The organism is Arthrobacter glycogeni (assembly GCF_054511155.1).
In genome coordinates this window covers 1-56,686 of sequence record NZ_JBTNDE010000017.1, presented here as the reverse complement: position 1 = coordinate 56,686, position 56,686 = coordinate 1, and the positions used below count along the sequence as shown (strand labels likewise).

Sequence of the window (56,686 nt, the reverse complement as noted above, 5' to 3'; positions counted from 1 at the left end):
TCATGTCCAAGACCCGGTACGAATGGACCCTGACCGACCTGGCTATCTGGTTTGCCGGTGCGGTGACGGTGCCCATTTACGAGACCTCGTCTGCAACGCAGGTGGCCTGGATTCTCGAGGATTCGGCGGCGGGCCTCATCTTTGTCGAGGACGCAGCCAAAGCTGAGGTGGTCGAGCGTGCTTTGGGTGGCGCCGATACTGACAATCGGTTGTACCTGATGAATTACGACGACGGCGGAGACACCTTCGCCGCCCTCGTGTCCGAGGGTTCAGCTATTGAGGATCATGCACTTGAGGCAGCGCGTGCCAGCCGATCACTCGACGACGTCGCATCCCTCGTCTACACCTCGGGCACCACGGGACCGCCCAAGGGGTGCGAAATCACCCACGGAAACTTCGCCCTCTTCGCCGTCAACACCCTTGAGTTCCTGCCGGAACTGCTCCGCGAGAAGGACGCCCGGACGCTCATGTTCCTTCCGCTCGCGCACGTCCTGGCACGCGCAGTCCAAGTGGTGTGCCTGGCCGGTGGCGTCAAACTTGGGCACACGTCCAACGCCGCCGACCTGCTGGCGGATCTGGGCACCTATCGGCCGACCTTCTTGCTGGTGGTGCCCCGCATCTTCGAGAAGATCTATGCGACCGCTGAGCAGAAGGCCAGAGATGCAAACAAGGGACGGATCTTTGAACTAGGTTCAACGACGGCCGTTGCCTACTCCCAGGCGCTGGACGCGGCTGCCCACGGAGGCCACGGGGCCGGAATGCTGTTGAAAGCGCGGCATGCCCTCTTCAACAAGGTGCTCTATCCCAAACTGCGGGCTGTTTTCGGCGGCGAAGTGACATACACAGTGTCGGGCGCGAGCCCCCTGAGTGCACATCTTGCGCACTTTTTCCGGGGGGCGGGGATCCAGGTCCAGGAAGGTTACGGTCTGACCGAGAGCACCGCGCCGTGCACAGCCAACACCGTTGCCTTGACCCGGGTCGGCAGCGTGGGCATCCCGATGCCGGGAACCCGCATCAGGGTGGACGCCGACGGCGAAGTGCAGATCAAGGGCGTCGGCGTGTTCAAGGGATACCACAATAACACTCAAGCCAACAGAGAGGCCTTTACCGCTGACGGGTATTTCCGCACCGGCGACCTCGGATCGCTGGATGAGGACGGCTTCCTGACTATTACCGGCCGCAAGAAGGATCTGCTGGTAACTGCGGCAGGGAAAAACGTTGCACCGGGACCCCTTGAGGAAAAACTCCGCGAACATCGGCTGGTGGCCCACGCGGTGGTGGTCGGGGACGGTAAGCCGTTTATTGGCGCCTTCCTGACCCTCGATCCCGAAGCCGTTACATCCTGGGGAACCGAAACTGGGCTGGGTAGGCTGACTATCGCCGAGGCCGCGGGCCATGCTGGCGTCCGGACGGAACTGCAGGCCGCCGTGGACGAGGTCAACTCGCACGTGTCCGCCGCGGAGCAGATCCGCAAGTTCGCTGTGCTCGACCAGGACTTCGGCCCCGAGTCCGGCTACCTCACCCCCACTCTCAAGCTCAAGCGCTCGGCGGTGCTGGCTGAACTGCGCCAGGAACTCGCGGACCTCTACGCCTCCCCGAGAGGCTAGATCTGGTGACCTAGCTGTATTGACCTAGCCAGTCGCTAACCCGCCATACCTCGCGGATCGGCGAATGGGGTTGCGCCGGTGATATCGCGGAGGTGATGCAGGCTAAAGCGCCAGCGAATCCAGGCGACGCTGCCGCGCCGCGTCATCGGCGAGCCGGGACTTCTCCCGACGGCGTTTTGTCGGCCAGGTCAGTACCAGGGTCAGCACTGTCACGATGACGACGAGCACCGCAACAGTAATCGCGGCATCAGTCCAGAACTGCTCGGGGAAGAGACGGATCAAGGTGTCGTCGGTACGGAAAGTCCAGGTCCCATCGGCGAAGAAGACTGCGTGCACCTGGGTGAAGAAGGTCTGCCACCCGAAGATTGCCGTCACCGTCAGGGCAACCATCAGCACCAGCGTCGTCAGGGCTCCGGCAAACAGCGCCCTACGGACCCCACCGGGATAGGTGCGGGCGAGATGCCAGCAGGCAGCAAGGGTGAAGACCAGCATCGCAAGCGCGACGGCGAAGCTGATCACCAGGACCAGCTTCACGTCGAGCATGTGCCCCACTTCGCTGTCCAGGAAAAGCTGGTCGCCATCAGCGTTGACAAGGTCGCCGAGATAGCGGGGCGACGCCCAGTTGAGGATGTAATCGACCGTGTAGGACCCGTAGGTCATCCTGTCATCCGTGCTGAACCCGAAGCTGTCGGCCGGGAACCCCGGGCGGTGATATTCGACCCAGAGGAAAAGCGGCGAGGTGACCGCCCGGATTGCGGCCGCGAGCAGCATGATGGGGAAGAACACCGCGATGAGCACCTGGAAGACCCGCGCCAGAACGGGCTTTCCCGTGAACGCTTCATCCCGTTCGACGGCCCGGCGCCTTGCCTCCTCCTCGGAGGGCCGGGCCGATAGTGCAGCCGTGTCGGGAGCAGGATCGTGCGGCGAAGGGGATGCCGGTGGCTCGCCGGCCGCGCGGCGGCCGGAGCCGGAGCCGGCAGCAGCAGCGGCACTGGCAGTGGTAGTCGCCCTGGCAGTAGCTGCAGTAGCCGCGGCTGCGGGGGGGTCGGGAACGGCAGGGTCGGCTGCGGCGGGCGTCCCGGTGGACTGATCAGCATCCGACGCGCCGGACCCGGAAGTCGCGGCGGAGGGGGCAGCTGACGCTGCCGGTTCAGCTACAAAGGCCTCTGCTGCTGGTGCACCAGACACTGCCGGTTCAGACACTCCCGGTTCAGCGGTCGCGCTCCCGGCAGTTCCAGCGGGAACCGTCCCGCTGGCAGGATCGCTCCGGCGGGTTGCGTCAAAGCGACTGAGGTCCGGCATCGTGCTGGCCTTGCGCATCGGCAGGGAACTCCGCTGAGCGATAGCGGGCTCGGCAGCACCGCCGGCGGGTTGGGTAACCGCTCCGCCGGCGGATTCGGTCTGCAGGCGAGAGGCACCGGAGGGCGTCTCCTCGGCTGGCGCAGCGCCCGTACGCTGCTCGGTCTCGTCGTTTTCAGCCACTGGGTTTTCTCCTAGAAATTGCTCAAGTACTTACCCTCGAGCGTACCGCCGCACGCCAGGTAACCGCCGGAGGCCGGTCCGACGTCGGACCAGCGAACTCGAGCGCTTCACACGACAGCCGGATACACCACACAACGAATCACGCAGTGCGCGCTGTTTCGCCCCGGTCAACGCTTGAGAGATCCCCTGTGTACCCGGCGTTGACCGCCCGGCGGCCCAGCAGCAAGGTGTAGGCCCAGTACGCGGCGAACACGAGAAACCCGATACTGATCCGCAACCAGGCCGGTAGCGGGCTAGGAGTGACGAACCCTTCCACCAACCCGGAAATGAAGAGCACAAGTACCAGTCCGAGCGCGACGGTGATCAGCGAACGCCCTTCCTCGGCCAGCGCGTTCGCGCGAGTCCGCGCACCAGGGGAAACCCAGGCCCAAAAGAGCCTCAACCCCGCTGCGGCCGAAATGAAGATGGCGGTGAGCTCCATGAACCCGTGCGGCAGGATGTAGATGAAGAAGGTGTCGAGTTCGCCATAGGCGGCCATCGTCCCGCCGGCCATGCCGATGCCCTGCGCATTCTGGTACAGGATCCACGGCGCCCAGATCCCGGTGACGCCAAAGGCGACGGCCTGTAGGGCAATCCACGCGTTGTTCGTCCAGACCAGCCCCGCGAAGGACGCTGCAGGATTCTCAAAGTAGTAGTTGACGAAGTCCTCCTGCACATACTGCTCAGCGAACTCATCGCCGCCCATCGCCGCGATGACACCGGGGGTCCCCGCCACCCAGGCCCCGTACAGCCAGGCGAGACCGACGAATAGGACGCCGACGACGACGGTCAGCCACCGCACCCGGTAGAAAGCCGCAGGGAGGGAAATGACGAAGAACCCCGCCACATCCTCCATAAAGTTGGAGCGCGCGCCGGTAAACCGGGTCCGGGCCCGGGACAACCGCATCGACAGGACCCCGGACAGCGCGCTCTCCGGGGCAATCGACCGGATCATCGACAGGTGGGTGGACGTACGCTGATAGAGGACCAGCAGTTCGTCGGCTTCGGCGCCCGAAAGCTTCCGCAGCCGCACTAGCCCATCAAGCCGCTCCCAGTTCGGGCGGTTCACCTCAACGAATGCATCGACGTCCACCCTTTCAGCTTAGCCGGGCGGTGGCCGATAAACTTCAGAGGACGGGGGCCACGAGGCCTGCCCGACACCGGGGTCGTTCGATCAGGGAGATGTGCAATGAGTTCGGTTGTGACAGGTGAGGCGGTCGTCCTTGAACTACGGCCTGCATCGTTCGGCGCCCGCAGTATCAGCCTGCTCATCGATATCGTCGCCCAGGCAATCCTGGTTCTGGCGATCATCCTCGCGGTCAGCGGCACCCTCGCTGGACCCCTGGACCCGGCGTTGAGCCAGGCGCTGGTGCTGATCCTTCTCATTCTGGTGGTGCTGGTGGTCCCGGTGACCGTGGAGACGCTCACCCGCGGCAAGTCCCTGGGGCGGCTGGTGATGGGACTGCGGATTGTGCGCGACGACGGCGGTGCCATCCGCTTCCGGCATGCCTTTATTCGCGGGATGCTGGGGGTCCTCGAAATCTACTTGTTGGTGGGGTCGCTGGCCTTCCTGGTGGCCGTCTTCAACGAACGGTCCAAGCGGTTGGGCGACCTGTTGGCGGGAACCTACTCAATGCATGAGCGGGTGGTCGAAAAGCCCCGCACCCTGGCCGTCGCTCCCCCGCATCTTGCGCCCTGGCTGGAGACAGCCGACCTGCTGCAACTCCCCGATTCTCTGGCCCGGCGGGTGGCCGCCTTCATCGGCCAGGCACCCCGCCTGACCACGGTGGCCCGCGCGACATTGGCAACCGAGCTGGCAACCGAGGTGTCGGCCTTTGTCGCTCCGGCCCCACCACCTGGCACCCATCCCGAGGACTTCCTCAATGCTGTCCTGGCCCGGCGGCGCGAACGGGACCTGGGCCGGCTCACGCGCCAGCGGGAGCGCACCGCCAGAAGTGCCGAACGGTTGCACCGACTCCCCTTCAGCCAGTGACGACCCCAGCCAAAAACAACCTGCCGCCCCGGCTGTAACCAGGGCTGCGGCTACTGGTTGCTGTACTCGTTCCAAGGAGTGTTCCAGTCGCCGAAGCCATCCCAGATGAACATGGGACCGTATCCGGTGTTCTTGATTTCGACGACGTCGCCGGGACCGAAGGTGTCGTAGAAGTACTTGGCACCCTCGGGAGACATGCCGATGCAGCCGTGGGAGACGTTGATGTTGCCCAACGCCACCTGCGCAGCAGGCAACGCCTCGTGGACAAACGCGCCGCCATTGGAGATGCGGCTCGCGTTCTTCACCACGGTGGGCTCGTAGTAGGCCTCGTCGCCGGGCTGGAGACCAATCGACTCGGCGGTGAACTTAGTGGATTTGTACTGCTCCATCACCACGTGATAGCCGGTGGTCGAGGGCCATTCCTCCGTTCCCAGCGTGATCGGGAAGCTTCGGGTCAGGGCACCATCGATGTAAACATCCATCATTTTGGTGTCATTGTCGACGACGGCGAGCCGGGTGCCGTGGGTTTTAACCACCCTTTCGTCGTCGAAGTTACCGATCATCTGGTTGCCGAAGTCCACCCCAAACAACTGCAGATCGACGGTGATAGTGCTGTTCGGCGCCCAGAAATCTTCGGCGCGGTACCGCACCTTTGTGTCGCTGAGCCAGTGGAAGGCGCCGACCTGGCCGCTGGAGCTGGTGATGGTGATGGCTGATTCCACGTCATCGCGGTTGATGACCGGTTCGCTGAAGTTGATCTCGATAGGTTGGCCGGTCCCCACCGTCGACCCAGCCAACGGATACATGGCCGCGGCGGCCTCGTTGGCCGGCATCACTGTGGTGAAACTCTGAGACTCGGTCGCGGTGTTCCCGTTAGCGTCGGCCAGGACGAACTCAAAATCGTAGGCGGTGGCGAAGTCAAGCCGTTCGGTGGCCGTCCAGACGGAATCACCCTTGCTGAGCGCCCCTTCCATCGGCTCACCGCCGTCCGCGGCGCGCAGCGTGACGCTCTCGATCACTGCATCGTTGGCCCGGACCTCGGGCACTGTCACGGGATTGACACTTTCGGTGTTGTCCGCGGGACTTGCTCCAAAATCAAAGGTGGCCGCAGTGGTGGGTGAGGATGGTGCTGGCGGGGTCGCCGACTCCGCCGTTGCACCACTGGAGGGCGATGATGTTGCTGTGGGTGCGCCCGTGGTGCCAGCCCAATTCGGCGCGACGGCGACTGCCGTCCCGGCCGCTATCAGGGCACCGGCAACCGCGACCCCGCCGACAACCCAGCCTTTTCGGCTATTGCCCATCCCCTGCTGACGTTCCATCTGCCCACATCCTGCCGAAAAAATAACCACCCCACAACCGATATTACGGTGTGGGGTGGCCGTTGTTGCTCATGTCGACGTGGCAGGCACGTCGACAGGGGTGTCTAGTACCGGTAGTGATCGGACTTGTAGGGACCCGACGCCTCGATGTCCAGGTACTCGGCCTGATTCTTGGTGAGCTCGGTGAGCTCCACACCGATCGCGTCGAGGTGCAGCCGGGCCACCTTTTCGTCGAGGATCTTCGGCAGGACGTACACCTGGTTGGCGTACTCACGATTTCCGTCGAGGTCGTTCTGCATCCACTTGGTGAACAGTTCAATCTGGGCGATGGTCTGGTTGGCGAACGAATTGCTCATCACGAAGGACGGGTGCCCGGTAGCGTTGCCCAGGTTCAGCAGGCGGCCCTCGGACAGCATGATGATCGAGTGCTCGGCCGCGCCGGTTGACTCGTCGGCGGCGAAGACCCATTCGTGAACCTGAGGCTTGATTTCCACCTTGCGGATCCCCTGGGTCTTCGCAAGGCCGGCAATGTCGATTTCGTTGTCGAAGTGGCCGATGTTGCCCACGATGGCCTGGTGCTTCATCCCGGCCATGTGGTGCGCCATGATGACGTCCTTGTTGCCGGTGGTGGTGATGAAAATATCACCCTGCGCCAGAACCGTTTCGAGGCGAGCGACCTGGTACCCGTCCATGGCCGCCTGAAGTGCACAGATCGGATCGATCTCGGTGACGATGACGCGGCCGCCCTGGCCGCGAAGCGCCTCGGCCGCACCCTTTCCGACGTCCCCGTAGCCGCACACCACAACCACTTTGCCGCCGATGAGGACGTCGGTTGCCCGGTTGAGACCGTCGGGCAGGGAGTGGCGGATGCCGTACTTATTGTCGAACTTCGATTTGGTGACGGAGTCGTTCACGTTGATGGCCGGGAACAGGAGCTTGCCCTGCTGCGCCAGCTGGTAGAGCCGCATGACGCCGGTGGTCGTCTCTTCGGTGACCCCCTTGATGTCTTTGGCGATCCGGGTCCACTTCTGGGGATCCTCGGCGAGTGTGCCGCGCAGGACGTCGAGGACCACCGAGAATTCGTGGGAGTAGTCGATGTCGTCTTCGGCTGGTCCGGCCGGCACGTCGCCGGCGGCTTCGAATTCCACTCCTTTGTGCACCAGGAGGGTGGCGTCGCCGCCGTCGTCAAGGATCATGTTTGGGCCCTGCTCACCGGGCCAGCTGAGGATCTGGGTGGTGGTCCACCAGTATTCCTCGAGGGTTTCGTTCTTCCACGCGAAGACGGGGACGCCGGCGGGATGGTCCGCCGTGCCAGAGCCAACGACGATGGCAGCTGCCGCTTCGTCCTGGGTGGAGAAGATGTTGCAGGAGGCCCACCGCACCTCGGCGCCGAGGGCGGTGAGGGTTTCGATCAGCACGGCAGTCTGGACCGTCATGTGCAGTGATCCGGCGATACGAGCGCCCTTGAGGGGCTGGCTCGCACCGAATTCCTGGCGCAGCTTCATCAGGCCGGGCATTTCATGTTCGGCCAGGCGAATCTGGTGGCGTCCCGCTTCGGCGAGGGAGAGATCGGCAACTTTATAGTCAAAGGTCATGGTGTGGCGCATTCCTGTTCGTTGGTGCTGCACTGAGGACTAGTTAGCGGCCGGCCCATCGTGCTCGTCGGAGCCGGCCTCTGTGGCTGCTACAAGTAGTTCGGGGCGGAGGAGCACGGGGATGCCTTCGTCGATGCTGTAGTGCACCGGATTTCCTGTGCTATCGGTCACCGCGGAGACCAGGAATTCTCCCTCCTGGGCCAGCCTTGAGCCGGTCACGGGGCAGCGGAGCACGGCGAGCAGATCGGGTGATAAAGGGCTCATGAACCAAGACTATCGCGGGCGCGGGTGCTGACAGAACTGCGGTTTGTTCCGGCGGCGGTCCGGGTGGCCTATTGTTCGCGGAGGATGCGCAGGTGCCCTCGGCGCGCACCGCCGGCGTTGGCAGGCGGTTCGAGTGATCCTTTGCTGCCCCGCACCGCTGGGCCGGTGTCCTGGCCGCGATCGGTGGCTGCCTCCCGGACCGCGTTGACCAGGGCGACGAGGTCGTCGGGATGCGGTGCGGGCGGCGTTGACGGCAGCGCCAGTCGCACCACCTCCCACCCCCTCGGCACGGTGAGCCGCTCCGCATGGGTGGTACACAGATCGTAACAATGGGGTTCCGCGTAAGTCGCCAGCGGACCGAGCACTGCGGTGGAATCGGAGTACACGAAGGTGAGCGTCGCGACGGCGGCGCGCTGACAGGCTGAGCGCGAACAAGTTCGAAGGGATCCCACGACTGATCACCCTACCGGCTCGGGCGCTGGAGAGCGGGGATCACGAGCCGGGCCCGCGCGCCGTCGGGCCTGCAGCCGTGCACCGTCGGGCGTGCAGCCGTGCACCGTCGGGCGTGCAGCCGTGCACCGTCGGGCGTGGAGACCTTGCAATGGGTACCAACAGGTGCCAATGGGTTTAGAGTCAATACATGCGGGACAGTTCAACATTTTCGGTGCGGCTGACCGACCCGGCTGCTGGCGCGGGGAGCGCCCCTCCTGGCCCACGCTACAGCCGCCGCCGGAGGAACAGGCACGGCCGCGGTCTTCGCGGCCCAATAATACCTTCTCATCTTCCCGGCTCGCGCAGCAGGGCTGAGCGGTTCGACGATTGGGTAATGGAATCGGCTCAGCGGCTGGAACGCCTGTGGGGTGAGCGCATTCTCGATCTTCAAATGGTGGTGCAGGATATCCCCGCCAACCTTGAGACCATGACCGCCGAGTCGCTGCGTGGAGTGCTTGGCACATCAATCCCGGGGGCGCCGAACCGGCCGCCCACCATTATCATCTACCGGCATCTGGTGGAGCTTGCTGCCGGCGGTTTCATTCCACCCAATGAACTGGTTCACGATGTCGTGGTGGAACAGACTGCCGAGCTGCTGGGGATGGCCCCGGAGGCTGTTGATCCTGCCTACGGTCGGTCCCGGGCCTGACCGGGCTCAGGGGCTCGGGGGGGGGGGACGATCAGTACCCCAGGTTGACCGCTACGCTCGATTGTCCGGCGCTGCCGGGAGGCAGTGAGGTCACCGAAATGCCAGGGTTGCTGTCAATCTGGTGCACCTGCGCCCCGTAGACAGGGTCCCCCGAGGCCCCAATCAGGACCGCCACCACGTCGTCACCAAGGTCCGCGGCGGCCACTGTGACAGTGGTTCCGCCTGCCACGCTGACCGCCTGTTCGCTCTGCAGTGTCCCGTCCCCTGCCACCGGGGTCAGCTGAACCTCGGACCGGCCTGAGGGTGCCCCGAACGTGAGGGCGCCTCGTGACCCGCCCGGGAACACCGCCACCTGGGTATTGCCCAACCGGACACCGGAGGGCGCGAAACCGAAATCGACCGACTCCCCGGCTTCGGTGCCACGGTTCACCCGTGCCGACGCCGAAATGAGAACATCGGAGGCGATTTCGACCGTGTAGTCACCGGCGGGAAGGGTATCCAGTGACACGCCTGTTACTGTGCCAGCGGCGGCGGTGAGCACTCCCCCGTCGGGAAGGTCCACCTCGCCACCCGAACCGTACACCCTGACATTGAGCACTGCGCCAGTGCTGCCCGGCACCACTACCTGGACGGCTGGAACGGCCGTCTCGTAGCCATCCTGGGCGCTGACCTCGTCGGCAATGTCCTTGTCCTGGACCCGCACTCCGGGAATGACCTGGGTGCTCGATGCGGGTGCGGCTGGTTGGAGGAGCTCCACACCCCCGGGTGTGAGTTCGCGCAGCACACTCTGCTGGATACTCCCGGTGACCCGCCCGCCGTCGCTCAACACCCGAACGGCCAGCTGGTCCTGATCGGTGGCGAGACCTGCCAGCACAATCGACTCCGTGCCGCCGGGCGCGATCAGCAATCCTCTGGTTCCGCCGGCTTCGATGGGTCCGTTGGTCCCGTGCAGCTCAAGGTCTACGGTGGCTGGCGTTCCTGACGGGTTGGAGAGGTTGAGGACCGCTGTCGCTCCCACCGTGGTGGACGTTCCGAGGATCCAGAAGTCGCTGCCCGGCGCGGTGCAGTGGCCGACAGCAAGACCGCCCAGATCGCCGTCGGTGGCGCTGTAGCTGAAAACCGCGCCGGAGGTGGCAGGCAGGCCACCCACGGGCTGGGCTGAAAAGACGCTTGACCCATCGATTGACTGGTCCTCAAGCACCCCGGCAGCCCGGGTGGTCAGGCCATCCTCGTTGCTCACCGATTCGGGAGCCGGGTCGTCGCCGGCTTCGTCTGTGGCGATGGTGGCCAGCGGCTCGGCGCCACCGAGGGGGGTCAACGCACTGCCAGGCAACGTGCCACCAAGGCTACCGAGCACCATGGCACTGACCGTGGTGCTCGCGGTCTCGGACACTGGACTGAATTCTGGGTCGGCGAGGGCTGCGTCGCTCTCCAGCAGGCGTGGCGCGGCCGGACACACGGCGGTGTAGTCGCCCGCTGGCACCCCGGCCACCGGAATGGGGAACTGCGCTGACGCTTCCGTCGGCTTCAGAAGGGCGGTGCCCGTCACGACGGTGCCGCTGGCACCAATCAGGAGAACCCCGGCTCCGATGCCCACTACCCGACGGAGCGCTGAGGTCGGCCGTCGTTTGGTTCTGGGCCGCGCGGTGGGCGTTTCTTCAGCTTGTGGTTCAGTCATGATCTGCCCCTTCCACTGAGGATCGATTCGTTGGGTGGTGTCAGGTCGGTTGGTGGGTCCACCGGAGAGGGGTCAGCCGGAGATGGGTGAGGTGGACGGTCGCTGACGATGTCCGCCGGGCTGTCCGTCTCGTTTGTTCCGACTGTTTCGACAGTGGGCGGTGGAATCAGCACTGCTGGCTGACCGCGGCGACCGGGATAGGCCCTCACGAAACGGGCCCGCGATGGCATGGGGATGGCCAGCATGACAGTGAGTCCAATGATGATGGCCGAACCAATCGCCGCCCAGGGCTCCCAGGCCGTCATGTAACGGACCTCGAGGCTACCGCCATCGGGTGGCAGGACGAAGGCCTGGGACCAGCCGGATGGCGCGGGCTCCAGGGCACGCCCGTCAAGCGTAGCCTGCCAGCCGGCGTCGGCCCGTTCGGCGAGAACGAGGCTGCGTTCGGCAGTCCCGGCCGGAAGGTCTGCGCCAACATTGATCGACTCGGATTCGAGCACCGTGGCAGTGGTCCCGTCAGGATCGACAATCCGAGCGCGGGCGCCCGCCGCAATACCTTCGGCGGCAGCGTCGACAGTACCCGCGTCGTCGTCGGCGTTGGCAGCGCCCTCCGTGGTGGTGGTCGGGACGACTCGCCACAGCCATCCTGACGTGGTGTTGCCTACCGCCACGAGCCCTGGCACCGCGTCGATCTGTGCCGCGAGGACCTCGGCGGCAGAGTCGGATTGCTGCAGTACAACGAATCCGACGCCCAGCTGTCCCAGTTCCTCCCGCGGGTCGTAACCCGTGCCGGCGACGATCACTGCGACGGTGCTGCGGATAGCTGCGGTAGCTTCGTCATCGTTACGCACCTCAGCCGAACCCAGCGGACCGTAAAGGCCACTGGCTGAGTAGATCTGCGACAGCTGGTCGAGCGTCGTTCCGCCGTTGCGCATCAGGGCAGCACTGACATTGTTGTCGCCGTCGACGTTCATGACCAGCGATTTGGTGCGTTCCGGGCTGTTTCCGCGGTCGGCGGCGGTGGCGGGGAGGGTGCGTTCGGCGCTCGGCGCGAGGAGGAGGTCGGTGCCGAACCGGGTGCCGGGAATCTGCGCTGCGGCCGGATCCGTTGCTGCGGCGGTTGCGGCCGGCGGGCCCGCGATATCGGCGGGAGAGGGGACCGCCCACAGACCAAGGCTGACGGCCGGACCGATCCCCAGGACGACGGCGGCAGCCACCAGGGCGGGGCGGCTCCGCCGTCGAGAAGCGGAGCCGTCAGTCAGTGCGCGGGTAGCGGTGCGGGCCTGATCTGCGGCGCGTGCACGGTGGACGGCAAGGGCCTTGTCGCCACCAATGACTGCTGCGCCGGCGATCGCCAGCATGAGCACTGACACCAGGGGTCCGGTGAACGGTGTGATCAGCGCTGAGGATCCCACCGCAACCGTTACGAAGGACAACGCTGTGGCGAGCAGCAGCGCGGTGAGGCCCAGTAGCCACAGTCCTCGGGCCATCGCGGTGCCTCGGCCCGGGATGAACAGGGCAGCGGCGGCCAGAAGAATGGCGGGCCCACCCACCAGCACCGCGGCAGCCAAGGCCCACGGACCGTCGGGAAGGAACGGGAGGGCAGCGAGGGGCGCCATCGGATCGAAGGCTACCGGATAGCCCAGCATCTGCTGCCACAGTTCGGCGCCCACGAAGGGGACCGGGACGCCAGGGTCCGCAAGGACGGCGCGTAGCCGATCGGCAGTCGAGCCGATAAAGGGAATAAACAGGGCCAGCGGGGGAAGGAGTGACCACCACAACGTTTTGGCCCGGCGGCGGAGGAGCAACATCGCGCCGAGCACTGCCACCACAAGCAGGGGAAGCAGAGACGGCGCTCCAGCAGTAATCACTGCGAGCAGAAGACCCGCCGTTGCGGCGGCGGTCCAGCTCGGTACACCGTTGATTCCTGGCTTGAGCATCAGGTCGACAGGTCGACGGCGGTGATGCGCCTCGTCGTGGTGGTGCTCGCCGGAAGGCATGGACACGTCCGCCGGGAATGCGCTGGCGCCGGCCTGACGCTGGGGTCCCAGCTGGGGCGCCCTCGCCGCGCCAACCGCACGCAGCAGGGCCAGGCCTGCCAGCGGTAGTAGCACGTGGGCAAGGAGGGCGCCGAGTCGGCCGCTGCCCAGGGCTACCTGAAGGGTCGGCACTGCGGCCCAGAAGAAGGCACTCCAGAACCGTAGTCCCCGGCTCCGGGTCAGCGCCCCGGCGGCGAACCACGCGGACTGTCCGGCCAGGGGCAGCGCGAGGAGGGTAAGGGTAACCAGTACCGCGTTGCCGTTGCCCAGCCCGAGCGCGGCCAGTAGCCAGAGCACGTACCCGAACGGATCACCGTGGCCGGGCATCCCCGACCCGAGGGTGATCCACCAGGTTGACGCGTTGGCCCAGATGTCCACCATGCTCGCGGACACCGGTAGCAGCGACCCACCGGCCAGGGCTGGCGCTCCAACAAACCGGTAAAGCCCGATCAGTGAGACTGCGGTGAGGGCCAGACCCCCCGCCACAGCACCGAGTCCCACCCAGGTGCGCGATGGCGCGGCGAGGGAACTGAAATCTTCGGCGGCGTCGCCGGATGGGATATAGGCGCTCTGCTCATCGGCAATCGCCGAGTCGCTGAGGTGGCCCTCAGCGGAGAACGCGTCAAGCACCGACCGCCGGTGGGACCAGACCTCGCGGCGCGGCGTCCGCAGCGCGCGGACTACGCTGCGTGGACGTTTCCTGGTGGCGACGGCCCGGCGCCGGGACTTGAACAGGTCCACCGGACGCAGTACTGCGGCGATGCTGGCAACGAGCTGGCTAAAGCCGTAGCCGGGGTCCTTGGCGAGCAGCCCCAGCACGAGTCGGCCAAAGCCGCCGATCACTGCGCCCACGGCCAGGAAGGGCACCTTCCACAGCGTCGCGTGTTTCAGCCGAAGGTAAACCTCGGCCTTCCGGGCGGCGCGCTGGGCAGCCGTGGGGCGTGTGCGTGGGCCAGCGTGCCGCACGACGGCACTCGGCACCACCACGACGCGGTGCCCGGCCAGCCGGTTGCGCCAGCAGAAGTCGACGTCGTCACCGGTGCCGGGAAGCGCAGGATCGAATCCCTCGAGGGCGTCCCACACGTCGCGGCGGATCAGCATGCCCGCGGAGTTGACGGCGAAGACGTCGCTGCGCGAGTCGTACTGGCCCTGATCGAGTTCGTCGACGTCGATGAGCGTTAGCCGTTCGGCCCATCGGCTGATGGACAGGCCGACGTCGACCACCTTTCGGCGGTTATCCCACTCCACCTGCTTTGACCCGGCGACGGTGACGGAGGGAGCGCGTTCGACGGCGAGGAGGAGTTCGTCGAGGGCGTTGGGTTCGGGCGCCGAATCATCGTGGAGCAACCAGATCCACTCGTGGGCGGTGTCCTCCCCGGTGGGCCGGTTTCGTGCGGGAATTTCGGCGAGGCCCACACGCGCTGCTGCGCCGAACCCGGCGCGTGAGGCAGACCCAACCACTGGACTGCCGACGGGTAGCTCCAACTGCAGGATCGACGCTGAGTCGTCAGTGGACCCGGCGTCGACACCAATCATCAGGTTGGGCTGGTGCTGCTGGGCGCGGAGCGCGGCGAGAGTTGCTGAAAGAAAAGCAGAGCCGTTGTGGGCTACCACAACGGCCGTGACCCGGGGGTGCTGGAGAATTAGACCGCTCGCTTTCGTAGCCGGCGCCGCTCGCGCTCGGACAGCCCGCCCCAGATGCCGAAACGCTCGTCGTTGGCGAGGGCATACTCAAGGCACTGCGAGCGCACATTGCAGGCGCCGCAGACCTTCTTGGCGTCGCGGGTTGAACCGCCCTTCTCAGGGAAGAACGCTTCGGGGTCGGTCTGCGCGCAGAGCGAATCGGCCTGCCAGCCGAGCTCACCTTCGTCGTCGAAGTCCTGGCCGATACCAGGCAGACCAATCCACACCGTCTGATCGCTGCGCCCGGGCACTTGCCTGGCCGGCGACGAAACGCGCTCGGGCGTCAATAGTGCGGAAGGAGTCGACTCGACTGCCTCCGCGGGGAGGTCGGCCAGTGCCTCATGGGTAGTGAGGAAAGCGGTGGCTTGTTCCTCTAACGAGCTTTCGGTGCTCTGCCGGTACCGTTCGGCGGCGTCCGGGTCAGCCGGATCAACGAACCAGTCGCTCGGAACGCCGCGTGATCCGTAGCGGGCAGACGCCTGTGCCTCGATGGTTGTGCGGTCGTGGACCTTCTTTACCTGTCCCATGTCAGCCCTCCCGGTGTTGCCGCTCCAGCAGCTGCTGTGGTGGATTCAGGCACGACTGCTGAGCAAAAGATGTTTGCGAGAGGCAATGCGGCCCAAGTATCCGGTGTGCTGGAACTTTCCGATATCTAATTACACGCGTGTAATACGTGTTCAGTCAAGCGCTGGGGGGAATCTTATAGAGTAATTTCCAGGGAACCCGTTCACGCCACGCTGAGAGTTTCTCACCACGGCGGCGGCGTGTCCCCTGTGACGCGGGCGAATCCCCTGCATTGGGATTCTTCACCAAAATCGGCAGCAAATTAAAGTCATCTGGAAGGCATCAACCGGTCATGGATCCATTAACCGCAGTCCCCCAACTCATGAATCAGCTCCGCACCCTGAGCCCATCGGAACCCCGCCTGATCTGGTACGGGCCGGAGAGCGAGCGGATTGAACTGTCCGGCCGCGTCCTCGACAACTGGGTTGCCAAGACCTCCAACCTGCTGGTCGAGGAACTGGATGCGAGACCGGGCACCCGGGTTGCGCTGGAACTGCCCGGTCATTGGAAGACCCTGGTGTGGGCGTTGGCTTGCTGGCAGGTTGGGGCAGTCCCGGTTGATGGTGCGTCGGGATCCGGCCGGACAGCGGACATTGTGGTCAGCTCAGCGGCTACCGCGACCGCTGCTGACCCGTCCCAACTTATGGTGTTGGTGGCTCTGGGCGCGCTCGACCTCAAATGGTCGGGCATCCTCCCCGCCGGTGCAGTTGATTACGCCGCGGAGGTGCGTAGCTATGGGGATGAGTTCTTCGACCTACCGCCAGCCGATGCTTCCCGTCCGGCGGTGGAGCAAGAAAGTGGAGACCTCAGCATGGCGGTGCTTTTTGACCGCGCTGCCGCCTGCGGGTGGACTGCGGGCGGCGTGCTGCTGGTTTCTGCGGAGCTGGCGCTTGAGACCACCCTCGCGGCGGCAGTGCATGCCTGGAATACCGGGGGGACCCTGATTGTCGCCCACCCGAGTGTTGCCTTATCAGCGCAGCTGGTGGCCAGCGAACGGGTTACTGATCGCGTGGGAGCGTAGGTTCGGTCGTAGCGGGGTCCAGCGAGCCGGCCAGCCTGGGTCCTGCCTGCGCTCCAGTTGACGCGGTGACTGGGCCCTCGTCGGCTCGGGAGTCGGGGTGGCCGAACAGTTCCCGGTCGTGGCTGAACGCCGGATCCTCGTCCAGCTCGGCATTGAACACCCAGAACCGGTAGGCGACGAAACGTAGGACCGTCGCGAGCACCGTGCCGACGATTCCAGCGAAAAACAGTGTGGGCCGGTCAGTGATGTCCATTGGATATTTGGCGATCCACACGCACCCTGCGGCGATCCCCATTCCGATGAGGTTGATGAGCACGAACATGCCAAGTTCGCGGACCGGGTTCGGCTGCCGACGGCGCCTGAAAGTCCAGTAGCGGTTGGCTATCCAGGCGAAAACCGTCGCTACCGACGCCGAGACGAATCTCGCCTTCACCTCGCTGTCAGACATGGGCCCGTGGATCAGATACCAGAACAACCCGTTGTCGATGACGAAGGCGACACCGCCGACGGCACCGAACTTGGCGACCTCGCGCCAAAACAGGGAGGCCAGGCCTCTGATGCGCTCTGCCATCGTGGAAAACATGACCCTCCGCGGTCCGGTTGCCTGTCCGAATTCACCGTGATTGCGGACGTGCAACCCCGAATGTAGTGCCACCATGCTCCGTGCATAACGACCAGTGAGACATTTTAGCTGCCCAGCATGGGAGTTTCCTAGAAACCGCCCGGCGCAGGCACAGCATGCCAGCGCACCGCCGGGCAGTAGGTACCCTGAGTACGTGACTTTTCCTGTAATCGGTGTGATTGGCGGCGGCCAACTGGCTCGCATGATGGCCTCCCCCGCTGTCCAGCTCGGCTTCACCCTCCGCGTCCTCGCCGAAGGCCCCAAGGTGTCGGCGGTGGCGGCTGTTGCCTCGTCAACGGTGGGCGACTACCGCAACCTGGACGACCTGCGCGCGTTTGCCCGAGGCGTTGATGTGCTGACCTTCGACCACGAGCACGTGCCCGGCGACCTCCTTAGGGCGCTGCAGGCGGACGGCGTCAATGTGCAGCCACCTCCAGAGGCACTGGCACACGCGCAGGACAAGATTGTCATGCGCCGCGCCATTGATCGGCTGGGCCTGCCGAACCCGGAATGGGCTGAGGTCTCGACGATCGGGGAACTGCGCGCGTTTGGCAACAGGATCGGCTGGCCGATCGTGTTGAAGACCCCCCGCGGCGGATACGACGGTAAGGGAGTGATGATGCTCGAGACTCAAGCCGACGCGGCACGCGCCGCCCCCTGGTTCCAGGGCAGCCCCCTGCTCGCCGAGGCTAAAGTTCGATTTAGCCGCGAACTTTCGGCCCTGGTGGCTCGCACTCCGTCAGGCGCCACCCGCGCCTGGCCGGTGGTGCACTCCATCCAAGTTGACGGGGTGTGCGACGAGGTGATCGCGCCCGCCGCTGACCTCCCCACGGAGCTTGCGGCGTCGATTGGCAACGCCGCACTCAGGATCGCCGACCAGCTCGGGGTCACCGGCGTGATGGCCGTCGAACTGTTCCAGACGCCCGACACCGAGCCAGGCTACCTGATCAACGAGTTGGCCATGCGGCCCCACAATTCAGGTCACTGGACCATGGACGGCTCGGTGACGGGCCAGTTCGAGCAGCACCTGCGCGCAATCCTCGACCTGCCGCTAGGCAGCACCGCCATGCTCGGAACAGTGACAGTGATGAAGAACTATCTTGGCGGCGCCAACGCCGACCTTTTTAGTGCCTATCCGACGGCGCTGGCCGCCGAACCCGAAGCGAAGATCCACGCCTACGGCAAGGATGTGCGTCCGGGCCGCAAAATTGGGCACGTCACCGCCGTAGCCCTGACCGGCGAAAGTCTTGACACCGTCCGTGACCGGGCGGAACGAACTGCTGCCATCCTTCGTGATGGGCACAACGGCACAGAGCTCCGGAAGGACAACGCGTGAACCACCCACTGGTAGGACTAGTGATGGGGTCCGACTCGGACTGGCCCGTCATGGAAGCAGCGGCCCAGGCGCTGACGGAGTTTGGGGTCCCCTTCGAAGCCGACGTCGTCTCAGCGCACCGGATGCCCACCGAGATGATCGAATATGGCCAGCAGGCCCAGGCGCGGGGGCTACGCGTCATCATCGCGGGTGCCGGCGGAGCCGCGCACCTCCCCGGAATGCTGGCCTCCGTCACTACCCTGCCCGTCATCGGCGTACCGGTGCCGCTAAATTACCTCGATGGCATGGACTCCCTGCTGTCCATCGTCCAGATGCCCGCCGGCGTTCCGGTCGCCGCAGTCTCCATTGGAGGCGCACGCAACGCGGGGCTCCTCGCGGTGCGGATGCTCGCTGCCGGCGAGGGCACCCTCGCCGAACGCCTTCACGGTGACCTCCTCGACTTCGCTGTGAGTCTGCGGGAAAGCGCTGTGCAGAAGGGCGCCTCTCTTCGTGCCCAAGCGGCCACCCCCGGGGGGAGCAGCGTATGAGCCATATCCCCCGCCCAGAGGGGCAGTGGTTGTTGACTGACCCGGTTCGTTACCCGCAGTCGGCTACCCCAAAGATCCGCACCAAGCGCGCCTTCGTCCTCCTGCTGCTGACCCTGGTGCTGCCCGGCTCGGCGCAGATTGTTGCCGGCGATCGCCGCCTGGGCCGGCGCGCTCTGCTCGTGACGTTCAGCGCCTGGCTGGCCATTGCGGTAGCCGCCGTCGTCGCCTTCACCAACCGCAGCGTGCTGGTGGGTCTGGTGACCCACCAGTGGTGGTCGCTGGTGCTCATTATTGTGCTGTTGGTGCTCGCCGCGTCCTGGGCCCTTCTGTTCCTTAACAGCCTGCGCATCATCAAACCGCCCCTGCTGGAGCGGTCAATGCGCCCGGTGGTCGCCGGGGCGCTGGTCACCCTCATGGTGGTCACCAGCGGGTCCCTCGCCTACGGCGCCTATCTGCTCAACGTCAGCCGCGGCACCTTCGGCTCGATTTTCCAGACCGGCCCAGCGTTTGAACCCGTGGATGGGCGGTACAACTTCCTGCTCATGGGCGGCGACGCCGGGGAAGACCGCACCGGGCGACGACCCGACAGCATCTCGGTGATCAGCGTCGACGCGGCAACCGGCGCGGCTGTGACGTTCAGCATTCCGCGGAACTTCCAGAACGCACCGTTCACCGAAGATTCACCCCTATGGGAGGTCTACCCTGAGGGGTACAACTGCGGCGACGAATGCATCGTGAACAGTCTCTACCCGGTCGTCGCCCAGGACCATCCCGACCTCTACCCGGACTCGGATGACCCGGGGGCGGAGGCCATGATGGACGCCGCGGGCGGCATCCTGGGTCTTGAAGTTCAGGCCTACATCCTCGTGGACATGGAAGGCTTTTCCCAGGTGATCGACGCCATGGGTGGGATCACTATCGACGCCGGTGGGTGGGTTCCCATCACCGCCGCAGAGATTCCTGGGACCGACCCCATCCGACACTATCCACCGTCCGGATGGATCGCCCCCGGGGTCCAGACACTCGACGGCTACCAGGCGCTCTGGTACGCACGGTCACGCGAGTTCGTTACCGACTACCACCGGATTGCCCGACAGCAGTGCGTGCAGCAGGCAATGATCGCCCAGCTGGACCCCGCCACCGTGCTGACCCGGTTCCAGGACCTGGCCAGCGCTGGCGCCGATATCGTCGAAACTGATATTCCGCTGGACCAGCTGGGAAGTTTCGTGGATCTTGCGTTGAAAGCCAAGGATCACGAAACCCGTCGCCTGACCATCGGTCCACCCGATTTCGGCACTCCCGCCGACAACTTCGTCACCTATCCGGTGTTCGAGGAGATCCACGCCAAGGTGCGGCAGACGCTCGCCGAAACCACCGGCCCTGAATCCGCCGCTGCAGCGCCAGCTTCCGCTGTTTTGGACGAGCCAGCCATGGTGCAGGTTTTCCAGCCGACGCCGCTACCCGGCACCGTCCCAGGGCAGGTGACCGAGCCTGAGATCACCGAAGAGTACCTTCAGCAGTTGGCTACCATCGGAGACATCGCAACGTTGAGCACCGTGTTGGATAACAACGGTGAATGCAGTCCCGCCTAAGGAAACGAGTCCCATGTATCTGCTGGAGAACACCCTGCGGCCCTACGCCTGGGGATCCGAAACCGCGATTGCCGAACTTCTCGGCCGGGTTCCCTCCGGCGGCCCCGAAGCAGAACTGTGGATGGGCGCCCACCCGGACTCCCCGTCGCGGGCCGTGCTCGACGACGGCACCCGCGTAAACCTCGACCACCTGATCGCCTCCGATCCGGTGCGGACGCTCGGTGCCTCAGCGGTACAGCACTTCGGTGCACGGCTGCCGTTCCTGCTCAAGGTACTCGCTGCCGCAGCGCCGCTGTCCCTGCAGGTGCATCCGAGCAGCTCCCAGGCAAGGGCAGGGTTCGACGCCGAAAACGCTGCCGGGCTTCCCGCTGATGCTCCCCACCGGAATTACCGTGACGGGTCCCACAAGCCGGAAATGATCTTCGCGCTCACCACGTTCGAAGCGTTGTGCGGTTTCCGGCCGGCACCCGAAGCGGCGGCGGTGTTTGAGCAGCTGGTAGCGGCTGTCCAGGCCTCGGGAGCCAGTGTCCCCCAACTGCTGACCGACGTCGTGGCTGACCTCCGTGATTCAGACCCGCGCGCGGCACTGCGTGGCGCCTTCACCCGCCTGCTGACCGGTGGGGAAGCTGCGGCGCAGGCGGCGGAGCTGGTTGCCGCAACCCTCGCGACCGCACCTGGTCCAGAGGCGGCGACGGTCCGCGAGTTGACCGAGCATTACCCCGCCGATCCCGGGGTGCTGGTGTCCCTGTTGTTGAACCGGGTGTCGTTGAGTCCGGGCCAGGCCATCTACCTGCCCGCCGGGATCATCCACGCCTATCTGAGTGGTCTGGGGATTGAGGTGATGGCGTCGTCGGACAATGTGCTGCGTGGCGGGCTCACACCCAAGCACATCGACGTGCCGGAACTGGTGAATACGGTGACTTTCGAGGCGGTGACAGTGCCGGCGGTCGCGGCACGCCACACCGGGCTAGGCCAAGAACTGTACTGCCCGCCCTTCGACGAGTTCGCCCTGCAGCGCCTCGAGCTGCGCTCCGGATCGGGGTCGATGGCGTCGTCCGACGTACCGTTGGCCCAGAACGGGCCGGTCCTAGTCCTTGCCGTCGCCGGCAGCATCGTCCTCGACTCTCCCCGCGGCGACCTCCTGGTGCCGCGCGGCTGCAGCGCCTTCGTTCCAGCCAATGAGGCCCCAGTCATGGTCAAGCTTGCCGCCGGTACCGGCCCCGAGTCCGACCAGGACGACGACGGCGCCCTCGCGTTCGCGGTAACCCTCGCCGGCTGACCCCCAGGCGGCACGCCCCGGCCCGGCGTTCCGGCGTCCCGGCCCTCCGGCGTCCCGGCCCAGAAAAGTAGCTGGCCCGCAAATGAGTGGTTGCCCAACCACGTGTTTCCACCTTGGCCACCACTCTGCGGCCGACACTCACCCCCGCCACTGCTTTGCCTCACACCGGCGGGTCACACCGGTGGTCCGTGCCTCCGCCGGGTTTCCCTAAGATAGACGGGTGACTGCTTCCCTCGTGGCGAAGGACCTCTCTGGAGGTCACGCCCACCGCACCCTCTTCTCCGGCTTGAACCTGACCGTGGCGCCGGGCGACGTCGTCGGCGTCGTTGGCGCCAACGGTGCTGGCAAGTCGACCCTGCTCAGGCTCCTCGCCGGCGCCGATACTCCGCTGGGCGGCTCCGTGACCACCACCCCCGCCGACGCGTTTGTCGGCTGGCTACCGCAGGAACAGGACCGGCTGCCCGACGAGACGATCGAGGGCTACCTCGGCCGCCACACGGGGACGACCGCGGCCACCGCGGCGATGGAGGCCGCAGCCGAAGCGCTGGCCTCAGGCACCAGCGCCGCCAACGACGCCTATGGGACGGCGCTGGACCACTGGATGGCGTGCGGGGCAGCCGATCTTGTCGACCGTATCCCGCCCGTCCTGGCTGAACTCGGGCTGACGCTGGGCCTGGACACCGCGATGACCGGGCTGTCGGGCGGCCAGGCGGCCAGGGTTGCCCTCGCCGCGCTGCTGCTGAGCCGGTTCGATATCGTCCTGCTGGATGAGCCCACCAATGACCTCGATCTGGCCGGTCTGGACCGTCTTGAGGAGTTTGTGCGGAGCCTGCGCGGCGGCGTCGTCCTGGTGTCGCACGACCGCGAGTTCCTGGCCCGCTGCATCACTACGGTGGTGGAACTCGATCTGGCGCAGCGCAGCGTTGCCGTGTACGACGGCGGGTATGACGCGTTCCTCGAGGAGCGGGCTGTGGCGAAGCGCCATGCCCGGGAGGCGTACGAGGAGTTTGCCGACAAGAAAGCGGATCTGGTCGGCCGTGCCCGGACCCAGCGGGAGTGGAGCTCCCAGGGTGTCAGGAATGCGATGAAAAAGGCTCCCGACAATGACAAGATCCGGCGCCGGGCCAGCATGGAATCCTCCGAGAAGCAGGCGCAGAAGGTCAGACAGATGGAGTCGCGGATTTCACGCCTCGATGAGGTTGCCGAACCGCGCAAGGAATGGCAACTCCAGTTCAGCATCGGCGCCGCCCCGAGGTCCAGTTCGGTGGTCGCTACCCTGAACGGGGCGACGGTCAGGCGGGGCGCTTTCACGCTCGGCCCGGTGTCCCTGCAGGTCAACGCAGGTGACCGGATCGGGATTACCGGACCTAACGGCGCGGGGAAGTCCACCCTGCTCGCCCTGCTGCTGGGCCAGTTGGTGCCCGACGACGGCGGGGCGGGGCTCGGCGCAAGTGTCGCCGTCGGGGAAATCGATCAGGCCCGCGGCGTGTTTGCGGAGACCGAACCGCTCGGTGATTCATTCGAGGCGCTGGTGCCCAGCCTGAACCGGGCCGAGGTCCGCACATTGCTCGCCAAGTTTGGGCTCAAAGCCGATCAGGTCAGCGGGCCGGTGGGCAGCCTCTCCCCCGGCGAGCGCACCCGCGCCGCGCTGGCACTTTTGCAGGTCCGGGGAGTGAACCTGCTGGTGCTTGACGAGCCGACCAACCACCTCGACCTGCCTGCGATTGAGCAGCTGGAAGAGGCGCTGGAGAACTACGACGGCGCCCTGCTCCTGGTCTCGCATGACCGCCGTCTGCTCGAAAATGTGCGGCTGGACATGCGGTGGAGCGTTGAGGGTGGACGGGTCAGCGCCAGCTGACCTAGGACCGCCCGGGCACCTTCGACCTCAGCTTCGCGACAGTGTTCTGGGCGAACCTCAGCCCGTCGCGGGCCAGGGGCATGGCGCGGGAATACAGCGGGTACAGCGGCGAGAGGGGTTTATCCCAGGTGCCAGCCAACTGGTTTTCGTGTTTTGCCCAGCCCATCTTGAACTTCGAGACGCCGTCGTTCAGTAGCCCATTGAAGTCGTAGCGCACTGCGCCGCGTTCCTTCATCGCTTGGACGGCCAGCCACTTCAAGGCGTAGTTGGCCCGTAGCTGTTCGCCCTCGGCGGTCATTCCGCCATAGAGCTCGAAGACCGTGTGAGCACTGGTCGACAGCCACAGGAACGCGACGACGTCGTCGCCCTTGAACGCGGCGAACACCGGCGACGCAGCGCCGAGATTGTCGAAGATGTCCAGGTAGTAGCGGTCCTCGTGGATGCCGAACCCGGCCCGCTCAGCCGTCTGCCGGTACACTCCAAGACATTGGGTCAGCTCGGAACGGGTCACCTCGCGGTAATCGAGGTCCTCCCGACCGGATTTCCTGATGTACTGGCGGTGCTTTTTGCTCATCTCGGCCAGCAGCTCGTCCTCGGTGTGGGTGAGGTCGAGGATGAGGGTCCGGCCAATCAGGATGGTGTTCCCGGTGCTGCGCCACCCGGCGGGGGCGAGCGCCGACACCGCGGCGGTGGTTGTTTCCCAGTCCGGTTCAATGCTCAACGCCACCGCGCGGTGTGCCTGGCGGACGTAAACCTCAAGCGCCCGCAGCACCTCGGCCTCGCGCCCGGATGCGGTGTGGGGACCGCGCGGACAGTAGGCCAACGCACGGAACGGCAAGGGCAGCTTCCGGAGTAGCACCTGCGCGCAGCCCACGAGGACGCCATCGTCCTGGACCAGGACCCGGTCGACGCTCCAGCCGTGGGAGGCCTTGGTTTTGCCCCAGCCCCAGAGCTGCTGGGGGTGCCCCCGCAAGGCGTTGACGGCGGCGTCCCAGCGGGACTCGTCGGTGCACTGCACAACAGTAAGGGTCATGCACCCAACCCTAGCGTTGATCGCGGGCCACCTTCGGCGACCTCTGTGCAGCGCTTCGTGCACCGCTATGTCAGGCGGGCTACTTCAGGCGGGCATAGCTTTCCCATTTGTGGGCCTGGTGCTCGCCGTCAACCACGCGGATGGTCCCGGACTTGGACCTCATCACGATGGACTGGGTGCGCACGGTGCCCTTGTTGTAACGCACCCCGCGGACCAGGTCGCCGTCGGTGATGCCGGTCGCCGCGAAGTAGCAGTTGTCGCTAGTGACCAGGTCGGAGGTGGACATCACCCGGTCGAGATCGTGGCCGGCGTCGATCGCTTTCTGCTTTTCCTCGTCGCTGGTGGGCCACAGCCTGCCCTGGATGACACCGCCCAGGGATTTGATGGCGCAGGCCGCGACGATTCCCTCCGGGGTGCCACCGATCCCCATCAGGGCGTCTACGTCGGTGCCCTCGCGGGCGGCAGCGATGGCCCCGGCGACGTCGCCGTCCATGATGAACTTGGTGCGCGCACCGGCGGCACGGATCTCGTCGACCAGGGGACGGTGGCGGTCGCGGTCGAGGATCATCACCGTGACCTGGTTGACCGACTTGCCCTTGGCCTTGGCGATCAGGTGCAGGTTCTGCTTGACCGGGAGGCGCAGGTCAACCATGTCGGCTGCCTCGGGACCGGTCACGAGTTTCTCCATGTAAAAGACAGCCGACGGATCAAACATGGTGCCGCGCTCGGCGACGGCGAGGACTGCGATGGCGTTGTTGATGCCCAGGGCCGCCAGGCGGGTACCATCAATGGGGTCCACGGCGACGTCGCATTCAGGTCCGCTGCCGTCACCGACCCGCTCGCCGTTGTACAGCATTGGAGCCTCGTCCTTCTCGCCCTCACCGATGACCACGACGCCGTTGAAGTGGACCGTCGACAGCAGCGAGCGCATGGCGTCGACTGCCGCACCGTCGGCCTTGTTCTTGTCGCCGTATCCCACCCAGTGCCCGCCGGCGATGGCTGCGGCCTCGGTGACGCGGACCAGCTCCAGCGCCAGATTGCGGTCCGGCTCGTCGTCGCCAACCGCCAGTGAGCGGGAGAGCGTTGCATACTGGGCTGATTTGGCGGTATTGGACACGTCAATCCTCATCGTCGAAGCGGTGCTGTGCCATTGCTGGCGAAAGCTGTGGGACTAATCCCCTGCGCCCCATCATAGTGGCCCTCATGCACGGAACGATGTGGGCGGGCGGGGCCCGTTTAGGTGGGCGCCCCGGGTGTGGTGGAAAATGGAGGGGTGAGCAACCTCCAGCCCGGATCATCAGAAAGACCCGTCGACGGCGAGCCGCGTCCGGCGACCGGCGAGCAGAGCGACACCGGCCAACAGCCCGGCTCCGAGCCGCAGGTGACGCCGGTCCTGACCCCGAAGCAGGCAAAGCGGGCCAATTCGACAGTCATCGGCATGCTGATCGCGATTGCCGCCACGTTTGGGCTGGTCCTGCCGGTCCTACTCCTGAATCCCACCCACACTGCGGAGACCTACGCTCGGGACATCGACGTGCAGAACGTCTCGGCCGAGGCTGCTGAAATTGCCGGGTACACTCCGTTGGCGCCGGAGCTTCCGGCGGGCTGGACCTCAAACTTCGCTCGCTGGAACGCTGGGGGCAGCGACGGCGTACCGTTCTGGGAGGTAGGCTACCTCACCCCTGAACGGCAGTTCATCCAGCTCACCCAGACCGACAGCGCCAACCCCACGTGGACGGCCCAGCGGCTCGACGACGCCCAGGTCTCCGGGCAACGCACCATCAAAACCGTTGACTGGGAGTTATTGGATAGTTCATCGGGAGACTCATTCCTGACCACTGAGGTCGATGACTTCACCCTGATCCTCAACGGGACAGCCGATCTCGCCGAGTTCGATGTGCTGGGCACCGCGATCCTCGAGGAACTCGCTGCGTCATAGGCTCCGGCAACGGGACTAAACCGGCGTAAGGTGGGCCCGTGGACAACCAATCGACTCCTGCCCAGGCCTGGCAGCGACTCCGCGAAGGAAACCTGCGGTTCGTTTCCGGGGAATCGTCGCACCCCAATCAGGACGCCCTGCACCGCGCCTCGCTGGTCGACACCCAGCACCCCTTCGCCGTCATCTTCGGTTGTTCGGATTCCCGGCTGGCAGCGGAGATCATTTTCGACCTCGGCCTCGGGGATGTGTTCGTGGTGCGCACCGCGGGTCAGGTGATCGATGACGCCGTCCTGGGATCCCTTGAATTCAGTGTCAGCGTGTTGAACGTCCCGCTGATCGTGGTGCTTGGACATGACCGCTGCGGGGCTGTCTCCGCAACGATCAACGCGCTCGACTCCGGAGTGATGCCCGTAGGCTTCCTGCGTGAACTGGTGGAGCGGATCACTCCGTCGGTCCTCACCTCCCGGCGCAACGGAGTCACCGACCTCAACGCCACCGTCGTTGAGCACATCAAGCAGACCTCCAAGCGCATGGTTGATTCCTCGCGGGTCATCGCCGACGCCGTCGAGCAGGGTTCAACTGCTGTGATAGGCGTCACCTACCGGCTGCAGGACGGCACAGCCGAAATCGTCTCCGGATTTGGCGCCTCGTAGCCCCACCAGCAAGAATTGGCGCATGACTCACACGCCAGGATCCGACGCCGACTTCCGTATCGAACACGACACGATGGGTGAGGTCCGGGTTCCGGTCAACGCCCTGTACCGGGCGCAGACGCAGCGCGCAGTGGAGAACTTCCCGATCTCCGGCACCCGTCTGGAGCGGGCGCACATCGAGGCGCTGGCCCGGATCAAGAAGGCCGCCGCCACGGCCAACGCCGAACTGGGGGTGCTCGACGGTGAGCGGGCCCGCGCGATTGAGGCTGCGGCCGAAGAGGTGGCGCAGGGACTGTACGACGGCGATTTCCCGGTCGACATCTACCAGACGGGCTCCGGCACGTCGTCGAACATGAACATCAACGAGGTCATCGCTACGCTGGCCAGCCGGGCCCTGACCGCCGCCGGCAGCGAAACCTCGGTCCACCCGAACGATCACGTCAACGCCTCCCAATCCTCCAACGACGTCTTCCCGACGTCGGTCCACGTCGCTGCGGCGTCCGCGCTGACCAAGGACCTCATCCCAGCCCTCGAACATTTGGCGGCGTCCCTTGAGCGCAAAGCCGACGAGTTCAAGAGTGTAGTGAAATCAGGTCGCACCCACCTGATGGATGCCACACCGGTCACCCTGGGCCAGGAATTCGGCGGATACGCCGCCCAGATTCGATACGGCGTCGAACGCATCACAGCCTCCCTCCCCCGGGTCGCCGAGGTGCCGTTAGGCGGCACCGCCGTCGGCACCGGCATCAACACGCCGGCAGGGTTCCCGGCTCGGGTCATCGAGTTGCTGGCCAGCGACACCGGACTGCCCCTGACCGAGGCCCGCGACCATTTTGAGGCCCAGGCAAACCGCGACGGCCTGGTCGAGGTGTCGGGGATGCTGCGCACCATCGCCGTGTCCCTGACCAAAATCAACAATGACCTGCGCTGGCTCGGTTCCGGCCCCAACACCGGTCTCGGCGAGATTGCCCTGCCCGATCTGCAGCCGGGTTCGTCCATCATGCCGGGCAAGGTCAACCCGGTCATCTGCGAAGCGGTCATCATGGTGTGCGCCCAGGTGATGGGCAATGACGCCACCGTGGCCATCTCGGGAACCAACGGTGCCTTCGAGCTGAACGTCGGCATCCCCGTCATCGCCCGCAACGTGCTGGAATCAGTGCGGCTGCTCAGCACCTCCACCCGGGTGATGGCCGACAAGATGATTGACGGGATTACCGCCAACGAGGAGCGGGCGAGGTTCCTGGCCGAGGCTTCCCCCTCGATCGTCACCCCGCTGAACAAGTACATCGGCTACGAGAATGCGGCGAAGATCGCCAAGAAGGCTGTCGCCGAGGGGCTGACGGTCAGGGAAGCAGTCGTCGCCCTCGGGTTCGTTGAGCGCGGAGAACTCACTGAGCAGCAGCTCGATGAATCCCTCGACGTGCTGTCCATGACCCGCCCGCCACAGTAGGTACCCAGGCGCAGTAGCCGCCGTGGTTCAGGAAAGGCTTGTGCAGAGTTAGGCGGTCGGCCCAACTCTGGCTCGGCGAGCGTTACTGGTTTCCCACGCGTCGCCAGCTCGTCGGTCCACCTCCCGCGGATGTATCCGGTAAACGTCCCTTTCAGGCTCCCGTGTAGTACAGCCCGTTGTGGATTCACTGAAAGCTGTACTATGGGGTGATGGAGCTACCCGTACATTCTTTGGTGCTGTCCAGGTTCGGTCATGCGCTGTCCGATCCGACCCGGTCCAGGATCCTACTCGCGCTGCGGGACGCTCCGGCTTACCCGAGCGACCTCGCAGACACGCTGGGGGTGAGCCGACAGGGTCTCTCCAATCACCTGGCCTGTTTGCGGGGATGTGGTTTGGTGGTGGCCGTTCCGGAGGGACGCCGGGCACGCTATGAGCTGGCGGATTCAAGACTGGACAGTGCCCTCACCGCCCTGCTGGCAGTGGTGTTGACTACCGATCCGGAGCATTGTATGAACAACCCCGCTGAAGGGTGCTGCTGATGAGTCTGCCGGAGCCCCCTGCTGCCAACTGGCCCGATTCGGCCCGTCGGGCAAAGCTTTCGCGTCGCATCCGCCTCTTCGTTGCCGCAACGATCACCTACAACGTCATTGAAGCCGGGGTGGCGATCACTGCCGGAACAGCAGCGTCCTCCGGGGCCCTGATCGCGTTCGGCCTCGACTCAATTGTCGAGGTGGCATCCGCCGTAGCGGTGGCCTGGCAGTTCTCCGCCAAGGATCCCGGAACACGCGAGAAAACCGCGCTGCGGGTGATCGCATTCTCCTTCTTCGCGCTGGCCCTCTTCGTTGGGTTCGACGCGGTCCGCGCCCTCACTGTCGGGGCGGAAGCTGACCACTCAACTGTCGGGATCGCACTTGCCGCGGTGAGCCTGGGGATCATGCCTTTGCTGTCCTACCTTCAACGCCGTGCCGGCCGCGAGCTCGGGTCAAAGTCAGCGGTCGCGGATTCCAGACAAACGCTGCTGTGCTCCTACCTTTCCGGGGTGTTGCTGGCCGGACTTCTCCTGAATTCCCTTTTTGGTTGGTCGTGGGCGGATCCGATCGCCGCATTGGTCATCGCGTTCTGGGCGGTCAAGGAAGGCCGGGAAGCGTGGAAGGGTGATGCCTGTTGCGTTAACCCACTGGGCCGCGCCGATACCGACGAGACGCCCGAAACAGTCACAGTAGCTGACTGCTCCTGCTGCCCCTGATCACTCCCTCAATCGGCTCGCGGATCTGCGAAAATTCACCTGCCTTCGCCCGCGTCGTGGCATGACCACGCCAAACAGGGGGGTGAACCCAGGCGCTTCCCGCAGCCCCGGGGTTCACAGAGGGTGGATTTGGCGTGTTCTCGGAAGAGGATTTTGACCGTCTCATGGTCATCAAGCAGATGAAGTCTCTGGAATTCTCCCTTGAGGAAATGGCCGACATACTCAGCCTCCTGGCAACACCTGACACCTCAGGTATGGGTGGCAGGTTGGCTGGGTTCCTGGAGGGAGCCGTGAACCAACGGGCCAAGATGGCCCGTAACCTGGCCCAGGCTGACGAGTTTATTCAAAGGCTCAGCGTCCAGTCCTGATCGATTGCGGACGCGTGCACGCCAGCTAACGAACGAAGTGCGGCACGCCGTCGGCGGCGAGCGCAGACTCGACGAGCTGCCGGTGTCTGTCGTTCAGCTCCGGGAGCTCGTCCAGGGTGAACCAGCCGACGTCGGTGGATTCGTCGTCGTTCACGCATGCAACACCCGCCACATACCGGCAGCTGAAGTCGGTGTTGAGGAAGGTGCACACGTCCCCGTTGGGGAAGGTGACCGGCCCCACCACCTCCACCCGGATCAGGTGCTCGACCCGCGCCGTCACGCCGGTCTCCTCGAAGATTTCGCGCACAATGCCGGGCCCCGGTTCCTCGCCCGGCTCCAGGATGCCGGTGATGACCGTCCATTGCCCGTTGTCGGTGCGCTTCCCCAGCAGCACCCGGCCGTCGTCGTCGAGCACCACACCGCCGACGCCGGGAAGCCAGAGCGGCTCGTGTCCAATTTTCCTGCGGAGGGACAGAATGAAGTCGGGGATGGGCATGGGTTCAGCCTAGCGAGGGCAGGGCCATCCCGAGCGCAGCCCCCGCAATCATGACCGGACCGAACGGAATCGCCGACGTGAGCGTGCCACGACGAGAACCGATCAGAATGAGCCCCCAGAGCGCACCAAGCCCGAACGCGGCAATCGTCGCCCACAGCAGCTGGCTCCAGCCGACGAACCCCAGGTAGAGCCCCAGCAGGCCGGCGAGCTTCACGTCGCCGAATCCCATCCCCGCGGGATATAGCGCGCGCACCAGGAAGTACGCCAGCCAGAGCACTACTGCTCCCCCAATCATAGTGAGCACCCTGGCTCCGTCCCCGGCCAGCAGGGCGGCCACCCCGAGCAGCAGCCCGGCAACCGGGTAGGCCGGGAAGATGATCCGGTTCGGCAGCAGGTGACTCCGGATGTCAATGACGCCCAGCCACACGCCGGCCACCCCGAAGGCGGCCAGCGCCAGCACAACGAGCACCGCGGCCACCGGGCTGTCCGCGAGATACCTGACGAGGATGTCGGTCATGGGATCAACGGTAGTTGACCCCCGCTGGTGCTCCAATGGCGGCGGTTACACTGTGGATATGTCGGCAACACACAGCGGAACACCAGCAGCCACCTTCCGGTCGCTCTGCAGGTCCTCGCCCTGGAAATGGGAGACCCTGCGCTTCGCTGTGGCCTGGCGCCGCCCCGAGGGAGATACCCGGCCGCTCAAGGCCTGGCTGCGTCGACCGGCGGCCCTCCGGGTTGAGGACGACGACGGTGTGCTCCTCCACAGCACCACCGGCACGGCAGGCTCACGGGACGCCCTCTATGTGAGCGCCACCCGGAAGTCCTGGCTGCTCGCGCCCCGGCTCATCACCCCGGTGTACAACGACGTCGGCTTCGTGCTCCGGCGACCGGATGCCGCATATGGTGAGCCAGCGTTCGGGGACCCGCGGTGGGCGGCGATGCTGGACCCGGTCGAGTTCGCCGGGGAGTCACCCGTCGCCTTTGAGACCCCTTTCGCCAACCGGGTGGAGCTGGAAAATGTTGTCGAGGAGACCTTCCAGGGCCGGCCGGTCCTCCGCGCGGTTGCCACCCCCAACCTCTCCTACAAGCCGTTCGCTCCCGGCCATCCCCTGATTGGACGCGGCCGCACCGAGGTCACCGTGGATGTGGGTACGGGCATCTGCGTGTCCACCCTTGCCCTGGACGGGCCGTTCGCCGGGGGCGGGCACTGGGTGCGCATCCTGGGGGTCGACGAGTATATGGTCGACGACCATTTCGTGGACTCCGGGATGGACCCGACCAACGTCGGCTCCCACATTCCGTGGAATGTGTCCTGACCCTCAGCGCACCGCCCCCAACCGCGACGCACCTAAATTTCGGCGCCCTCCAGAAGTTCGGTAACGAGCGCGGCGATGGGAGACCGCTCTGACCTGGTCAGGGTGATGTGACCGAACAGGGGGTGGCCTTTCAGTGTCTCGACCACTGCGGCGATCCCATCGTGGCGCCCCACCCGCAGGTTGTCGCGCTGGGCAACATCGTGGGTGAGCACGATCTTCGAGTTCTGGCCGATCCGGCTCATCACCGTGAGCAGCACGTTCTTCTCCAACGACTGGGCCTCGTCGACAATGACAAACGAATCGTGCAGGCTACGACCCCTGATGTGGGTCAGGGGCATCACCTCGAGCATCCCGCGATCCATTACCTCCTCCACCACTTCCTGCGACACCAGCGCCCCCAGTGTGTCAAAAACGGCCTGGGCCCACGGATTCATCTTCTCGCTCTCGCTGCCCGGGAGATAGCCGAGTTCCTGGCCGCCGACTGCGTAGAGCGGCCTGAAGACCACCACTTTCCGGTGCTCGCGACGTTCCAGGACGGCCTCCAGCCCGGCGCACAGCGCCAGCGCCGACTTCCCGGTGCCCGCACGGCCGCCCAGCGACACGATCCCCACCTCGGGGTCCATCAACAGGTCAATCGCCAGCCGCTGCTCGGCGGACCTGCCATGGAGTCCAAAGACGTCCCGGTCACCCCGCACCAGCCGCACCTGCTTGTCGGCCCCTACCCGGCCAAGTGCCGACCCCCGGAGGGAATGCATCACCAGACCGGTGTTGGCTGGCATTTCGGCGGCTTCAGGAAGGAACACCGGTTGGTGGTCGTACAACGCATTGACGTCGTCTTCGGCGACGTCGAGTTCGGCGACGCCGGTCCACCCCGAGTCCTTGACCAGTTCGTTGCGGTACTCGTCAGCCTTCAGGCCCATCGCCGACGCCTTGACCCGCATCGGCAGGTCCTTTGAGACCACCGTGACGTTCCGGCCCTCGTCCGAAAGATTCTTGGCGACGGCGAGGATCCGGGAGTCGTTGTCACCGCCCCTGAACCCGGGAGGTAGCACCGCCGGCGAAATGTGGTTCAGCTCGACCCGCAGCGTTCCGCCCTCTTCCCCGAGAGGGACCGCCCGGTTGAGCCCGTCGTGTTGCACCCGCAGGTCGTCGAGGAGACGCAACGCCTTGCGGGCGAAGTACCCCAACTCGGGGTCGTCACGTTTGGCCTCCAACTCGCTGATCACGATGATCGGCAGGATCACCTCATGCTCGGCGAACCGGGTGATGGCGAGCGGATCCGAAAGCAGAACCGACGTGTCGATGACGTAGCTCCGACTACCGAGGCTCTCGACAGACGAAAGGCCCGCCTCGGCAAGGATCACGTCGTCATCCGTGCTGGTGCGGGCCTCGTGGGTGGCTGTTGGGGGGAGGGTGTGGCCTGAGTCGAATGAACGCTGTGGTGTGTCAGATATGGCCATGTGGACTCCACTGGCGGGGCGTGCCGTCCCCGACTTGTGATGGTTGGGTAAGACAGTGAGGCCGCGAGGCCTGGCACGGCCTCCCCTGACGTCGCGCGGTGCTGGTCTGCACTGTTCGCTGCATCGGTAGCCTCCCGATCAGTCGGCATGGGTGCCTCCTGATGGAGTCGAGAATACGCCCGACGACCGCGTTGAGGGGACCCGGTGCGGCGTGTCGAAGAAGAATTCGCCGTTAACTTCTAGCCGCCGAAACGCCGCTGCCGCCGTCCGTAATCGCGCAGCGCGCGCAGGAAATCCACCCGGCGGAAATCGGGCCAGAGAGCCTCACAAAAGTAGAACTCGCTGTACGCGCTCTGCCACATGAGGAACCCCGACAGGCGTTGCTCGCCCGAGGTACGAATGACCAGGTCCGGGTCCGGTTGCCCGCGGGTGTACAGGAAAGAGGAGATCTGCTGGTCGGTGAGCCCTTCGGCGACGCCCTCGAGGGAACCGCCTTTCGACGCCGCTGCGCGCATCAATTCCTTGACCGCATCAACGATTTCCCGGCGCCCGCCGTAACCGACCGCGACGTTCACGTGGAGGCCGTCGATCCCCTTGGTGTGGGTGGCAAGGGAACACAGCTTGTCGGCCAGGTTGTCGGGCAACAATTCAAGGGCGCCCACCGGCTGTACCCTCACCCGGTTGCTTTCCCCCAACCGGTCGAGAGTATTGGCGATAATGTCGAGGAGCTGCTCAATTTCCTCCGGGGAACGGCCCATGTTGTCGGTGGACAGCATGTACAAGGTAACGACCTCGACGCCGAGCTCCTCGCACCAACCCAAAAATTCGTGAATCTTGTCGGCGCCAGCCTGATGTCCGTCCCGGGTGGGCGCGCCGGCCAGCTTAGCCCACCGCCGGTTGCCGTCGACCATCACGCCGATATGGTGGGGAATCCGGTCAGGGCTCAGGGACCGCTGGAGCCGGCGTTCATAGAAGTTGTAGGCGAATCCTGGGAACTTCACGGGGTGATTCACCTGTCCTCTTCCTCTGGTACTCCGGCTGCACCAGCTGGGGCGCCGGATAGGTCTACTCCTAAGGTACCGCCAAGGACCGGTTGCTCCGCCGACGGCGTCTGGGTGGTTCTCCCGTATCCCCGCCGGAGCCACGCTACCGGGCGGTAACTTGGGCCCAAAACCGACTAGAATTGGCGCATGACCTCGACCACGCCAAGCGCCCTGAAACCGAAGCTGCGCGGCTGGCTTCATGCAGGGGCGACACCGTTGGCACTGGCCGCCGGGATCGTGCTGATTGCGGTCGCGCCCACCGCCGCCGGCAAAATCACCTCGGCCATCTACGCACTCACCGGGGTGATGCTCTTTGGCACCAGCGCCGTGTATCACACGGGCACCTGGACTGACCGCACCAGGGTGGTCCTGAAGCGTCTTGACCACACCAACATCATGCTGGTGATCGCCGGCAGCTACACCCCGCTGGCATGGGCACTCCTGGAACCCGATAAGGCCGCGGTACTGCTCTGGGTGATTTGGTCCGGTGCGATTGCCGGAGTGCTCTTTCGGGTGCTTTGGGTCAATGCTCCACGCTGGCTCTATGTACCCGTCTACGTGGCCCTTGGCCTGGGTGCCCTGTTCTACCTCCCCGACTTTTTCGCCGCAAGCGCCGCCGCGACCGTCCTGATCTGTATTGGCGGCGCCCTTTACATAGCCGGAGCGGTCTTCTACGCACTGAAGCGCCCCAACTTCAGCGTGAACTGGTTCGGCTTCCACGAACTCTTTCACACCCTGACCATCGCGGCCTTCACCGTTCACTTCATCGCGATCATGATTGCCGTGCTCAACCCGCTCTCCTGAACCACCCTCAAAATCCTTGACCCGTGCCGCAGCACGCAGTAGATTGTTGATCAACCAGTTGGTTGATCAAAGGAAAAGTTGATTAGAATGGCTGCCGCGGACAATGCGCTTCTTGACAGAGCCTTCCTGGCTCTCGCCGACCCGGTCCGGCGCCGTATCATCGCCCACCTCAGCCGGGGCCCTGCCACGGTCAACGAACTGGCTGAACCCTTCGCAATCACCAAGCAGGCGGTCTCGAAGCATATCCAGGTCCTTGAACAGGCACAGCTGGTCACGCGTACCCGCGATGCGCAGCGCCGGCCCGTTCACCTGAACCCGGCTCGGCTTGAGGCGCTCACCGCGTGGATTGACCAGTACCGGTTGGTCCGTGAGGGTCAGTTCCGCAGCCTCGATGCCCTGCTGCACTTATCCGCCGCGGAGCGCGGCAACCAGGAACACCAGAGCCCCAAGGATTCATCATGAGTAACGCATGACACTCACCGTCCCGGACGCCGCCCCCTTCATCGACTTCGAGCGGGACTTCGACTTCCCCGTCGACCTCGTTTTTCAGGCCCACGCCCAGCCCCACCTGATCGGTCAGTGGCTCGGACCGCGCCGGAACACCATCGAGGTTGATCACTACGACTTCCGCACCGGCGGAAGCTACCAGTACAGGCACACAGGTCCGGACGGCGCCACATACACCTTCAGCGGCGTGTTTCACACCGTCAGGGAGAATGACTTCGCCATCCAGACCTTCGAATTCGGCGGGTACCCCGATGTGGTCAGCATCGAGTTCCTCACCTTCCAGGACCTAGGCAACGGCCGGTGCAGGCTGAGCGGCCATGCGGTCTACCCCACCCAGGAGGCACGGGACGGCATGGCGGCCTCAGGGATGGAGGGCGGGATGGCCGAGAGCTACGAACGGCTTGAAGAGTTGCTTTCCTCGATTGCCCCTAGCTGTATTGCCCTGAGTGGTTGGTAACGCTGCGGCTACAGTCGGGCTATCCGCAGCTGGTCAGTGGTTGGCCGGAGGAGACCCCGGGCCACTGCCGGAACCATTGGGCGCGCGATCGGCGGGGACACGACCGGCGTTGGGACGCGGGCTGGGGGCGCCGCCGTCGTTCGCCTGGCCCTGGGCGGCGTCCGCAGCGGCTGCCTCGTCCACCATTCCCTGGTAGCGCACCCGACGGATCCGCTTCGACATGTCGCGGATCAGGAAGATCACTGCCACCACCATCGCCAGCGTGAAGATGAACCCCCACAGACCAGGGGTCACCTGGCTGGGGTCCAGTCCCGGCCTGAGCCCGTCCTCCTGATTGGGGGCGGGGCTCACGGCGGACACCAGGTTGAGCAGGTAAGACACAATGCACCACTTTCAAAAGGAACGGCGGGCAGCGTGGCCCGCCCTCCCTATTCTATGCCAGCGAAGAAGTCGGTCTCGGGCAGTGTGGCCTCAACCCGGGCGTGAATAAGTGAGTAGTCTTCCCACGGCCAGACCTTCCGCTGCAGGTCCGCCGACACGGCGAAGAAGAACCCCTCCGGGTCCACCTGGGTGCGGTGGGACAGCAGGGCCCGATCGCGGTCTTCGAAGAACGCGCCGCACTCGATTTGGGTGGTGGTTTCGTGGGTTGGCGCTGGCGCCTGGTGGCCTTCAGAGTCGGCTTCCAGCCAGGCAGCAATCCGGGCGGCATACGGCGATTGCAGCCCGGCTTCCTCCAGCGCGTTGTGCAGGGCGTGGAACCGTTCAGGGTTGAAGGCGCGGTCGTAGTACAGCTTGGCCGGGGCCCAGGGCTCCCCGGTCCCCGGGTATCGCTCGGCGTCGCCCGCCGCGTGGTAGGCCTCGACAGCCACCTTGTGCGCCATGATGTGGTCGGGGTGGGGGTAGCCGCCGTTCTCGTCGTAGCTGAGGATCACGTGCGGGCGGAACTCGCGAATCAGTTTCACCAGGGGGGCGGCCGCGCGCTCCAGGGGCTGCAGGGCGAAACACCCGAAGGGTAGCGGCGGGAGCGGATCCCCCTCCGGCAAACCGGAGTCGGTGAAGCCCAGCCAGCGCTGGCGGACTCCCAGCGCCGTCGCGGCGCCCGCCATCTCCCGCCGGCGAAGGCCGGCCAGGTCCCGCAGCGCGTGCGGTTCGCCAGCGATCTTCTCGTTGAGAATGTCGCCACGTTCGCCGCCGGTGCAGGTGGCAACCAGGACATCGACACCGTCGGCCGCGTACCGCGCCATGGTGGCGGCGCCCTTGCTCGACTCATCGTCCGGGTGTGCGTGGACCGCCAGCAACCGGAATCCCTGGCCAAGAGTTGACGCGCTAAATGATGAGGTGTTTTCCGGGCTGGGCAACTACTGCTCCTGTGGTTTCGGCTGTCGCTTTAGGCAATAAAATCCGGCGGGGATAAAATGGTGTGCGATGGATACCAACCAACCGCCAGTCTCAAGAGTAGCCAATCGCTACGGCAGCCCCAAGCCGGGAATTCCGGGGCGGACAAGGAAGCGGATCATCTGGGCCGCCCTGGCCTTCGCTGTGGTTGCTACCGCCGTGTTCAGCCTGCAAACGGGTGTCCGCGACGTGACCGCCAAGGACGTCGGGTTCAGCATCCAGGACCCCGGCAATGCCACGGTGGACTTCGATGTCACCAAGGCGCCCGAGAGCACTGTGCAATGCGCCGTCCAGGTACTCAGCGAGACCTACGCTGTGGTCGGGTGGGATGTGGTGGAGATCGGCCCCAACGGCACCGATAAGGGGACCGACGGCGGACGGACCACCGCGCACCGGGCGCAGCTTCGCACCGAGTCCCAAGGTGTCTCCGGTGGGGTCGACGCCTGCTGGGTGCTCGAGGAGACCCCCTCGTCCTAGGACCCTCCCCAAGACCGGAACGTCTCGGTTTCACTACATTTAGGGCCCTACCCCCCTGCGCTCCCTTGGGATATGTCAGGCATCACGACTACACTGGGGGTAAGACGTTCGGCTCCCCCAACCGGTGATCAGCGGTGTATGTGGTCATCCCAGGGTGGAGCCTTTATTTGTTACTAAGCCTGCTTACAGCACCTTGTGCAGGCTGCCACCATGCCGGAACCACTGAGTTGACGGGTTTCGGACAGAGCTAAGGAGATGCCCGTGTCCACCAACAGTGCACCTGTCGCATGGCTTACCCAGGAGTCCTACGACCGCCTCAAAGCCGAACTGGAACAGTTGTCCGGTCCCGGCCGAACCGAGGTTGTCGCCCGCATTGAGCAGGCCCGGTCCGAGGGCGATCTTAAGGAAAACGGCGGCTACCACGCAGCCAAAGAGGAACAGGGCAAGTCCGAGGCACGCATCCGCCAACTGACAGCTCTTCTCGAAAGCGCCCATGTCGGTGAAGCCCCCGAAGACAACGGGATCGTCGAGCCCGGCATGCTGGTCCACGCCAAGATTGCCGGCGACGACGCCACGTTCCTACTCGGCAGCCGGGAGGTCGCCGGCGACACCGACATCGACGTCTACAGCGAGAAGTCTCCGCTGGGAGCAGCCATCCAGGGCAAGAAGTCGGGTGACAAGGTCACCTATACCGCCCCGAACGGCAAGTCGATCGACGTCGAGGTACTGTCAGCCACGCCGTACGTCGGTTAGCACACACTGTGGCGCGATTGCCGCGCCTATGACTGTCGACGGCGGTCCGTCCCATCCGGGACGGGCCGCCGTCTGAGTATCAGGGCGGCGAGGACTCCCCCCAGCGCTCCGAACAGGTGCGCCTGCCAGGACACGTTGGAGCCAACGCTGGGCAGGATCCCCCAGAGAATTGAGCCATACATCAGGAACAGCACGCCAGCCAGCAGGATCTGCCGGAAGCTACGGTTGTAGAATCCTCTGACAATCAGGTAGGCGAACAAGCCGAAGACCAGGCCCGAGGCACCGATGGTGAGTCCCCCGCCGAAGATCCACACCCCAATTCCCGAGGCAAGCCAGCTTGCGGCGACCGCCACCGCGAAGCGTCTGGTCCCCTCCAGGAAGGTCAGGAACCCGAGCACCAGCAGCGGCAGCGTGTTGCTCAGCAGGTGACCGAATCCCGCGTGCAGCAACGGCGCGAACACCACGCCGTCGAGCCCCGACAGCTCCCGCGGATCGATCCCCAACCAGCCGATCAGCCGGGCACCGGTCAGCAGATTGACCAGGTGGATGGCCCAGAGCAGTGCGGTGAACGCGCCGACCAGCAACAATCCTTTGCGGGCCCGTGCCGCAAGCATTGTCACCCCTCGATGACCATGGGCTGGAAGCCTTCGGCCCGCAGGTTGTTCAGGATGAGATGGCAGTGTTCCTCGCCTTTGGTTTCCATATTGATGGTGATGGCGACATCCCCCATGCTGATCGACCCACCCACCCGGGTGTGATCGACGCCGGTCACGTTGGCATCGGATTCTGCGATGATGCGGGAGATGGTGGCCAGCGAGCCCGGGCGATCGTCGAGGAGCATCCGCACCACCAGGTATCTGCCAGCCGCGGCGAGGCCGCGCTGAATGACCTTCAGCATCAGCATGGGATCAATGTTCCCGCCCGAGAGGATGACGGCTGTGTTACCCGGCGACGCACCATTCTCGGTCAGCTTGCCGTCCAGCAGGGCTGCCACGCCCACCGCACCAGCGGGTTCAACCACCATCTTCGAGCGTTCCAGCAGGAAGATCAAGGCCCGGGCCAGCGAATCCTCGGTGACGGTGACGACGTCGTCGACCAGTTCCTTGATGATCGAAAACGGGAGCTGGCCCGGCCGTCCGACGGCAATACCATCGGCGATGGTGGACACTTTGGTCAGCGGCACCAGCGCATCGGCCGCCAGCGACGGCGGGTAGGCCGCAGCGTTCTCGGCCTGCACGCCGATGATCCTGATTTCCCGGCCCAGTTCGCGGGCCCTGGCCTTGACGGCGACGGCGACGCCGGCCAGGAGTCCACCGCCGCCCACCCCCATCAGGATGGTGTCGACGTCGGGCACCTGCTCGAGGATTTCCAGGCCGATGGTCCCCTGTCCGGCCACCACGTCCACGTTGTCGAAGGGGTGCACAAACACGGTGCCGGTCTCCTCGGCGTACCGCTTGGCTTCGGCGAGCGCCTCATCCACGTTGTGGCCGTGCAGCACCACCTCGGCGCCGTGGCCGCGGGTTGCCGCCAGCTTGGGCAGGGCGACACCGAGCGGCATGTAGATGCGTGCCGTGATGCCCAGACGCGCCGCGGCGACGGCGACCCCCTGCGCGTGGTTACCGGCGGACGCGGCAACCACGCCCCGGGCTCGTTCGGCGTCGGAGAGCCGAGCCATGCGGACATAGGCGCCGCGGATCTTGAATGATCCTGCCCGTTGCAGGTTTTCGCATTTCAACGACACGTTCGCGCCGATGAGCCGCCCCAGGGCCCTCGACTCTTCGATGGGGGTGCGGGCGATGACGCCGTCCAGCAGTTTCTGTGCAGCCTGGACATCGTCGAGTGTCACCGCGAGATCAAGAAGATCAGTCACTGGTTGGCCTTTCGTGGTTCTTTACTGTGAGTGGTTTCCCACTGTCATACGGATCGGTGTGGGGTGAGCCGGTAGACGGTTCGGGGGTTCCATCGGGCGGGGGCGGCACACCACCCACCGCGGGATCGGTTTCCCAGGAGCGGGAGGCGATATACCGCACCACAGTGTTCACCACGGCAAGCAGCGGCACCGAAAAAAGTGCACCCGGGATGCCCGCGACGAGTGTCCCGCCGGCGACGGCGAGCACGACCGCCAGGGGATGCAGCGACACCGCAGGGCCCATGATCAACGGTTGCAGGACGTGCCCCTCAAGTTGCTGCACCGCGAGGACAATGACCAGCATGATCAGCGCATTCACCCAGCCGTTGGCCACCAGAGCCAGCAGGACAGCAACCAGGCCAGTGAACAGGGCTCCCACAATGGGGATAAAGGATCCGAGGAACACCAGGACACCGAGCGGCAGCGCCAGGGGAACGCCGATCAGGGCAGCGCCGGCGCCAATGCCCACCGCGTCCACGAAGGCGACGAGCATCTGCACGCGCACGTAGTTCGCCATGGAGGACCAGCCGCGACGGCCGGCACCGTCGACGGCCGTTCGGGCGTCGCGGGGCATCAGGCCGACGACGAAACGCCAGATCCGCTCACCTTCCAGCAGGAAAAAGATCAGAGCGAAAACGGTCAGCAGCGCGCCCGCCCCGAAGCTCCCCGCGCTGCTCCCCAGAGAAATTACCCCGGTGACAATGGTGCCACTGTTGTTTTGGACGGCGGCGGCACCCTCGTCAATGAACTGGTCGATCTGGATGGTCGTGAGTCCCAGCGGCCCATCGTGCAGCCAACCCTGGACCTGCTGGATCCCCTCGACCGCCTCATCCCAGAGGTCAGCGAACCCGAGCGCCAGCTGTCGTCCGGCGAGCGTCGCCATCGAGCCCACCACACCGAGGAACACCACAACAGTGACGGCGACGGCCAGACCGTTGGGAATCTTTGCCTTCCTGAGCAGGTCCATCACGGGCAGCAGCAGGCTCGCCAGCAGGCCGGCCAGGAGGAGGGGAATGATCAGGAGCGAAATGTGGCCGAGCAACCAGATCAGCCCCCCGGCGACCAGGAGGATCAGGCCGACCCGCCAGGCCCACGCAGCCGACAGGCTCAACGCGTACGGGACGTTCCGGGCCAGCGCGTGCCGTGACGCCTGGTCGGGGGCATCCTGACGTACGTCCTGGGGCTTCCGCTGCGCGGGGCGAATCATCCTGCAATCTTTCCACACGTTACTGACCAAACGACATTGACTCAACGACGCCGGATGACCGGCCCGGGACCCCGTCAGCGGTTCGCCCTAGTGATCACCGCAATTTTCGGATATGTTTGAAACTGTTAGAAAACGTCACTTTGGGAAGGAATTCATGCTTGCCGCTGAACGGCGCGACGCGATCGTGAGCGAATTAGTGTCCAAATATTCTGTTCGCGTCTCCTGGCTTGCCAACCTGTTGGGAGTGTCGGAAATGACGATCCGCCGCGACATCGATGCGCTCGACGCGATGGGCGCGCTGATCCGGGTGCATGGCGGTGCAACCCGGTCACCTGCGTCCAGCGCACTTGAACCGGGATTCTCAGCCAATCTGGATCTGCATTCGGCGGCGAAGAAGCTGATCGCACGAAGGGCCAGCCAGCTGATCCGACCCGGGATGACCATCGCCCTCACGGGCGGCACTACCGTGTACCAGCTCGCTGCCCTCCTGCCGGAGCGTGGCCCATTGACCGTGCTGACCAATTCCCTGCCGGTGGCCGAGTTACTGCACGGCCTGACCGTTGACGCCGCCCCTGGACGGCCGAGCGGGATCACCGTACTCCTCACCGGCGGTGAACGATCGCCGTCGGAGGCCCTGGTGGGGCCGCTCGCCACGGCCACGGTCCGCAGCCTCAACGTTGACATCTGCTTCATGGGCGTCCACGGGATCCATCCCGACGCCGGGATCACCACCCCAAATCTGGCCGAGGCGGACACCAACCGCGCCTTCGCGCAGCACTGCGCGCGACTGGTGGTGCTGGCCGACGCCACCAAGGTAGGAGTGATCAGCCTTGCGCGGATCGCTGACCTGGCCGAGCTCAACTGCATCGTCACCGACGGTTCACCAGCGGTCCATCCCACAGACGACGTGGACGACATGGACGACGCCGACGCCGGCGACGCAGACCTCGTTGATCCCCTCGCCGAGCTGGCCTTGCACACCACCCTGATCACCCCCGACACCGCTCCAGCCAAGGAAACCCACCCATGACCCTGGTTACTCCCACCCGACTCTCCGATGGTCGTGAACTGATCTATTTCGACGCGACGGACACGTCCGCTGCCCTGCACCGGGACCCGGCCGCTGTCGCCGATACCCGGGGGCTGCCGGCGCGTGGCGGCACCGGCGACGCCCGCTTCGACGCCCTCACCGGTGAGTGGGTGGCAGTCGCGGCGCACCGCCAGTCCCGGACGCATCTGCCACCGGCGGACCAATGCCCCCTGTGCCCCACCACCGAGCGCAACCAGTCGGAGATCCCGGCGCCGGACTATGAGGTGGTGGTGTTCGAGAACCGTTTCTCATCGTTCGGTCCATCCCTCGGCGGGCTACCGGAGGCCGCGGGGTGGGGCACCACTGCTCCCGCGTACGGGCGCTGCGAGGTGGTGGCGTTCGACGCCGCCCACGAGGGTTCCTTCGGGTCCCTCACCCCGGACCGGGCGAGGACCGTCGTCGATGCGTGGGCGCACCGGACGGAGGCTCTCTCGGCGCTCGACGGGATCCGGCAGGTCTTCTGTTTTGAGAACCGGGGCGAGGACATCGGCGTCACACTCCTGCACCCACACGGGCAGATCTACGCCTATCCCTTCATCCCGCCCCGCTCCGCCGTGATGGCGAGGGCAGCGCGGGCGCATTACGACGCCGTCGACGGGCGGGAAACGCTGCTGGCGGGGATGCTGGGAGCCGAGCGGGAGTCCGGCGAGCGCATGATCCTTGAGGGCGAACATTTCAGCGCGTATGTGCCCTTCGCCGCCCGCTGGCCGCTGGAGGTCCACCTGGTGCCGCACCGCCAGGTTGCTGACCTCGCGGGCCTGGCCGACGATGAACGCGATGAACTGACTACTATTTACCTGGATCTATTGGGGCGGGTTGACCGGCTCTATTCCACCCCTACCCCCTACATTGCGGCCTGGCATCAGGCACCACTTGACGCGACTTTGCGCCCTGCGAGCCGGCTTCACCTGCAGCTGACCTCCCCGCGCCGGGCCGAGGACAAGCTCAAGTTCCTCGCGGGATCCGAGGCCGCCATGGGCGCCTTCATCAACGACACCACGCCCGAACAGGTGGCGGCTAACCTCCGCAACGCCGTCGGATCAACAACCGCCGTCGGATCAACAACCGCCAGCGAACCAACAACAGAGGACACCCCATGACGCCCCCCGTACCACCGCCGGTAACCGATCTTGTAGCAGCCTTCACTGGGCGGTTCGGCAGCGACCCGGTGGGGGTCTGGTCGGCGCCCGGCCGGGTGAACCTGATCGGGGAGCACACCGACTACAACTTGGGCTTCGTGCTGCCCTTTGCCATCAACCAGTCAACACGCGTCGCCGCGGCCCGCCGGACGGATCGGACGGTCCGGGTGTCGTCGACCTTCAGCGGCGGCGACGACGTAACGGTCGAGCTCGACGGGCTGCGCCCGGGCAGCGTCGACGGCTGGGCAGCCTACCCGGTGGGGGTCCTGTGGGCGCTGGAGCAGGCGGGGCATCGGCTGCCCGGGCTGGACCTGCTGATCGACTCGAGCGTCCCGGTGGGCGCCGGCCTGTCCTCGTCGGCTGCCATCGAGTGCGCCGTCGCCGTGGCAGCCAACGATTTGGCGGGTGCCGGGCTGTCGGCGCCCGAGCTGGCGTCGGTGGGTCAGCGCGCCGAGAACGAGATGGTCGGAGCGCCGACCGGGGTGATGGACCAGTCCGCGTCACTGCTCGGCCGCTCCGGGCACGCGGTGTTCCTTGATTGCCGCAGCCTTAAGGCCCAGCTGGTGCCACTCCCCCTCGCCGAGACGGGACTGACCCTCCTGGTCATTGATACGCGGGTCAGCCATTCGCATTCAACCGGCGGCTACGCCGACCGGCGCGGATCCTGCGAGCGGGGAGCCGAACTGATGGGGGTGGCCTCGCTGCGTGAGTTACGGGTAGCGGACCTTGCGGAGGCCGCCGGGACTCTCGACGAGGAGACGTTCCGTCGCGTCCGGCACGTGGTGACCGAGAATGCGCGGGTCGAGGACATGGTGGAGCTGCTGGCCGCCAAAGGCCCGACGGCGATTGGGCAGCTGCTCGACGCCAGCCACTCATCGATGCGGGACGACTTCGAAATCTCCTGCCCTGAGCTCGACCGTGCAGTCGAGTCGGCCCGGAGTAACGGTGCCCTGGGGGCACGGATGACCGGGGGTGGATTCGGCGGTGCAGCGATTGCGCTGACACCCAACGACGACGTCGACCGCGTCACGGCCGCCGTACAGGATGCCTTCGCCGCTGCCGGATTCACCGCCCCGTCGATCTTCTCCGTGCTGCCAGCCGACGGCGCCGGACGGATCGCCTGAACACCCGGGTTCACCAAAAGGACGGCGCCCGCAGCAATCGCTGCGGGCGCCGTCCTTTTGGTGCGGCTATTTTGGGTGCTGCCGGGAGGCTAGTCGTTGCCGCGCATGATGGCGATGACGCGGATGAACTCGACGTACAGCCAGACCAAGGTGACGGTGAGGCCGAAGGCCGCAGTCCACGAGTATTTCTGGGGTGCACCATTACGCACACCGACGCTGATCGAGGTGAAGTCGATGACCAGCGAGAAGGCGGCGAGGCCGATTGCGAAGATCCCGATGACCAGTCCGAAGGGAATGTCAGTACCAGGAATGGTCGCGCCGCGCAGGCCCCACGGGTCCTGGCTCACACCGAACAGCATCAGGCCGAGGTTGATCAGGCTGAACGCGGCGTAGCCGATGATCGCGATCATGAAAATCTTCATCGCCTTCGGTGTCGCCCGTACCTTGCCGCTCCTGAACAGGACCAGGGTGACGGCGAAGACGGTCAGCGTGCCGAGCAGCGCCTGCAGGGCGATGTTGGGATACATCGCCTCAAGGAACATGGTCAGCCCACCGAGGAACAGGCCCTCAAGGAACGCGTAGCCGAGGATCAGCACGGGGACCGGCTCGCGCTTGAACGAGTTGACCAGGCCAAGGACGAACCCGCCGATCATGCCGACGACCATCAGTGGCATGGCGAGACCCGGGAGCAGGAAGGCCGGAACAGCCGCACCCAGCAGGACCACGCCGATAGACAGGACCGTCTTGACGATGACGTCGTCGAAGGTCATCCGTCCCATCTGTGAAGGGCCAGCTGACGGCTGGTTGTACAGGTCTTCCATCTGGGTGGTGCTCAGGGCGCTCTGGCCAGCGAGTGCCGTTGCACCGTACGCTGCAGAACCATTGCCTGCCGGGTTGTCGCCACGCGCAGCGGAACGGAAGTTCTTTCCGTTGAATACCGGGTTACCGCCAAGTGCCATGTTAACTAGTCCTCCAATGGGGGATGAATGTACATTTAACCTTACCAATCCCAACGCCCGCTGGGGCATTTTGTTCCCGCACGGCACAACGCCCCACGGCAGTCGTTACCCAATCGCTACCCGCCCGTAGCGATTTGGGCTCCAGGCGAAACGCTGCACGGGTAACATGAACTCACACTCGGTGACATGTGTCACAAGCCGTCCTTACTCCGCCGGAACGCCGGCGGGGTAGCCCATAGTGAGGTTCACAACTTGATAACCCGACCGACGCCTGCGTGGATCAGGAGGCTGCTGGTTTTCACGACCGGCCTCATAGCCATCCTGCTGCTCAGCGCCCCCGCAGCCCAGGGCTACCACCCAGGGACACCCGCCACCTCCCCTGGTGCGCTGGCATCGTCCTCACTTCCCGCCGGCCAGGTCGTGGCCCAGGAGTTCACGGACCGGATCAGTGGTGTTCTCAGGAACGCCGACGGACCCCTTCCGGACGTCACCATTTCGGTGACGGGTAACGGCTTCGAGGGTGAGGCCACCTCCGCCGCCAATGGATCCTGGTCGGTCGGCGTCCCGGAACAGGGCGCCTACGAGGTTACGCTCGTCAAGGAGACTCTTCCCGAGGGCACAACCCTGGCCGAGGGACAAGCCAACCCCCGAACAGTCACCTTCTCCGGTACCTCCAATGTGACGACGCTGTTCCTGTTTGGCGAGGGAATTGTCACGAATACCACCAGCTTCTGGGACACCCTTGCCGAGCGGACCCTTGCCGGCCTCAGTTTCGGCCTGCTCCTCGCGCTGAGCGCCGTCGGATTGTCCCTGATTTTCGGTACCACCGGACTGACCAACTTCGCCCACGGCGAGATGGTCACCTTCGGTGCCGTCGTCGCCTTCGGGTTCGCCGCCCTGGGGTTGCCCATCTTCGTTGCCATACCGCTGGCGGTGGTTGCTGGCGCACTTCTCGGCTGGGTACAGGACGCCGGCCTGTGGAAGCCGCTGCGACGCCGCGGTACCGGGTTGGTCCCCATGATGATCGTCAGCATTGGACTCGCGCTGGCCCTTCGGTACATCATCCAGTTCAACTTCGGTGGCGCGACCCAGCAGCTACCTGGCGCCCAAAGCGCACGCCTCGACTTCGGCCCGGTCTCCATCTCACAAAACAACCTCAATTCGCTGCTGATCTCACTGGTGATCATCCTGCTCGTCGGGTTCCTCCTGCTGCGCACCCGCATCGGTAAGGCCACCCGAGCCGTCTCGGATAACCCTGCCCTCGCGGCCGCGTCGGGTATTGATGTGGACCGAGTGATTCGAATCGTCTGGATGGTCGGCGGTGCCCTGGCTGCGCTCGGAGGCATCCTCTGGGCGTACTACCGTCCCGGTGTCTCGTTCAACATGGGTCAGCAGATCCTGTTGCTCATCTTCGCCGGCGTCGTCCTCGGCGGACTCGGCACCGTGTTCGGCGCCCTCATCGGGTCCATCATTGTGGGACTGTTCGTTGAAATCTCCACCATTTGGCTGGAGGCCGACCTCAAATATGTGGGTGCGCTTCTGATCATGATTCTGGTTCTTCTGTTCCGGCCGCAGGGTATCCTGGGCCGCAAAGAGCGCGTCGGTTAGGGGCTCACACCATGGATTTCGGAAATATTCTTGCACTCGCCTTCGGCGAAATGATCAGCCCCACCACCGCCGCCTATGCACTGGCCGCCCTCGGTCTGGCCGTCCACTTTGGCTACTCTGGCCTATTGAACTTTGGCCAGGCCGGCTTCATGGCGGTCGGCGCCTACGGCTACGCCATCTCGACGCTCACGTTCAACGCCCCCTTGCCGGTCGCCGTCCTGGTGGCGCTCACAGCCTCCGTGCTGTTCGCTCTCCTCCTGGGTATCCCCACTCTTCGACTGCGCGCCGACTATCTAGCGATCGTCACCATTGCCGCAGCAGAGATCGTGAGATATATCGTGACCACCAACGGACTCACCGATGTCACTGGGTCAGCCAACGGACTAGCCAACTTCGAGAATGGCTTCTTCGGGTTGAACCCGCTGGCTCCGGGATCCTACAATGTGGGGCCCATCGCGATGAATGAGCGTGACCTCTGGATCAGGATCGTGGGCTGGACCGTTGTAGCCCTCGCCTGCCTGACCGTCTGGTTGCTCATGCGCAGCCCGTGGGGACGGGTTCTCAAGGGCATCAGGGAGGACGAGAACGCCGTCCGTGCCCTGGGCAAGAACGTCTACGCCTACAAAATGCAGGCCCTGGTCATCGGTGGCCTGCTCGGTTCCCTGGCCGGTATGATCTTCACGCTCCCCCGCGGTGCCGTGCAACCTGCTAACTACGCCACCGAGCTGACCTTTTTCCTCTATACCTGCCTCCTGCTAGGTGGCATGGCAACCGTTCTCGGCCCAGTGGTCGGCGCGATGATCTTCTGGGTGGTGCTGTCGCTAACTCAGGGGCTGTTGTACGGAGCAATCGAAATTGGAGCCATTACCTTCCTGTCCAACGTGCAGGCCGGTCAGCTGCGGTACATCCTTGTTGGTGTTGCCCTGATGCTGCTCATGGTGTTCAGACCCCAGGGCGTCCTGGGTAACAAGAAGGAGCTGGCGTTCGCATGACCGAACCACAGGAAACGCAGCCGAATACCGCCGGAGACCCGCGTCCCCCCAAGCACAGCGCGGCTGTCGCAGCGAGGTCGGCGGAAGCTGTCAGCGGAGCTGCCACATCGGTTGACTACATGACTGATTCACGCGACATCGCCGCTGGTGAGACGGGTCCCGGCTGCAAGAAAAGGGATCCGATTCTGGTGGCCGAGAAAGTCACGCGAAGCTTCGGCGGCATGAACGCCGTCGACGTCGAATATCTGGAAGTGCCCCGCAACAAGATCACCGCACTGATCGGCCCCAACGGCGCAGGAAAGACGACCCTGTTCAACCTGCTGACCGGGTTCGACACACCCAACAGTGGGCAGTGGCGGTTCGACGACCACAGCATCGCTGGTGTGCCGCCCTACAAGGTGGCGCGGATGGGAATGGTCCGCACCTTCCAGCTCACCAAGGTGATGGGCAAGCTGAGCGTCATGGAAAACATGCGCCTCGGCGCCACGAAGCAGCCTGGCGAGAGCCTGGCGCGCGCCCTCTTCAAAGGGATGTGGGGTAAGCGGGAGAAGGAAATCACCGAACAGGCGGACGTCCTGCTCACGAAGTTCAAACTCGACGCCAAGAAGGACGACTACGCGGCGTCGCTATCCGGCGGTCAACGCAAACTGCTCGAAATGGCGCGGGCCCTGATGGTCAAGCCAGTCCTTGTCATGCTCGATGAACCGATGGCCGGCGTGAATCCGGCTCTCACCCAGTCGTTGCTGGACCACATCAAGAATCTCAAAGCCGAAGGCATGACAGTGCTGTTCGTCGAGCACGATATGCACATGGTCCGTCACATCGCCGACTGGGTGGTGGTGATGGCTGAGGGGAAGATTGTCGCCGAAGGACCGCCAGAGGTGGTCATGAAGGACAAAGCGGTGATTGATGCCTATCTCGGTGCCCATCACGACGTCGACCTCGGGGATTCGAAGGGCGTGGAGCTGCTTGAGGTTGAGCTTGCCCAGGATGAAGATTCCGTCGTTGGGACCGCCGATGCCGGAATCCTCGCCAGTCCCGGCGGTAGCCAGCCGGAGATGGGGCAGGCGGGCACCACCACAACGGAAACCAGCGGACCGGATACCGCGCCTGACAATAGGGAGACCCGACCATGAGCGAGGACAACAGTACGTCGGTGGTCAAGGTCACCGACCTGGTGGCCGGCTACCTACCGGGCGTCAACATTCTCAACGGGTGCAGCATCGAAGCCCGCTCGGGTGAGCTGATCGGCATTATTGGACCCAACGGGGCCGGCAAGTCCACCCTGTTGAAGGCCATGTTCGGCTTGGTGAAGGTGCATTCCGGCACAGTAGTGGTCAGGGATAAGGACATCACCGGGTTGAAAGCCAACAAGCTGGTCAGCCAGGGGGTTGGGTTTGTCCCCCAGAATAATAATGTGTTCGCCTCGCTGACCATCGAGGAGAACCTTGAGATGGGCATGTACCAGCGCCCGAAGGACTTCAAGAAGCGGTTCGAGTTCGTCGCCGACCTGTTCCCCGAACTGGGGAAGAGGCGGGCGCAGCGGGCCGGGTCGCTCTCCGGTGGCGAACGCCAAATGGTGGCGATGGGCCGTGCGCTCATGATGGACCCAGCGGTTCTCCTGCTTGATGAGCCCTCAGCCGGTCTGTCTCCGGTGAAGCAGGATGAAACCTTCCTGCGCGTCCATGAGATCAACCGCGCCGGGGTATCGGTGATCATGGTCGAACAGAACGCCCGCCGCTGCCTCCAGATCTGCGACCGGGCGTACGTGCTCGATCAGGGCAAGGACGCGTACACGGGGACTGGCCGTGAGCTCATGAAGGATCCGAAGGTGATCCAGTTGTACCTGGGCACCCTCGCCGACACCGCCTAGCAGGCGGTCGATACCGTACAACGCCCGGCTGGGAATCCAGCCGGGCGTTGCACGGTGGCGCGCGTCTTAGCTCGGGTCAGTCCCCGACCACCGCTATCCTCGCCAAGGTGTGAGATCAGGCGACCTAGAGCGACATAGAGCCCTCCAGACCCGCCGGAGCTCACTTCTCGGCGCAGCAAAACGGCCGCTGCACCCCCCAAACAATTCGGGAGGTACAGCGACCGTTTGTGGTGCGAGTGTGGTGCCGGTTTGATCGGTTGAACTGACTAGCCGGCTTAGAGCTTTCCTGTTTCTGAACGGCTCGGCTGCGGGACGTTGTCCCCGTCGAATGCGTAGATCCCGATGAACGCTTCGGTAGGATCTCCATTTTCGTCGAAGCTAATCGGGCCGGAGATACCGTCGTAGTCAATATCCTCACCGTCGCGCAGCAGGGTCACGCAGGCCGCGAAGTCAAAGCACTTTTCGCCATCCTGTGACACTGCCTGCAACTCGGCAGCGATGGCCTTGCCGTCGGTCGAGCCCGCTGCTTCAGCCCCCAATGCCATCAAGTTGACGGTGTCGTAGCTTTCGCCTGCGTAGCTCCAACTGGTAAGCGCGGGATCAATCTCAAGCAGTGCCTTCTGGAAGGCGTCACCGGTGAACGGGCCGGGAATCGTACCCTGGGCTCCCTCGAGCGTGCCCGGATCCAGGTCCTCGCTAAAGTCGCTGGTGTTGCCGTCAACGAAGAACATGGTTGTCGGATCCACACCTTGCGCGGTGAGCAGTGGAACAATACTGGCGGCCTGGTCGAAGCTGATGACAACTATGGCGTCCGGGTCAGCGGCTACCACCGCGTCAACCTGGCTGCTGAACTGTGAATCGCCCTCGTTGAACATCTCGTTGGCGACCACCTGACCGCCGGCGCTTTCGACCGCGTCTGTGACGAACCCCTGCAGTCCGGTGCCGTAGGCGTCGTTGAGGACAATCATGCCCACGGTCTGGGCTCCGCATTCCATGATGTAGTTGCCGAGGATGCCTCCCTGCAGGATATCCGCCGGTGCCGTTCGCCAGTACAGTCCGTCGTCGTCCCAGTCAGTGAAGTCTGGGGCAGTGTTCGCCGGGGACATCTGGATGACACCAGCGCCGGTGATCTGGTTGATCACGGTGCGTGAAACACCGGACGAAGCGGCACCGATGATGCCGCTGACGTCCTGCGACAGCAGGTCGGTGACGGACTGGGTGGCGATGTCGGTGGTGGTGTCACCGGAGTCACGGTGGACGATTTCGGCGTCCTTGCCGAGCACACCGCCCGCCTCGTTGATCTCCTTGATCGCAAGGTTTGTGCCGGCGATCTCGGGTGGGCCGAGGAACGCGAGCGCACCCGTGGTAGGGAGCAACGTTCCCAGCACCAGCGGAGTGTCGGAAACTGTGGTGGCCTCTGGGACAGCGGACGGGTCCCCCTTCGGGTTGGCCTCGGGCGCTTCGCCGCCCTGGCTCTCCGGGCAGCTAAGCCCAGATGCGGCGGGTGCGGTTGAACTTTCGCCGCCGTCTCCTTCAGGAGTCGATCCGCCGCAGGCAGATGCGAAGAGCGCGATGCCCAGTCCCAGGGCGGCGACCTTCGCCGCGCGCGGTGCATTGTCCCCAATGCCGAGCCGCACGAAGTTGCGTGTTGCAGTCATGTATGTTTTCTCCTCGACCGAAAGGCATTATGGGCCTTTGATGCGATCACCAGGTGTTCCTGGTATGTAGAAAAGCTAATGCAAAAATGTGTCGAAACTAAGCAAATACGGTCACATCCTTGTAACGCTCGCCACAGGAAGGCTCCCGCACCCTTTCCGATAGGTCCCGGGACCGCTAATCTGCCCACCATATGACCTCCCGCGGGGATCACCCGGCCCGCCACCATCAAGCGCTACTCGCCAACTCAGGGCAGGCGCAGGTACGCGGTGGGCCGACAGCTAGCCGTCGAGGATGCCAGCGCTGTCTTGACGGGCGCCGGCTCCCAGGTGCAGGCAGTCAAGAGACCACTTCACCGTTCGACGTCCGGTGCTGGGCAGAGCCGCTCCGCCGGGTTGCCCGGGTGACAGCAGAACCACACCGGGGTAGCCGTCAATGAGTTCCCACAGAACGTTCAGGCCGTCGTCGTCCAGCTCGGTGTCGATCCTGTTGAGCACAAGCAGGGGCGGTGAGGCGAGGGACGCCCGGGCCAGGACCAGCCGGGCCCGTTCCGAAACGGTCAGCGGCTCGCCCCCGCGCCGCAGTTGAGTACGGTAGCCCTTGGGCAAGGCGTCAATGGTGTCCGCTATGCCGACGCGTTCCAGCGCGCGTCGCCCTTCATCAGGGTGCAGGTCAGGCCTGCGATACCGGACAGCGCGTTCGACCGTTCCCCGCTCCAGATAGGAGCCCGCAGCGGCGTAGCCCACCAGCTGGCGTTTCTCCTCGGGGTGCGCGGACAAGAGATCCATGCCGTCGACGCACACAGCAACTGCCTCCTCTTGCCGCAAACCCAGCAGAGCCGCGAAGACGGCGTCGACGCGGGCCGGGTCGGTCGCTTCGACGACAACCAGGTCCCCTGGCACGGCACGCAAAGTCGGAGCTGCGCAGACACCACATGACAGCGGACCGACGACGGAGACGACACCCTCTCCCCTGGGAAGAGCCTGCGGCAGCTGCCGCACAATGTTCACTGTCTTGCCAGCCGGTATCTGGCCCCGGTCCAGCTCCTTGACATTGCTCAGTGCCGGGACCAGTATCCGGCGCGCAGCTTTGAAGTTCTGCCGGTACTCGACCACGCGTCCCAGATCGCTGACAGGTGCGGACATCAGACCCACGATGGTCAGCGCGCCGGCGATCGTGGCCGTGTCAATCGATTGCCATACGCCGACGATGCCGACCCCCGCAACGGCGATTGCTGCCGCAGCCGCGGCGGAACCACGGATGCAGCCGGTAATCCGCGAACGGTCGACGGCCGCGTCTACGACCTCCTGACCGGCCTTGCCAATCCGGCGCAGCTCACGCCTCTCCCCGCTTGCCGCCTTGATGGCTGGCGCCGCCGCAACGGTATCCGCAAGCAGCGACGCGAGCCGCCCTCGCTTGCGTCGGACGATTTTCGCTCGGTCAAACGCCGTATGTGCGAGGATCACCATGACCCCCGCCAGGATTGTCAGGGGGATCAAAGCGGCAAGGGCGAGGACAGGGCTGAGGAGCCCCAGACCCAAGGCTGACCCCAAAATCATGGGAATGCCGACTGCCAACGGCGCTATTCCAAGAGCCACCCAGTTGCGCACACTGGTGAGATCATTGGTGGCCCGGGCGATCGTGATGCCGGCAGGCGGGGGCTTCTCGGCGGTAAGAGCGGCGTCGACGAGTTTGAGCCTGATCTGCTGAATGTAACTCTGACCGAGACGCTCAGCCAATACGCGTTCAACCGATCGGAGAACACCGATCCCGCAGGCCACGGTGATGAGACCAGTTCCCGCGAGGAATGCCGCTAGGGGGTCAGCGCCCCCTCCGAGCAGCATCGTCATGAAAATGGCAGTCAGCCCGGCCAGTGCCGCCATCAGCAGGCCCGTGCCGATGAGCAGGGCCAGAATGCCTCTTCGATCCCGCTCCACAAGTTTCGGTAGCCGCGCCGAAACCCGGCCGGCTTTGCTTCCGGCACTCACGATGTCTGCGCCGCGGTGGGCTGCACCACCCGAACGATGCTCCGCGCAACCTCAGCCTGACAGAGATCGAAAGTTTTGATGACCGGGACGTCGAGTACCGAGGCGGCTTCCCCTGCTGCCATCGGGGAGGCGGTGAGCAGCCCGGACACAGCGGCGACCTTCACACCGCTCTCGCGCAGTATCCGGACGCCCGCTGTCGCTCCGAGTGCGTCGGCTGCGGAAAACAGGACATGATCGACAATGCCCTGAAATATGGGGTCCGCGAGCAGCCGCGCCGTCTCGCCCTGATACACGCCATCGGCGATCTCAACGACGACGACGTCGGTCTCTTCAGTACTCAACTGTGCAACCAGCCTGGAGAGCAGGCTGCGCACCTCCGTGTACTCAAGCCTGAACGTCGTCGGGTAGCCGAAGTCAGTGAAATCGAGGACCAGGCGGGCCCCAGCGTCGGTGAACAGCCGGGGGTCGTTCCCCGATCCCGTACCCGTCGCCTTGCCAGCTGATACGCGCAGTCCAGCGTTGTTCAGACCGTTCACGAGGCAGCCGAGAGTAGTGGACTTCCCCGAGTTCATCGACGTACCGAGTACCGCGACAACGGTAGGTTTCCTGACACCAGACGGCGCGGGGGGTACCTCGGCCGGTGCAAAGTCTCTCAAGTTAAGAACACCCTCGGTTGTCGCGAGTAACCCAATAGGGAGGATGATGGTGGCCTCCTTCATCCCGGCGTGCTGCTCAAGAACCCTTCCGGCAACGCCGCCCCCCGCGACGAGCTGGCATTCGCCAAGATCCCGCGGGACCTCGGCAAGGAACTGGTCTGGCGCGTATCGGTTGCCGTAAGCGACGAGGATTTCATCCCCCACAAACATTGCCTGACGGCGTGAGACCGGGCTTTCCAGTTTGAGGTGTGACCCGAGCTCCACTACACGCGCCAGAACGATGTCCCCCGGACGGGGAACATCCTGGCGGAGCAGGTACCCGCTCGCGTCCTCATCCAGCGACGCGGACAGGAAGCGCGTCGTGTAGGCCCTCTTCGCTTGCTGCAACCGCTCGGCGTCAACCGGAATTGCGAAGTCATTACCTGTACCTTCCAACTTTTTTGCCACCCCCACCGAGGGCGCTACGTTCGATTCTCTTCCCAGCTCTCTGACCGATTCCTCGGTCAGAACGGTGGGCGACTCGGAGGTACTCAGACTTACTGGCTCAACAATCGAACTCATGATGAAGCTCCTTAGCGGGAGGTAGGAGGGGTGGCAGTCACTCCAGTAAAGAATGCTAAGAAAAGATGATCATGAGACACAGATGAGAGTCTTCTTATCTGCATTTCATGAGAAGTTCACTTACCTGGCGCCGGGTAGTCGACCCAGCAGAGGGCGGTTCACCGGTAGACGGCAAGAACAGTGAGCGGTGCCCCAGGTCAGACTCGAACTGACACTGAACAGATTTTAAGTCTGGTGCCTCTGCCATTGGGCTACTGGGGCGCTGACGGGCTGAATCGTCTACCTCAGAATACGTGATCGCGGGCGAGAGCGTGATCCAGACGCCACAGCGAGGCCCCCGCCACACCGCCAAAGGCGCGTGAACGGCTCGGCGACAGCGAATGTCCCTTTGAGCGGCGCCAGCGCCGTTTAGGGCCTTGATCAGGAATAGTCACCCCACGATAGATCCGGGGGCAGCACGCCGCTCTCAGACGCGGGGTCGAACCCCAAGCGGCAATAGAACCGTTGGTCGCAAGCAACGCGATAGACGTTTTACCAAGCATTTCATCGCGCGTGATGGTCTCCCTCCTGAGGGCGGCGCCAATCCCCCCGGCATTGCACCTCGGGATACGCCCCGATGGGACCTAGCCCAAGGGAGGGCTCAGACCCCATCCACAGATCAGCTCAAGATCGGCGGTCGTCTCCGGTCGAATCGAAGGGACAGGTTTGTCCCAGTTCAGGCCATGTAGGCGGAACTTCACCTTAGAAGGGTGGTGGGGTTTCTGGTGGTGGTTTTGGTGGTGGTGTGGGTGGTGGGTTGGGTTTGGTGGTGTAGGTTTCCCCGGCGGGGGAGATCGCGATGATCGTCCCGGGTTCGGGTTGGGTGTACTGCCAGAAACCCTCCGT

General features: G+C 64.8%; 53 protein-coding genes and 1 tRNA gene (1 of these 54 cut by a window edge). 28 read left to right on the top strand and 26 right to left on the bottom strand.

All coding sequences use genetic code 11. From position 1 onward, the window contains the following. Positions 1-1,607, top strand: partial view of an AMP-dependent synthetase/ligase gene (locus ACX80O_RS12460; RefSeq protein ID WP_459333639.1) — the 3' portion only. The gene continues 223 nt to the left of window position 1, outside the view; the window shows 1,607 of its 1,830 coding nt (coding positions 224-1,830); its start codon lies off the left edge, out of view; its stop codon occupies positions 1,605-1,607. 102 nt (positions 1,608-1,709) lie between these two features. Here the strand turns inward: ACX80O_RS12460 and ACX80O_RS12455 are convergent, their stop codons facing one another. After that, the gene (locus ACX80O_RS12455; RefSeq protein ID WP_459333638.1) at positions 1,710-3,089 is read right to left on the bottom strand and encodes a TIGR01906 family membrane protein; all 1,380 of its coding nucleotides are present in this window, start codon (positions 3,087-3,089) and stop codon (positions 1,710-1,712) included. Positions 3,090-3,228: 139 nt separating this feature from the next. After that, on the bottom strand, positions 3,229-4,221 hold the full coding sequence (locus tag ACX80O_RS12450) for a stage II sporulation protein M (RefSeq protein ID WP_459333637.1): 993 nt from the start codon (positions 4,219-4,221) through the stop codon (positions 3,229-3,231). Positions 4,222-4,317: 96 nt separating this feature from the next. On the opposite strand from ACX80O_RS12450, the gene ACX80O_RS12445 reads away from it, so the two are divergent. Further along, on the top strand, positions 4,318-5,121 hold the full coding sequence (locus ACX80O_RS12445; protein WP_459304939.1) for an RDD family protein: 804 nt from the start codon (positions 4,318-4,320) through the stop codon (positions 5,119-5,121). Between the two features lie 50 nt (positions 5,122-5,171). On the opposite strand, the gene ACX80O_RS12440 is transcribed toward ACX80O_RS12445, so the two are convergent. The 4 genes from ACX80O_RS12440 to ACX80O_RS12425 all read right to left on the bottom strand — a co-directional run bounded on the left by ACX80O_RS12440 (position 5,172) and on the right by ACX80O_RS12425 (position 8,751). Beyond that, entirely contained in the window at positions 5,172-6,440 is a 1,269-nt protein-coding gene (locus ACX80O_RS12440) for a L,D-transpeptidase (RefSeq protein ID WP_459333636.1), read from the bottom strand. 104 nt (positions 6,441-6,544) lie between these two features. After that, positions 6,545-8,035 carry an adenosylhomocysteinase gene (gene ahcY / locus ACX80O_RS12435; protein ID WP_459333635.1) on the bottom strand — a complete coding sequence of 497 codons (1,491 nt, stop codon included), beginning with the start codon at positions 8,033-8,035 and terminating at the stop codon, positions 6,545-6,547. A gap of 39 nt (positions 8,036-8,074) precedes the next feature. Beyond that, positions 8,075-8,299 carry a Trm112 family protein gene (locus ACX80O_RS12430; protein ID WP_459304942.1) on the bottom strand — a complete coding sequence of 75 codons (225 nt, stop codon included), beginning with the start codon at positions 8,297-8,299 and terminating at the stop codon, positions 8,075-8,077. Between the two features lie 68 nt (positions 8,300-8,367). Next, positions 8,368-8,751 carry a DUF3499 domain-containing protein gene (locus ACX80O_RS12425; RefSeq protein ID WP_459333634.1) on the bottom strand — a complete coding sequence of 128 codons (384 nt, stop codon included), beginning with the start codon at positions 8,749-8,751 and terminating at the stop codon, positions 8,368-8,370. 374 nt (positions 8,752-9,125) lie between these two features. On the opposite strand from ACX80O_RS12425, the gene ACX80O_RS12420 reads away from it, so the two are divergent. Continuing rightward, complete coding sequence (locus ACX80O_RS12420) at positions 9,126-9,440, top strand: metallopeptidase family protein (RefSeq protein WP_459304944.1); 315 nt, start codon at positions 9,126-9,128, stop codon at positions 9,438-9,440. Between the two features lie 31 nt (positions 9,441-9,471). Here the strand turns inward: ACX80O_RS12420 and ACX80O_RS12415 are convergent, their stop codons facing one another. Genes ACX80O_RS12415 through ACX80O_RS12405 form a run of 3 tightly spaced genes read right to left on the bottom strand, consistent with a single transcriptional unit; the run spans position 9,472 to position 15,367 of the window. Next, on the bottom strand, positions 9,472-11,118 hold the full coding sequence (locus tag ACX80O_RS12415) for a DUF5719 family protein (RefSeq protein ID WP_459333633.1): 1,647 nt from the start codon (positions 11,116-11,118) through the stop codon (positions 9,472-9,474). After that, on the bottom strand, positions 11,115-14,771 hold the full coding sequence (locus tag ACX80O_RS12410; RefSeq protein ID WP_459333632.1) for a glycosyltransferase: 3,657 nt from the start codon (positions 14,769-14,771) through the stop codon (positions 11,115-11,117). Before ACX80O_RS12410 ends, ACX80O_RS12415 begins: the two co-directional genes overlap by 4 nt. A gap of 29 nt (positions 14,772-14,800) precedes the next feature. After that, a complete protein-coding gene (locus ACX80O_RS12405) occupies positions 14,801-15,367 on the bottom strand; it encodes a WhiB family transcriptional regulator (RefSeq protein WP_459333631.1) in 567 nt (188 codons plus the stop codon). Positions 15,368-15,696: 329 nt separating this feature from the next. Between ACX80O_RS12405 and ACX80O_RS12400 the strand changes: the two genes are divergently transcribed. Beyond that, positions 15,697-16,425 (top strand): TIGR03089 family protein, encoded by a 729-nt coding sequence (locus ACX80O_RS12400; protein WP_459304948.1) that lies wholly within the window; start codon positions 15,697-15,699, stop codon positions 16,423-16,425. On the opposite strand, the gene ACX80O_RS12395 is transcribed toward ACX80O_RS12400, so the two are convergent. Then, positions 16,403-17,008: a GtrA family protein gene (locus ACX80O_RS12395; RefSeq protein WP_459305332.1), complete on the bottom strand. Its 606-nt coding sequence runs from the start codon at positions 17,006-17,008 to the stop codon at positions 16,403-16,405. The genes ACX80O_RS12400 and ACX80O_RS12395 overlap by 23 nt on opposite strands. A gap of 193 nt (positions 17,009-17,201) precedes the next feature. On the opposite strand from ACX80O_RS12395, the gene ACX80O_RS12390 reads away from it, so the two are divergent. The 5 genes from ACX80O_RS12390 (at position 17,202) to ACX80O_RS12370 (ending at position 23,639) form a co-directional block, all read left to right on the top strand. Further along, positions 17,202-18,383 carry a 5-(carboxyamino)imidazole ribonucleotide synthase gene (locus ACX80O_RS12390; RefSeq protein WP_459333630.1) on the top strand — a complete coding sequence of 394 codons (1,182 nt, stop codon included), beginning with the start codon at positions 17,202-17,204 and terminating at the stop codon, positions 18,381-18,383. Positions 18,384-18,406: 23 nt separating this feature from the next. Further along, the gene (purE, locus tag ACX80O_RS12385) at positions 18,407-18,910 is read left to right on the top strand and encodes a 5-(carboxyamino)imidazole ribonucleotide mutase (protein ID WP_459305333.1); all 504 of its coding nucleotides are present in this window, start codon (positions 18,407-18,409) and stop codon (positions 18,908-18,910) included. After that, positions 18,907-20,502 carry an LCP family protein gene (locus tag ACX80O_RS12380; RefSeq protein WP_459333629.1) on the top strand — a complete coding sequence of 532 codons (1,596 nt, stop codon included), beginning with the start codon at positions 18,907-18,909 and terminating at the stop codon, positions 20,500-20,502. Before purE ends, ACX80O_RS12380 begins: the two co-directional genes overlap by 4 nt. Before the next feature lie 13 nt (positions 20,503-20,515). Then, positions 20,516-21,781 (top strand): mannose-6-phosphate isomerase, class I, encoded by a 1,266-nt coding sequence (gene manA, locus ACX80O_RS12375; protein WP_459304951.1) that lies wholly within the window; start codon positions 20,516-20,518, stop codon positions 21,779-21,781. Between the two features lie 220 nt (positions 21,782-22,001). Beyond that, positions 22,002-23,639 carry an ABC-F family ATP-binding cassette domain-containing protein gene (locus ACX80O_RS12370; protein ID WP_459333628.1) on the top strand — a complete coding sequence of 546 codons (1,638 nt, stop codon included), beginning with the start codon at positions 22,002-22,004 and terminating at the stop codon, positions 23,637-23,639. Between the two features lies 1 nt (position 23,640). Here ACX80O_RS12370 and ACX80O_RS12365 read toward each other — a convergent pair whose 3' ends face one another. Continuing rightward, positions 23,641-24,672, bottom strand: coding sequence for a lipid II:glycine glycyltransferase FemX (locus tag ACX80O_RS12365; RefSeq protein ID WP_459304953.1), 1,032 nt, complete (start codon positions 24,670-24,672; stop codon positions 23,641-23,643). 79 nt (positions 24,673-24,751) lie between these two features. Further along, the gene (gene glpX, locus ACX80O_RS12360) at positions 24,752-25,801 is read right to left on the bottom strand and encodes a class II fructose-bisphosphatase (protein WP_459304954.1); all 1,050 of its coding nucleotides are present in this window, start codon (positions 25,799-25,801) and stop codon (positions 24,752-24,754) included. A gap of 144 nt (positions 25,802-25,945) precedes the next feature. On the opposite strand from glpX, the gene ACX80O_RS12355 reads away from it, so the two are divergent. From ACX80O_RS12355 to ACX80O_RS12330, 6 genes are all read left to right on the top strand, one after another. Beyond that, positions 25,946-26,611 carry a DUF4245 domain-containing protein gene (locus ACX80O_RS12355; protein WP_459333627.1) on the top strand — a complete coding sequence of 222 codons (666 nt, stop codon included), beginning with the start codon at positions 25,946-25,948 and terminating at the stop codon, positions 26,609-26,611. Positions 26,612-26,649: 38 nt separating this feature from the next. Next, entirely contained in the window at positions 26,650-27,264 is a 615-nt protein-coding gene (locus ACX80O_RS12350; RefSeq protein WP_459304956.1) for a carbonic anhydrase, read from the top strand. A gap of 22 nt (positions 27,265-27,286) precedes the next feature. Continuing rightward, positions 27,287-28,714, top strand: coding sequence for a class II fumarate hydratase (locus tag ACX80O_RS12345; protein WP_459304957.1), 1,428 nt, complete (start codon positions 27,287-27,289; stop codon positions 28,712-28,714). 209 nt (positions 28,715-28,923) lie between these two features. Next, positions 28,924-29,253 (top strand): ArsR/SmtB family transcription factor, encoded by a 330-nt coding sequence (locus tag ACX80O_RS12340; protein WP_459333626.1) that lies wholly within the window; start codon positions 28,924-28,926, stop codon positions 29,251-29,253. Continuing rightward, on the top strand, positions 29,253-29,960 hold the full coding sequence (locus ACX80O_RS12335; RefSeq protein WP_459333625.1) for a cation efflux transmembrane domain-containing protein: 708 nt from the start codon (positions 29,253-29,255) through the stop codon (positions 29,958-29,960). The genes ACX80O_RS12340 and ACX80O_RS12335 overlap by 1 nt, the downstream gene beginning before the upstream one ends. Positions 29,961-30,124: 164 nt before the next feature. After that, on the top strand, positions 30,125-30,328 hold the full coding sequence (locus tag ACX80O_RS12330) for a hypothetical protein (RefSeq protein WP_459333624.1): 204 nt from the start codon (positions 30,125-30,127) through the stop codon (positions 30,326-30,328). 25 nt (positions 30,329-30,353) lie between these two features. Here ACX80O_RS12330 and ACX80O_RS12325 read toward each other — a convergent pair whose 3' ends face one another. Next, positions 30,354-30,824, bottom strand: coding sequence for an NUDIX hydrolase (locus ACX80O_RS12325; protein ID WP_459304960.1), 471 nt, complete (start codon positions 30,822-30,824; stop codon positions 30,354-30,356). Positions 30,825-30,828: 4 nt separating this feature from the next. After that, a complete protein-coding gene (locus ACX80O_RS12320) occupies positions 30,829-31,341 on the bottom strand; it encodes a prepilin peptidase (protein WP_459333623.1) in 513 nt (170 codons plus the stop codon). 58 nt (positions 31,342-31,399) lie between these two features. Here ACX80O_RS12320 and ACX80O_RS12315 point away from each other — a divergent pair, with 58 nt between their 5' ends. Further along, on the top strand, positions 31,400-32,143 hold the full coding sequence (locus ACX80O_RS12315) for a hypothetical protein (protein WP_459304962.1): 744 nt from the start codon (positions 31,400-31,402) through the stop codon (positions 32,141-32,143). Between the two features lie 32 nt (positions 32,144-32,175). Here the strand turns inward: ACX80O_RS12315 and phoH2 are convergent, their stop codons facing one another. Together phoH2 and ACX80O_RS12305 are read right to left on the bottom strand one after the other, a co-directional pair. Further along, on the bottom strand, positions 32,176-33,603 hold the full coding sequence (gene phoH2 / locus ACX80O_RS12310) for an RNA 5'-3' helicase PhoH2 (protein WP_459333622.1): 1,428 nt from the start codon (positions 33,601-33,603) through the stop codon (positions 32,176-32,178). 239 nt (positions 33,604-33,842) lie between these two features. Beyond that, a complete protein-coding gene (locus tag ACX80O_RS12305; RefSeq protein ID WP_459305335.1) occupies positions 33,843-34,604 on the bottom strand; it encodes an isoprenyl transferase in 762 nt (253 codons plus the stop codon). A 189-nt stretch (positions 34,605-34,793) separates the two neighbouring features. Here ACX80O_RS12305 and trhA point away from each other — a divergent pair, with 189 nt between their 5' ends. The 3 genes from trhA (at position 34,794) to ACX80O_RS12290 (ending at position 36,414) form a co-directional block, all read left to right on the top strand. After that, entirely contained in the window at positions 34,794-35,450 is a 657-nt protein-coding gene (gene trhA, locus ACX80O_RS12300) for a PAQR family membrane homeostasis protein TrhA (protein ID WP_459304964.1), read from the top strand. Positions 35,451-35,537: 87 nt separating this feature from the next. Beyond that, on the top strand, positions 35,538-35,912 hold the full coding sequence (locus tag ACX80O_RS12295) for an ArsR/SmtB family transcription factor (protein WP_459304965.1): 375 nt from the start codon (positions 35,538-35,540) through the stop codon (positions 35,910-35,912). Between the two features lie 7 nt (positions 35,913-35,919). Further along, complete coding sequence (locus ACX80O_RS12290) at positions 35,920-36,414, top strand: SRPBCC family protein (RefSeq protein ID WP_459333621.1); 495 nt, start codon at positions 35,920-35,922, stop codon at positions 36,412-36,414. A gap of 33 nt (positions 36,415-36,447) precedes the next feature. Here ACX80O_RS12290 and ACX80O_RS12285 read toward each other — a convergent pair whose 3' ends face one another. Continuing rightward, positions 36,448-36,795, bottom strand: coding sequence for a hypothetical protein (locus ACX80O_RS12285; RefSeq protein WP_459304967.1), 348 nt, complete (start codon positions 36,793-36,795; stop codon positions 36,448-36,450). A 47-nt stretch (positions 36,796-36,842) separates the two neighbouring features. Next, entirely contained in the window at positions 36,843-37,772 is a 930-nt protein-coding gene (gene mca, locus ACX80O_RS12280) for a mycothiol conjugate amidase Mca (RefSeq protein ID WP_459304968.1), read from the bottom strand. Between the two features lie 67 nt (positions 37,773-37,839). On the opposite strand from mca, the gene ACX80O_RS12275 reads away from it, so the two are divergent. Both ACX80O_RS12275 and greA read left to right on the top strand, forming a co-directional pair. Beyond that, positions 37,840-38,286 carry a DUF4307 domain-containing protein gene (locus ACX80O_RS12275; protein WP_459304969.1) on the top strand — a complete coding sequence of 149 codons (447 nt, stop codon included), beginning with the start codon at positions 37,840-37,842 and terminating at the stop codon, positions 38,284-38,286. A gap of 261 nt (positions 38,287-38,547) precedes the next feature. Then, entirely contained in the window at positions 38,548-39,039 is a 492-nt protein-coding gene (gene greA, locus ACX80O_RS12270; RefSeq protein WP_459333620.1) for a transcription elongation factor GreA, read from the top strand. Between the two features lie 26 nt (positions 39,040-39,065). Here greA and ACX80O_RS12265 read toward each other — a convergent pair whose 3' ends face one another. The 3 genes from ACX80O_RS12265 to ACX80O_RS12255 are packed head-to-tail and all read right to left on the bottom strand — an operon-like array spanning position 39,066 to position 42,155. Continuing rightward, positions 39,066-39,653 (bottom strand): rhomboid family intramembrane serine protease, encoded by a 588-nt coding sequence (locus ACX80O_RS12265; RefSeq protein WP_459333619.1) that lies wholly within the window; start codon positions 39,651-39,653, stop codon positions 39,066-39,068. Between the two features lie 2 nt (positions 39,654-39,655). After that, on the bottom strand, positions 39,656-40,909 hold the full coding sequence (gene ilvA / locus ACX80O_RS12260; protein WP_459304971.1) for a threonine ammonia-lyase: 1,254 nt from the start codon (positions 40,907-40,909) through the stop codon (positions 39,656-39,658). After that, a complete protein-coding gene (locus ACX80O_RS12255; RefSeq protein WP_459304972.1) occupies positions 40,902-42,155 on the bottom strand; it encodes an AI-2E family transporter in 1,254 nt (417 codons plus the stop codon). The genes ilvA and ACX80O_RS12255 overlap by 8 nt, the downstream gene beginning before the upstream one ends. A 154-nt stretch (positions 42,156-42,309) precedes the next feature. On the opposite strand from ACX80O_RS12255, the gene ACX80O_RS12250 reads away from it, so the two are divergent. Genes ACX80O_RS12250 through galK form a run of 3 tightly spaced genes read left to right on the top strand, consistent with a single transcriptional unit; the run spans position 42,310 to position 45,508 of the window. Further along, positions 42,310-43,185, top strand: a complete 876-nt coding sequence (locus ACX80O_RS12250; RefSeq protein ID WP_459333618.1) for a DeoR/GlpR family DNA-binding transcription regulator — start codon at positions 42,310-42,312, stop codon at positions 43,183-43,185. Continuing rightward, positions 43,182-44,345, top strand: a complete 1,164-nt coding sequence (gene galT / locus ACX80O_RS12245; protein WP_459333617.1) for a galactose-1-phosphate uridylyltransferase — start codon at positions 43,182-43,184, stop codon at positions 44,343-44,345. Before ACX80O_RS12250 ends, galT begins: the two co-directional genes overlap by 4 nt. Further along, entirely contained in the window at positions 44,342-45,508 is a 1,167-nt protein-coding gene (gene galK / locus ACX80O_RS12240; protein WP_459333616.1) for a galactokinase, read from the top strand. The genes galT and galK overlap by 4 nt, the downstream gene beginning before the upstream one ends. A gap of 89 nt (positions 45,509-45,597) precedes the next feature. On the opposite strand, the gene ACX80O_RS12235 is transcribed toward galK, so the two are convergent. Then, positions 45,598-46,467: a Bax inhibitor-1/YccA family protein gene (locus ACX80O_RS12235; protein ID WP_459333615.1), complete on the bottom strand. Its 870-nt coding sequence runs from the start codon at positions 46,465-46,467 to the stop codon at positions 45,598-45,600. A 252-nt stretch (positions 46,468-46,719) separates the two neighbouring features. Between ACX80O_RS12235 and ACX80O_RS12230 the strand changes: the two genes are divergently transcribed. From ACX80O_RS12230 to ACX80O_RS12215, 4 genes are all read left to right on the top strand, one after another. After that, positions 46,720-48,075, top strand: a complete 1,356-nt coding sequence (locus tag ACX80O_RS12230; RefSeq protein ID WP_459333614.1) for a branched-chain amino acid ABC transporter permease — start codon at positions 46,720-46,722, stop codon at positions 48,073-48,075. Positions 48,076-48,086: 11 nt separating this feature from the next. Further along, the gene (locus ACX80O_RS12225; RefSeq protein ID WP_459304978.1) at positions 48,087-49,067 is read left to right on the top strand and encodes a branched-chain amino acid ABC transporter permease; all 981 of its coding nucleotides are present in this window, start codon (positions 48,087-48,089) and stop codon (positions 49,065-49,067) included. Between the two features lie 119 nt (positions 49,068-49,186). Beyond that, positions 49,187-50,203 (top strand): ABC transporter ATP-binding protein, encoded by a 1,017-nt coding sequence (locus ACX80O_RS12220; RefSeq protein WP_459333646.1) that lies wholly within the window; start codon positions 49,187-49,189, stop codon positions 50,201-50,203. Beyond that, positions 50,200-50,940 carry an ABC transporter ATP-binding protein gene (locus tag ACX80O_RS12215; RefSeq protein ID WP_171586476.1) on the top strand — a complete coding sequence of 247 codons (741 nt, stop codon included), beginning with the start codon at positions 50,200-50,202 and terminating at the stop codon, positions 50,938-50,940. Before ACX80O_RS12220 ends, ACX80O_RS12215 begins: the two co-directional genes overlap by 4 nt. 275 nt (positions 50,941-51,215) lie before the next feature. Here ACX80O_RS12215 and ACX80O_RS12210 read toward each other — a convergent pair whose 3' ends face one another. The 4 genes from ACX80O_RS12210 to ACX80O_RS12195 form a co-directional block, all read right to left on the bottom strand. Then, positions 51,216-52,598 carry an ABC transporter substrate-binding protein gene (locus ACX80O_RS12210; RefSeq protein ID WP_459304980.1) on the bottom strand — a complete coding sequence of 461 codons (1,383 nt, stop codon included), beginning with the start codon at positions 52,596-52,598 and terminating at the stop codon, positions 51,216-51,218. A 279-nt stretch (positions 52,599-52,877) separates the two neighbouring features. Further along, on the bottom strand, positions 52,878-54,584 hold the full coding sequence (locus ACX80O_RS12205; protein WP_459333613.1) for an ABC transporter transmembrane domain-containing protein: 1,707 nt from the start codon (positions 54,582-54,584) through the stop codon (positions 52,878-52,880). Further along, a complete protein-coding gene (locus tag ACX80O_RS12200) occupies positions 54,581-55,801 on the bottom strand; it encodes a DUF1611 domain-containing protein (RefSeq protein WP_459333612.1) in 1,221 nt (406 codons plus the stop codon). Before ACX80O_RS12200 ends, ACX80O_RS12205 begins: the two co-directional genes overlap by 4 nt. Before the next feature lie 188 nt (positions 55,802-55,989). After that, positions 55,990-56,062, bottom strand: a tRNA-Leu gene (locus ACX80O_RS12195). Positions 56,063-56,686: the final 624 nt, after the last annotated feature.

Excerpts from the sequence above, each read along its gene's own strand:
- ACX80O_RS12445 (WP_459304939.1), top strand. The coding sequence starts at position 4,318 with ATGAGTTCGGTTGTGACAGGTGAGGCGGTCGTCCTTGAACTACGGCCT.
- ACX80O_RS12440 (WP_459333636.1), bottom strand. The coding sequence starts at position 6,440 with ATGGAACGTCAGCAGGGGATGGGCAATAGCCGAAAAGGCTGGGTTGTC.
- ahcY (WP_459333635.1), bottom strand. The coding sequence starts at position 8,035 with ATGACCTTTGACTATAAAGTTGCCGATCTCTCCCTCGCCGAAGCGGGA.
- ACX80O_RS12430 (WP_459304942.1), bottom strand. The coding sequence starts at position 8,299 with ATGAGCCCTTTATCACCCGATCTGCTCGCCGTGCTCCGCTGCCCCGTG.
- ACX80O_RS12420 (WP_459304944.1), top strand. The coding sequence starts at position 9,126 with ATGGAATCGGCTCAGCGGCTGGAACGCCTGTGGGGTGAGCGCATTCTC.
- ACX80O_RS12415 (WP_459333633.1), bottom strand. The coding sequence starts at position 11,118 with ATGACTGAACCACAAGCTGAAGAAACGCCCACCGCGCGGCCCAGAACC.
- ACX80O_RS12405 (WP_459333631.1), bottom strand. The coding sequence starts at position 15,367 with ATGGGACAGGTAAAGAAGGTCCACGACCGCACAACCATCGAGGCACAG.
- ACX80O_RS12400 (WP_459304948.1), top strand. The coding sequence starts at position 15,697 with ATGGATCCATTAACCGCAGTCCCCCAACTCATGAATCAGCTCCGCACC.
- ACX80O_RS12395 (WP_459305332.1), bottom strand. The coding sequence starts at position 17,008 with ATGTTTTCCACGATGGCAGAGCGCATCAGAGGCCTGGCCTCCCTGTTT.
- purE (WP_459305333.1), top strand. The coding sequence starts at position 18,407 with ATGGGGTCCGACTCGGACTGGCCCGTCATGGAAGCAGCGGCCCAGGCG.
- ACX80O_RS12380 (WP_459333629.1), top strand. The coding sequence starts at position 18,907 with ATGAGCCATATCCCCCGCCCAGAGGGGCAGTGGTTGTTGACTGACCCG.
- manA (WP_459304951.1), top strand. The coding sequence starts at position 20,516 with ATGTATCTGCTGGAGAACACCCTGCGGCCCTACGCCTGGGGATCCGAA.
- ACX80O_RS12365 (WP_459304953.1), bottom strand. The coding sequence starts at position 24,672 with ATGACCCTTACTGTTGTGCAGTGCACCGACGAGTCCCGCTGGGACGCC.
- glpX (WP_459304954.1), bottom strand. The coding sequence starts at position 25,801 with ATGAGGATTGACGTGTCCAATACCGCCAAATCAGCCCAGTATGCAACG.
- ACX80O_RS12345 (WP_459304957.1), top strand. The coding sequence starts at position 27,287 with ATGACTCACACGCCAGGATCCGACGCCGACTTCCGTATCGAACACGAC.
- ACX80O_RS12340 (WP_459333626.1), top strand. The coding sequence starts at position 28,924 with ATGGAGCTACCCGTACATTCTTTGGTGCTGTCCAGGTTCGGTCATGCG.
- ACX80O_RS12335 (WP_459333625.1), top strand. The coding sequence starts at position 29,253 with ATGAGTCTGCCGGAGCCCCCTGCTGCCAACTGGCCCGATTCGGCCCGT.
- ACX80O_RS12330 (WP_459333624.1), top strand. The coding sequence starts at position 30,125 with ATGGTCATCAAGCAGATGAAGTCTCTGGAATTCTCCCTTGAGGAAATG.
- ACX80O_RS12325 (WP_459304960.1), bottom strand. The coding sequence starts at position 30,824 with ATGCCCATCCCCGACTTCATTCTGTCCCTCCGCAGGAAAATTGGACAC.
- ACX80O_RS12320 (WP_459333623.1), bottom strand. The coding sequence starts at position 31,341 with ATGACCGACATCCTCGTCAGGTATCTCGCGGACAGCCCGGTGGCCGCG.
- ACX80O_RS12315 (WP_459304962.1), top strand. The coding sequence starts at position 31,400 with ATGTCGGCAACACACAGCGGAACACCAGCAGCCACCTTCCGGTCGCTC.
- phoH2 (WP_459333622.1), bottom strand. The coding sequence starts at position 33,603 with ATGGCCATATCTGACACACCACAGCGTTCATTCGACTCAGGCCACACC.
- trhA (WP_459304964.1), top strand. The coding sequence starts at position 34,794 with ATGACCTCGACCACGCCAAGCGCCCTGAAACCGAAGCTGCGCGGCTGG.
- ACX80O_RS12295 (WP_459304965.1), top strand. The coding sequence starts at position 35,538 with ATGGCTGCCGCGGACAATGCGCTTCTTGACAGAGCCTTCCTGGCTCTC.
- ACX80O_RS12290 (WP_459333621.1), top strand. The coding sequence starts at position 35,920 with ATGACACTCACCGTCCCGGACGCCGCCCCCTTCATCGACTTCGAGCGG.
- ACX80O_RS12275 (WP_459304969.1), top strand. The coding sequence starts at position 37,840 with ATGGATACCAACCAACCGCCAGTCTCAAGAGTAGCCAATCGCTACGGC.
- ACX80O_RS12265 (WP_459333619.1), bottom strand. The coding sequence starts at position 39,653 with ATGCTTGCGGCACGGGCCCGCAAAGGATTGTTGCTGGTCGGCGCGTTC.
- ACX80O_RS12255 (WP_459304972.1), bottom strand. The coding sequence starts at position 42,155 with ATGATTCGCCCCGCGCAGCGGAAGCCCCAGGACGTACGTCAGGATGCC.
- ACX80O_RS12250 (WP_459333618.1), top strand. The coding sequence starts at position 42,310 with ATGCTTGCCGCTGAACGGCGCGACGCGATCGTGAGCGAATTAGTGTCC.
- galT (WP_459333617.1), top strand. The coding sequence starts at position 43,182 with ATGACCCTGGTTACTCCCACCCGACTCTCCGATGGTCGTGAACTGATC.
- galK (WP_459333616.1), top strand. The coding sequence starts at position 44,342 with ATGACGCCCCCCGTACCACCGCCGGTAACCGATCTTGTAGCAGCCTTC.
- ACX80O_RS12235 (WP_459333615.1), bottom strand. The coding sequence starts at position 46,467 with ATGGCACTTGGCGGTAACCCGGTATTCAACGGAAAGAACTTCCGTTCC.
- ACX80O_RS12225 (WP_459304978.1), top strand. The coding sequence starts at position 48,087 with ATGGATTTCGGAAATATTCTTGCACTCGCCTTCGGCGAAATGATCAGC.
- ACX80O_RS12220 (WP_459333646.1), top strand. The coding sequence starts at position 49,187 with ATGACTGATTCACGCGACATCGCCGCTGGTGAGACGGGTCCCGGCTGC.
- ACX80O_RS12215 (WP_171586476.1), top strand. The coding sequence starts at position 50,200 with ATGAGCGAGGACAACAGTACGTCGGTGGTCAAGGTCACCGACCTGGTG.
- ACX80O_RS12210 (WP_459304980.1), bottom strand. The coding sequence starts at position 52,598 with ATGACTGCAACACGCAACTTCGTGCGGCTCGGCATTGGGGACAATGCA.
- ACX80O_RS12200 (WP_459333612.1), bottom strand. The coding sequence starts at position 55,801 with ATGAGTTCGATTGTTGAGCCAGTAAGTCTGAGTACCTCCGAGTCGCCC.